The 55,240-nt window shown below is 63.1% G+C and carries 57 protein-coding genes and 1 pseudogene (1 of these 58 cut by a window edge); 29 read left to right on the plus strand and 29 right to left on the minus strand.

The annotated features are described in order from the left end of the window. Positions 1–206: 206 nt before the first annotated feature. Complete coding sequence (locus tag AC0L2A_RS25320) at positions 207–2,429, minus strand: AMP-binding protein (RefSeq protein ID WP_473611128.1); 2,223 nt, start codon at positions 2,427–2,429, stop codon at positions 207–209. Positions 2,430–2,631: 202 nt separating this feature from the next. Then, entirely contained in the window at positions 2,632–3,039 is a 408-nt protein-coding gene (locus AC0L2A_RS25325) for a tautomerase family protein (protein ID WP_091590519.1), read from the minus strand. 112 nt (positions 3,040–3,151) lie between these two features. Between AC0L2A_RS25325 and AC0L2A_RS25330 the strand changes: the two genes are divergently transcribed. Beyond that, positions 3,152–4,015 carry a LysR substrate-binding domain-containing protein gene (locus tag AC0L2A_RS25330; protein ID WP_473611130.1) on the plus strand — a complete coding sequence of 288 codons (864 nt, stop codon included), beginning with the start codon at positions 3,152–3,154 and terminating at the stop codon, positions 4,013–4,015. 170 nt (positions 4,016–4,185) lie between these two features. Here the strand turns inward: AC0L2A_RS25330 and AC0L2A_RS25335 are convergent. Next, positions 4,186–5,062: pseudogene (locus AC0L2A_RS25335) on the minus strand (DMT family transporter). A gap of 255 nt (positions 5,063–5,317) precedes the next feature. On the opposite strand from AC0L2A_RS25335, the gene AC0L2A_RS25340 reads away from it, so the two are divergent. Then, positions 5,318–6,352: a MerR family transcriptional regulator gene (locus tag AC0L2A_RS25340; RefSeq protein ID WP_473611131.1), complete on the plus strand. Its 1,035-nt coding sequence runs from the start codon at positions 5,318–5,320 to the stop codon at positions 6,350–6,352. A gap of 142 nt (positions 6,353–6,494) precedes the next feature. Next, positions 6,495–7,001, plus strand: a complete 507-nt coding sequence (locus AC0L2A_RS25345; RefSeq protein ID WP_128247654.1) for an OsmC family protein — start codon at positions 6,495–6,497, stop codon at positions 6,999–7,001. A 14-nt stretch (positions 7,002–7,015) separates the two neighbouring features. On the opposite strand, the gene AC0L2A_RS25350 is transcribed toward AC0L2A_RS25345, so the two are convergent. The 14 genes from AC0L2A_RS25350 to AC0L2A_RS25415 form a co-directional block, all read right to left on the minus strand. After that, positions 7,016–7,219, minus strand: a complete 204-nt coding sequence (locus AC0L2A_RS25350; protein WP_027152685.1) for a hypothetical protein — start codon at positions 7,217–7,219, stop codon at positions 7,016–7,018. A 119-nt stretch (positions 7,220–7,338) separates the two neighbouring features. Further along, complete coding sequence (locus AC0L2A_RS25355; protein ID WP_027152684.1) at positions 7,339–7,968, minus strand: hypothetical protein; 630 nt, start codon at positions 7,966–7,968, stop codon at positions 7,339–7,341. Between the two features lie 81 nt (positions 7,969–8,049). Next, a complete protein-coding gene (locus tag AC0L2A_RS25360) occupies positions 8,050–8,802 on the minus strand; it encodes an SDR family NAD(P)-dependent oxidoreductase (RefSeq protein ID WP_287216715.1) in 753 nt (250 codons plus the stop codon). A gap of 58 nt (positions 8,803–8,860) precedes the next feature. Next, positions 8,861–10,330, minus strand: a complete 1,470-nt coding sequence (gene purF / locus AC0L2A_RS25365; RefSeq protein WP_023800717.1) for an amidophosphoribosyltransferase — start codon at positions 10,328–10,330, stop codon at positions 8,861–8,863. A gap of 78 nt (positions 10,331–10,408) precedes the next feature. Further along, a complete protein-coding gene (locus AC0L2A_RS25370; RefSeq protein ID WP_023800716.1) occupies positions 10,409–11,077 on the minus strand; it encodes a CvpA family protein in 669 nt (222 codons plus the stop codon). Between the two features lie 27 nt (positions 11,078–11,104). Beyond that, positions 11,105–12,508, minus strand: a complete 1,404-nt coding sequence (gene radA, locus AC0L2A_RS25375) for a DNA repair protein RadA (protein ID WP_023800715.1) — start codon at positions 12,506–12,508, stop codon at positions 11,105–11,107. Between the two features lie 230 nt (positions 12,509–12,738). Beyond that, a complete protein-coding gene (locus AC0L2A_RS25380; protein WP_023800713.1) occupies positions 12,739–14,229 on the minus strand; it encodes a replicative DNA helicase in 1,491 nt (496 codons plus the stop codon). A gap of 207 nt (positions 14,230–14,436) precedes the next feature. Then, positions 14,437–15,405 (minus strand): small ribosomal subunit Rsm22 family protein, encoded by a 969-nt coding sequence (locus AC0L2A_RS25385; protein ID WP_473611132.1) that lies wholly within the window; start codon positions 15,403–15,405, stop codon positions 14,437–14,439. A 3-nt stretch (positions 15,406–15,408) separates the two neighbouring features. Beyond that, a complete protein-coding gene (locus tag AC0L2A_RS25390; protein WP_091590534.1) occupies positions 15,409–15,732 on the minus strand; it encodes a YnfA family protein in 324 nt (107 codons plus the stop codon). 84 nt (positions 15,733–15,816) lie between these two features. After that, positions 15,817–17,106, minus strand: a complete 1,290-nt coding sequence (locus tag AC0L2A_RS25395) for an SAM-dependent methyltransferase (protein ID WP_128247648.1) — start codon at positions 17,104–17,106, stop codon at positions 15,817–15,819. Between the two features lie 277 nt (positions 17,107–17,383). Further along, on the minus strand, positions 17,384–17,968 hold the full coding sequence (rplI, locus tag AC0L2A_RS25400; RefSeq protein ID WP_091590536.1) for a 50S ribosomal protein L9: 585 nt from the start codon (positions 17,966–17,968) through the stop codon (positions 17,384–17,386). A 394-nt stretch (positions 17,969–18,362) separates the two neighbouring features. Continuing rightward, the gene (rpsR, locus tag AC0L2A_RS25405) at positions 18,363–18,611 is read right to left on the minus strand and encodes a 30S ribosomal protein S18 (protein WP_006203718.1); all 249 of its coding nucleotides are present in this window, start codon (positions 18,609–18,611) and stop codon (positions 18,363–18,365) included. Beyond that, positions 18,611–19,102 carry a 30S ribosomal protein S6 gene (gene rpsF / locus AC0L2A_RS25410; protein WP_236371601.1) on the minus strand — a complete coding sequence of 164 codons (492 nt, stop codon included), beginning with the start codon at positions 19,100–19,102 and terminating at the stop codon, positions 18,611–18,613. Before rpsF ends, rpsR begins: the two co-directional genes overlap by 1 nt. Before the next feature lie 300 nt (positions 19,103–19,402). Further along, the gene (locus AC0L2A_RS25415) at positions 19,403–21,328 is read right to left on the minus strand and encodes an LTA synthase family protein (protein ID WP_473510004.1); all 1,926 of its coding nucleotides are present in this window, start codon (positions 21,326–21,328) and stop codon (positions 19,403–19,405) included. A gap of 267 nt (positions 21,329–21,595) precedes the next feature. Between AC0L2A_RS25415 and fabD the strand changes: the two genes are divergently transcribed. The 9 genes from fabD to gmk all read left to right on the plus strand — a co-directional run bounded on the left by fabD (position 21,596) and on the right by gmk (position 28,687). Then, positions 21,596–22,537, plus strand: a complete 942-nt coding sequence (gene fabD, locus AC0L2A_RS25420; RefSeq protein WP_091590540.1) for an ACP S-malonyltransferase — start codon at positions 21,596–21,598, stop codon at positions 22,535–22,537. 83 nt (positions 22,538–22,620) lie between these two features. Beyond that, complete coding sequence (relB, locus tag AC0L2A_RS25425) at positions 22,621–22,842, plus strand: type II toxin-antitoxin system RelB family antitoxin (protein WP_091590868.1); 222 nt, start codon at positions 22,621–22,623, stop codon at positions 22,840–22,842. Further along, entirely contained in the window at positions 22,826–23,080 is a 255-nt protein-coding gene (locus AC0L2A_RS25430) for a type II toxin-antitoxin system RelE family toxin (protein ID WP_473611134.1), read from the plus strand. The genes relB and AC0L2A_RS25430 overlap by 17 nt, the downstream gene beginning before the upstream one ends. A 55-nt stretch (positions 23,081–23,135) precedes the next feature. After that, positions 23,136–23,873, plus strand: coding sequence for a 3-oxoacyl-[acyl-carrier-protein] reductase (fabG, locus tag AC0L2A_RS25435; RefSeq protein WP_473611135.1), 738 nt, complete (start codon positions 23,136–23,138; stop codon positions 23,871–23,873). Positions 23,874–24,062: 189 nt separating this feature from the next. Then, a complete protein-coding gene (locus AC0L2A_RS25440; protein ID WP_006203723.1) occupies positions 24,063–24,299 on the plus strand; it encodes an acyl carrier protein in 237 nt (78 codons plus the stop codon). A 34-nt stretch (positions 24,300–24,333) separates the two neighbouring features. Further along, entirely contained in the window at positions 24,334–25,596 is a 1,263-nt protein-coding gene (gene fabF, locus AC0L2A_RS25445; protein WP_473611136.1) for a beta-ketoacyl-ACP synthase II, read from the plus strand. A gap of 102 nt (positions 25,597–25,698) precedes the next feature. Beyond that, a complete protein-coding gene (gene mltG / locus AC0L2A_RS25450) occupies positions 25,699–26,937 on the plus strand; it encodes an endolytic transglycosylase MltG (protein ID WP_473611138.1) in 1,239 nt (412 codons plus the stop codon). Between the two features lie 179 nt (positions 26,938–27,116). Next, the gene (locus AC0L2A_RS25455) at positions 27,117–28,007 is read left to right on the plus strand and encodes a YicC/YloC family endoribonuclease (RefSeq protein ID WP_128185605.1); all 891 of its coding nucleotides are present in this window, start codon (positions 27,117–27,119) and stop codon (positions 28,005–28,007) included. Positions 28,008–28,030: 23 nt separating this feature from the next. Next, positions 28,031–28,687, plus strand: coding sequence for a guanylate kinase (gene gmk / locus AC0L2A_RS25460; protein ID WP_023800702.1), 657 nt, complete (start codon positions 28,031–28,033; stop codon positions 28,685–28,687). Positions 28,688–28,699: 12 nt separating this feature from the next. Here gmk and rsmA read toward each other — a convergent pair whose 3' ends face one another. The 7 genes from rsmA to AC0L2A_RS25495 all read right to left on the minus strand — a co-directional run bounded on the left by rsmA (position 28,700) and on the right by AC0L2A_RS25495 (position 36,742). Next, positions 28,700–29,539 carry a 16S rRNA (adenine(1518)-N(6)/adenine(1519)-N(6))-dimethyltransferase RsmA gene (gene rsmA, locus AC0L2A_RS25465; RefSeq protein ID WP_473611139.1) on the minus strand — a complete coding sequence of 280 codons (840 nt, stop codon included), beginning with the start codon at positions 29,537–29,539 and terminating at the stop codon, positions 28,700–28,702. Between the two features lie 22 nt (positions 29,540–29,561). Beyond that, entirely contained in the window at positions 29,562–30,590 is a 1,029-nt protein-coding gene (gene pdxA / locus AC0L2A_RS25470; RefSeq protein ID WP_473611163.1) for a 4-hydroxythreonine-4-phosphate dehydrogenase PdxA, read from the minus strand. Beyond that, complete coding sequence (locus AC0L2A_RS25475) at positions 30,587–31,519, minus strand: peptidylprolyl isomerase (RefSeq protein WP_023800699.1); 933 nt, start codon at positions 31,517–31,519, stop codon at positions 30,587–30,589. Before AC0L2A_RS25475 ends, pdxA begins: the two co-directional genes overlap by 4 nt. A gap of 199 nt (positions 31,520–31,718) precedes the next feature. Further along, positions 31,719–34,007, minus strand: coding sequence for an LPS-assembly protein LptD (locus tag AC0L2A_RS25480; protein ID WP_268931370.1), 2,289 nt, complete (start codon positions 34,005–34,007; stop codon positions 31,719–31,721). A gap of 128 nt (positions 34,008–34,135) precedes the next feature. Further along, a complete protein-coding gene (gene lptG / locus AC0L2A_RS25485; RefSeq protein WP_023800697.1) occupies positions 34,136–35,218 on the minus strand; it encodes an LPS export ABC transporter permease LptG in 1,083 nt (360 codons plus the stop codon). A 16-nt stretch (positions 35,219–35,234) separates the two neighbouring features. Continuing rightward, positions 35,235–36,437, minus strand: a complete 1,203-nt coding sequence (gene lptF / locus AC0L2A_RS25490) for an LPS export ABC transporter permease LptF (RefSeq protein WP_473611141.1) — start codon at positions 36,435–36,437, stop codon at positions 35,235–35,237. Continuing rightward, positions 36,434–36,742 carry a hypothetical protein gene (locus AC0L2A_RS25495; protein WP_128169248.1) on the minus strand — a complete coding sequence of 103 codons (309 nt, stop codon included), beginning with the start codon at positions 36,740–36,742 and terminating at the stop codon, positions 36,434–36,436. The genes lptF and AC0L2A_RS25495 overlap by 4 nt, the downstream gene beginning before the upstream one ends. A 4-nt stretch (positions 36,743–36,746) precedes the next feature. Between AC0L2A_RS25495 and AC0L2A_RS25500 the strand changes: the two genes are divergently transcribed. The 3 genes from AC0L2A_RS25500 to AC0L2A_RS25510 all read left to right on the plus strand — a co-directional run bounded on the left by AC0L2A_RS25500 (position 36,747) and on the right by AC0L2A_RS25510 (position 38,974). Beyond that, entirely contained in the window at positions 36,747–36,893 is a 147-nt protein-coding gene (locus AC0L2A_RS25500; protein ID WP_473611142.1) for a hypothetical protein, read from the plus strand. 100 nt (positions 36,894–36,993) lie between these two features. Continuing rightward, complete coding sequence (locus AC0L2A_RS25505; protein ID WP_473611143.1) at positions 36,994–38,505, plus strand: leucyl aminopeptidase; 1,512 nt, start codon at positions 36,994–36,996, stop codon at positions 38,503–38,505. Positions 38,506–38,524: 19 nt separating this feature from the next. Further along, on the plus strand, positions 38,525–38,974 hold the full coding sequence (locus tag AC0L2A_RS25510) for a DNA polymerase III subunit chi (RefSeq protein ID WP_091590560.1): 450 nt from the start codon (positions 38,525–38,527) through the stop codon (positions 38,972–38,974). Between the two features lie 38 nt (positions 38,975–39,012). Here AC0L2A_RS25510 and AC0L2A_RS25515 read toward each other — a convergent pair whose 3' ends face one another. Together AC0L2A_RS25515 and AC0L2A_RS25520 are read right to left on the minus strand one after the other, a co-directional pair. Beyond that, positions 39,013–39,735, minus strand: coding sequence for a haloacid dehalogenase type II (locus tag AC0L2A_RS25515; protein WP_473611144.1), 723 nt, complete (start codon positions 39,733–39,735; stop codon positions 39,013–39,015). A 510-nt stretch (positions 39,736–40,245) separates the two neighbouring features. Then, positions 40,246–40,734, minus strand: a complete 489-nt coding sequence (locus tag AC0L2A_RS25520) for a RidA family protein (protein ID WP_091590564.1) — start codon at positions 40,732–40,734, stop codon at positions 40,246–40,248. A gap of 189 nt (positions 40,735–40,923) precedes the next feature. Here AC0L2A_RS25520 and AC0L2A_RS25525 point away from each other — a divergent pair, with 189 nt between their 5' ends. The 10 genes from AC0L2A_RS25525 to AC0L2A_RS25570 all read left to right on the plus strand — a co-directional run bounded on the left by AC0L2A_RS25525 (position 40,924) and on the right by AC0L2A_RS25570 (position 50,299). After that, positions 40,924–41,604, plus strand: a complete 681-nt coding sequence (locus AC0L2A_RS25525; RefSeq protein ID WP_473611146.1) for a TetR/AcrR family transcriptional regulator — start codon at positions 40,924–40,926, stop codon at positions 41,602–41,604. 230 nt (positions 41,605–41,834) lie between these two features. Further along, on the plus strand, positions 41,835–42,569 hold the full coding sequence (locus AC0L2A_RS25530) for a FadR/GntR family transcriptional regulator (protein ID WP_473611164.1): 735 nt from the start codon (positions 41,835–41,837) through the stop codon (positions 42,567–42,569). Continuing rightward, entirely contained in the window at positions 42,566–43,741 is a 1,176-nt protein-coding gene (locus AC0L2A_RS25535; RefSeq protein ID WP_287341789.1) for a PLP-dependent transferase, read from the plus strand. The genes AC0L2A_RS25530 and AC0L2A_RS25535 overlap by 4 nt, the downstream gene beginning before the upstream one ends. 27 nt (positions 43,742–43,768) lie before the next feature. Beyond that, on the plus strand, positions 43,769–45,028 hold the full coding sequence (locus AC0L2A_RS25540) for an ABC transporter substrate-binding protein (protein ID WP_287064412.1): 1,260 nt from the start codon (positions 43,769–43,771) through the stop codon (positions 45,026–45,028). Between the two features lie 135 nt (positions 45,029–45,163). Next, a complete protein-coding gene (locus tag AC0L2A_RS25545; protein WP_473611147.1) occupies positions 45,164–46,099 on the plus strand; it encodes a carbohydrate ABC transporter permease in 936 nt (311 codons plus the stop codon). A 13-nt stretch (positions 46,100–46,112) separates the two neighbouring features. After that, positions 46,113–46,946: a carbohydrate ABC transporter permease gene (locus tag AC0L2A_RS25550; RefSeq protein ID WP_023800682.1), complete on the plus strand. Its 834-nt coding sequence runs from the start codon at positions 46,113–46,115 to the stop codon at positions 46,944–46,946. A 10-nt stretch (positions 46,947–46,956) separates the two neighbouring features. Beyond that, positions 46,957–48,057, plus strand: a complete 1,101-nt coding sequence (locus AC0L2A_RS25555) for an ABC transporter ATP-binding protein (RefSeq protein ID WP_473611148.1) — start codon at positions 46,957–46,959, stop codon at positions 48,055–48,057. 194 nt (positions 48,058–48,251) lie between these two features. After that, a complete protein-coding gene (locus AC0L2A_RS25560; RefSeq protein ID WP_473611166.1) occupies positions 48,252–48,863 on the plus strand; it encodes a hypothetical protein in 612 nt (203 codons plus the stop codon). Positions 48,864–48,866: 3 nt separating this feature from the next. Then, positions 48,867–49,712: a 23S rRNA (adenine(2030)-N(6))-methyltransferase RlmJ gene (locus AC0L2A_RS25565; protein WP_473611150.1), complete on the plus strand. Its 846-nt coding sequence runs from the start codon at positions 48,867–48,869 to the stop codon at positions 49,710–49,712. A 131-nt stretch (positions 49,713–49,843) separates the two neighbouring features. Further along, complete coding sequence (locus AC0L2A_RS25570) at positions 49,844–50,299, plus strand: hypothetical protein (RefSeq protein WP_023800678.1); 456 nt, start codon at positions 49,844–49,846, stop codon at positions 50,297–50,299. Here the strand turns inward: AC0L2A_RS25570 and AC0L2A_RS25575 are convergent. Beyond that, positions 50,269–50,607 (minus strand): transcriptional regulator, encoded by a 339-nt coding sequence (locus AC0L2A_RS25575; RefSeq protein WP_473611151.1) that lies wholly within the window; start codon positions 50,605–50,607, stop codon positions 50,269–50,271. The two genes, AC0L2A_RS25570 and AC0L2A_RS25575, sit on opposite strands and share 31 nt — an antisense overlap. A 141-nt stretch (positions 50,608–50,748) precedes the next feature. On the opposite strand from AC0L2A_RS25575, the gene AC0L2A_RS25580 reads away from it, so the two are divergent. Continuing rightward, positions 50,749–50,880 (plus strand): hypothetical protein, encoded by a 132-nt coding sequence (locus AC0L2A_RS25580; RefSeq protein WP_268931698.1) that lies wholly within the window; start codon positions 50,749–50,751, stop codon positions 50,878–50,880. A 149-nt stretch (positions 50,881–51,029) separates the two neighbouring features. Here AC0L2A_RS25580 and AC0L2A_RS25585 read toward each other — a convergent pair whose 3' ends face one another. Beyond that, positions 51,030–51,569, minus strand: coding sequence for a hypothetical protein (locus AC0L2A_RS25585; RefSeq protein WP_236473184.1), 540 nt, complete (start codon positions 51,567–51,569; stop codon positions 51,030–51,032). A gap of 459 nt (positions 51,570–52,028) precedes the next feature. Between AC0L2A_RS25585 and AC0L2A_RS25590 the strand changes: the two genes are divergently transcribed. Further along, the gene (locus AC0L2A_RS25590) at positions 52,029–52,625 is read left to right on the plus strand and encodes a glutathione S-transferase family protein (RefSeq protein ID WP_473611152.1); all 597 of its coding nucleotides are present in this window, start codon (positions 52,029–52,031) and stop codon (positions 52,623–52,625) included. 74 nt (positions 52,626–52,699) lie between these two features. Here the strand turns inward: AC0L2A_RS25590 and AC0L2A_RS25595 are convergent, their stop codons facing one another. After that, positions 52,700–53,350 carry an outer membrane protein gene (locus tag AC0L2A_RS25595; protein ID WP_287053682.1) on the minus strand — a complete coding sequence of 217 codons (651 nt, stop codon included), beginning with the start codon at positions 53,348–53,350 and terminating at the stop codon, positions 52,700–52,702. Positions 53,351–53,758: 408 nt separating this feature from the next. Between AC0L2A_RS25595 and AC0L2A_RS25600 the strand changes: the two genes are divergently transcribed. Both AC0L2A_RS25600 and uvrC read left to right on the plus strand, forming a co-directional pair. After that, positions 53,759–54,535 carry an SDR family oxidoreductase gene (locus AC0L2A_RS25600; protein ID WP_473611154.1) on the plus strand — a complete coding sequence of 259 codons (777 nt, stop codon included), beginning with the start codon at positions 53,759–53,761 and terminating at the stop codon, positions 54,533–54,535. After that, a protein-coding gene (gene uvrC, locus AC0L2A_RS25605; protein ID WP_473611155.1) for an excinuclease ABC subunit UvrC crosses the window boundary here: on the plus strand, positions 54,532–55,240 show its 5' portion. It continues 1,379 nt past the right edge of the window; 709 of the gene's 2,088 nt are visible here — the first part of the coding sequence; its start codon is at positions 54,532–54,534; its stop codon lies off the right edge, out of view. Before AC0L2A_RS25600 ends, uvrC begins: the two co-directional genes overlap by 4 nt.

Below are 55,240 nucleotides of genomic sequence, written 5' to 3' on the forward strand. Positions count from 1 at the left end.
CCAGGCAATCAGCGTGAAGATGATGCCCGGTATGATCGAGACGAAGCGGCGCTTGCCCGCAGGCAGCCAGTAATGCAACGCCAGGCCCGACACTTGAGCCGCGGCGGCGCGGACTCGGTTTCCTCGGCCTGTCGCAGAACTGGCCGGGCCTGCTGATGATGGCGGTCGGGTTCATCCTGCTGTTGTCGGTGGTGGTCCTCTAGGCGCTAGGCCGCCGCGCTGATCCCCAGACGCTCAATCGCCAGTTTGCGGGTCGAGACGTAGTCGGTCTTGCCAGAGCCCAGCACCGGGATTTCCTCGACCTTGACAATGTCGTTCGGCACCATCAGATCGGCGGCGCCGGCTTGTCTGCCGAATTTGCGCAATTCATCGGGGTCGGCCTCATCGGCGGTGGTGACCAGCACGATACGCTCGCCGCGGCGCCTGTCCGGCACCGCCACCACAGCGTGGTGCTCTTCCGGCCACAGCGACTGCACCAGCATCTCGACCGCGCCCAGCGACACCATCTCGCCGGCGATCTTGGCGAAGCGCTTGGCCCGGCCGCGAATGGTAATGAAGCCCTCGCGGTCGACAGAAACGATGTCGCCGGTATCGTGCCAGCCGTCGAGCGGCTGCAATTCCCCGGGCCGATCTGAGGTCATGTAGCCCATCATCAAATTCGGCCCCTTGAGCAATAACCGTCCGGCGCCGCTGATGCCCTCGACCGGCTCGAGCTTCATGCGCACGGCCGGCAACAGTCGCCCGACCGTGCCGTCGCGGCCGTGGATGGCGGTGTTGACGGCAACGACGGGCGCTGCCTCGGTCAGCCCGAAACCTTCGATGATCTCCGCCTGGAAGCGCTCCCGGTAGACGCGGCGCGTCTCCGGTTTCACCGCTTCGGCGCCGGCGACGATGAAGCGCAGGCTGGAGAAATCGCCGTCCTTGGCGGTGCGCGCATAGTTGGCGAGGAACGTGTCGGTGCCGAACATGACCGTCGGCCTTGCCTTGCGTGCGACCTCGGGGATCAGCTTGTAGTGCAGCGGCGAGGGGTAGAGGAACAGTTTCACGCCGGTGACCAGCGGCAGGATGGTGCCGCCGGTGAGCCCGAACGAGTGGAACACCGGCAGCACGTTGAGCAGGATGTCGGCCGGCGAGATGGTGATGCGGGCCTCAGCCTGCATGGCGTTGGCGAGAAGATTTCTGTGCGACAGGACCACCGCCTTCGGCGTGCCTTCCGAGCCTGAGGTGAACAGGATCACCGCTGGCTTGGCCGCATTCTGCGGCTGCAGCGGCCAGCGCCACAGCAAGGCGGCGGCGAGCTTGTCCAGTACGGTTACGCTGGCCCGCACATCCTCCAGCCACAACAGCCTGGCGCCGCCTTCTTCTACCGCCGCGACGATGTCAGCGAGGCTGGCCTTGTCGACAAAGGCGCGCGACGAGACCACGGTGCGGATCTCCGCCGTGCGCACGGCGGCGGTGACGCTGGCCGGGCCTGCGGTGTAGTTGATCATCGCCGCCACCCGGCTCGCTGACAACAGGCCAACGAGCGACAGCACGACACCGTTGGCGTTGGGCAGCAGCACTCCAACCGCTTCATTCGGCGCCGTCACCGCCTCGAAGCGGCGGCCCAGCACCCGCGCGCCGATGAACAGCTTTCTGTAATTCAGCGTGCCGCTGACCACGTCTTCGACGATGGGATGCGAGGCGCCGACTCGGTCGGCGGCGTCGCGTATGGCGAGGAACAGGCCGCGGTCAAGATCGCTGCCGAAAAGCCGGGCTTCGGCGAAACGGTCGAACAGCGCATTGGTGTTCGAGGATTGATCAGGGTTTCGCGCTACCAACTCGGCGATGGTCATCGGCTCCAGCACGCTGATCGACAGGAGAGGAAACCAGCGCCGGGGCGCCTTGTCCGCCGCAGTCAGTGATACCGGCAGAGTGCGCGCGCCGGCGACGAAGATAGGCACGATGCGGGCGTCGGCCTGCATGGCGATGCGGGTGACGGCGCGAAACAGGCGAAATGTCTTGATATCAGGCTCGACCGCATCCGGCAGATAGACGGCAAGGCGGCCCTTGCCCTTCAGCACCCGCACCAGCCGGCGGCTGACGAAGACATGCTCAGCGTTGAAAGCGATAGTGCGGCCAAGCTCGCGCCATGGTTCGAGCCAGGGCGATCGCGCCGAGACCTCGTCGAGGATGTGCAGCGTGTCTTCCGGCAGCAGTGACAGCATCAGCGCCGGTTCGAGGCGCGACTGGTGCGAAATGACGTAAATGACCGGGGCGGCTGTTCTGCGGGCGATCTTGATACGATCATCGGCAATCCGGTAGGCGAGCTTGAACGGCACATAGAGCAGCGCCTGCGTGAAGCGCAGGCCGAGGCGGAATTTTTCCACCACGCCGATCAGCAGCCAGGCCGCGACGAGACCCGCAAGCAGCGCCAGTGTCAGGATCATGCCGCGTCTCTCCCAACAGATTTTGACCTCGCGGCTCTTCCTGACCGCTTCGATGAGAACCTAGACGAAGTGGGCTCAACGTCAATGCGGAGGTGCGGTACCTTCGCATTACTGGCCTGGCCGGCCATGAAAAGTGCGGTGTCTATGTTTCCTTGCGGCAGAGAAAGCGCCTGCGGCATGAGCCTGGATTGATGGGGGCGGCTCACGCCGCTTTCAGCCTCCCGCTGATGAAGCGGAATTCCTGTGTCTTGCCACCATAGCCATAGGCGGCGGCCGGGACTTCATGCACGAAGGCATAGCTCTCCTCATGCACCTTGCCCAGCAGGCTGCCAAAGCCAAGGAAGAGCGCCTTGAGATAGGCCTCCAGCTCAAGCTTGGTGTTGGTGCCGTCGACCACCTTGATGTCGAGCCAGAAACTGTTGGCGTCATGCTCGGCCAACGACTTGCCGCCAGCGAACCAGTGCTCGGGGTCATGGTAGGAAATGGCCACCGCTGTGATCGTCGCATCCTTGCGCAAATGCGTGGCGGTCAGTTCGGTCACCTGCCTGGCGATAGCGGCGGACAAAGCGGCATCGGGCTTGCCGGTGACGCTGACATTGATGATCGGCATAATTTCTCTCCTCGGGTTACGCGGCGTCTCTTCGCCGTCAGAAATCTTTGCCATCGTTCTTGCGTTATAAAAATCGAATTGTTTTCAGGGAAAACTTTGATACTGTCGAATTATGGCAATGCTCGACCCCGACCTCCTCAAAACCTTTCTCGCCTTCGTCGACCGCGGCTCGCTGGCGCAGGCGGCGTCATTTGTCGGGCGCTCGGCGTCGGCGGTGACCACGCAGATGCAGCGGCTTGAGGATATTGTCGGCGAACCACTTCTGGCGCCGCAGGGAAGAGGGCGCGTCCTGACGCCGGCGGGCGAAGATCTGGCCGGTCATGCGCGGCGCATCCTTGCTGTGCATCGCGAAGCGTGGCTGGCCCTCAAGGGCGTGCGAGCCGATGGGCGCGTGGCCATCGGCACGACACAAGATTTCGCCGACAGCGGGCTGCCGGATTTGCTCAGGGCCTTTGCCGCGAGCTATCCGCGCGTCAGGATCGAACTGCGCGTCGGCCGCTCCGCCGAATTGGCCGAGGCACTGCAAACCGGCATCCTCGATCTGATGGTCGCCATGCGACAGGCTCCGGCGCCGGACGAGATCGGCGTGCTCCGCGAACCGATGATGTGGCTCTGTTCGCAAAGAGGCTTGGCCACACACCAGGACGAACTGCCGCTGGCGCTGCTCGATCCGCATTGCGGCTTTCGCGAAGCGGCGATCGCGGCACTCGACAGGGCAGGCCGTCGCTACCGCATCGCCGCCGGCAGTGCCAGCCTGGCCGGGCTGCGCACGGCGGTAAATGCCGGCATTGCTCTGACGCTGCGGACGGCGCGGTTTGCCCATTCCGGCATCGTCGAGGCACCGCGCGAGTTTGGCCTGCCGCAGGTTCCCATCGCCGAGTTCGCCATCCGGCTGCGCCAGGATGCCGAGCCCCCGGCCCAGGATCTGGCTGCGCTGTTCAGCGGCAACCTTGCCTTGCCAGGCGCACCGAGCTGATTTCGCTAAAGAAAAAGCCGACCTTGCGATCGGCTATAGGTTAGACGGGCCGAGGGGTTTGGGGGGACTTGGATGACCCGTCAAAGCCAACAATGCCTGAACCTGTTGATGGTTCCATGACCTTGCTAATTTATTTGCACCCGCAAATTTATTTCGGCGGCAGATTTTTCTCAGGCAGAGCGCTGCCTGGCCGCTTGGCAGTCGCGCCCGCCATGGGCGAACACCGCGCAGAGCACGATGGCGCCGCCGATCATGCTGGCGGCTGGCGGGACCTCGGCCAGGAACAGGAAGGCGAACAGGATCGCGAACGGTACTTCAGCCGAGCCCAGCAGGCCGGATTCGGCAGCCGGAATGAGCCGCGCGCCCTCCGTCCACAAAATAGAGGCCAGCGCGAACGACGTGCCGAAGGCGACGAGCAACACTGCGTCCCTGGCCGAGACGGCCAATGGATCGGTGACGAACCAACCGAGCACGAACAAAAGGAATGCCGACACCGCCCCGGCCCACACCACCGGCGTGTCGCGGAAAGCGCGCACCATGATCATGTAGAGCGCGCTGCCGATTGTCATCAGCAGCGCCAGCCCGTCGCCGAACAGATGGCCGGTGCCGAAGCCGGACCAGACCATGATCGCCACGCCGCTGAGCGACACGGCGGCGGCGGCAAGCGTCTGCAGCCGGAAGCGCTCACGAACCAGAATGAAGGCAAGCAGCGCGGTGACGAAGGGCGCAGTGGCGTAGATGATCGCAACATTGGCGACGAAGGTGAACTTGAACGCCGAGATGAAGGCGATGCTGGCTAGCGCGCCCTCGCTCGCCAACAGCCAGCCGCGCCAGCCGAGGCGCAGGCTTTCACGCCCACCGGATTTGACGGCGCCGCCAAAGCACATAGAGGGTGATCAGGATCGACCCAACGAAGCCGCGCCAGCAGGTGATGGTCAGCGGATCGGCATGGATCGACTTGGTTAGCACGCCGGTGAGGCCGAAGACGGCTGCCGACGCCGAAACCAGGATGATGCCAAGGGTGCGCTCGGCGGCGGTGTCAGGCATGGTTGGGAATTCGGTCATGTCACCAGACTATGCTGCCCTGTCCTGACACCGTACTGTCAGCAGGGGTTGCCGTATCCTGCAGCCGCTGCGGAAATGCCCTTTTGCAAGTCGATTCATCTCATCAAAGCCGATGTGTCAGTTCGACACGAAGTGATCTTGCCTCTCCCACGGCTCCTGCGGACCGCGAACATCCCTGTTGACTCGGCCCCAGGGTCAGCCCCGATAGAAAGGCGGTCAACAGCAACAAGGTGATTCATGAACTCTTCCGCCCAGTTCCTGAACGCTTCCGAAGCCGCCGGCCGGCTCGGGGTGTCGGCCAAGGCCCTGCGGCTTTATGAGCAGCGCGGCCTGATCGCTCCGATCCGCACTGCGGCCGGATGGCGCGCCTACGGTCCTGTCGAAATGAGCCGCGCCGCCGAGATCGCGGCCCTGCGCGCGCTTGGCTTCAGCCTGGCCCAGGTGGCGCGGGTGATGGAGGGTGACTCCCGGGGCATGGAGCCGGCCTTGGCCGCACACCAGGCGGTACTCGAGGGCCGGCTGCGCCAGCTTGTCGGCGTAATAGAGAAGATCGGTAGCCTGCGGGACGACCTCGCTCGAGGCGAAGCGCCAAGCGCCGGGGAACTGGCGCGCCTGCTGGCGCCAGAGGCTACGCTCAGCGTCGCTTTCGACCTTCCCTGGCCTTGGGGAGGCGAGCGCTTCGAACTGGGACAGATCCGACCGCTGAACTACATCATCGGCCCGCTGGGCAGTGGCAAGACCCGGCTGGCTCAGCGCCTGGCCGAGACATTGCCTGACGCCGCCTTCCTTGGCTTGGATCGACTGGCGAATGGCTGTGCGGCGGCTCTGGCTCGTGTGGACGCCGACCCAGCTCTCAGGTCGCGGGTCGATCAGACGCTGGCCTGGCTCGTCGAGGACGGTGCCGCGGTGTCCGACGCAATGATCGCTCTACTCGTCGGATTGGAAGCCGAAGGTCCGGCCATCCTGGTCGTCGACATGATCGAACAGGGGCTGGATCAAGCCTCGCAAGAAGCCCTGATTGCCCATTTGCGTCGCCGCGGCTCCGGCGGTCGACCGCTTTTTCTGCTCACGCGCTCCTGCGCGATACTCGACCTGGCGGCTGTCGGCACCGACGAAGCGATCATCCTCTGCCCCGCCAATCACAGCCCGCCAACGTACGTCGCCCGGTACCCCGGCACTCCCGGCTACGAGGCCGTCGCCACCTGCCTGGCCTCACCCGAGGTGCGGGCGCGGACGGACGGCGTCATCGCGCGGCGGCCCCAGGCCGCATGAAAGGCATCAAGTCTAACGACGCAGCAATGTCTGGACAGCTTGTCACTCCGATCCAAATGTCGTGAAATCAAGGTTTAGGCCGTACCGGTTCTATTCGAGTATTGTGACGAGCGATGAAAATGACTGCCGAAAAGGGTTGGACATGGACACCACCGGACTGAAGGCCATGCAGGCGCCGCTCAAGGAGGCGTATCGCGACGACGCATCGCGCGCGCTGATCACGCTTCGGGCCAAGGGCTCGGTCGACGACCAGTCGATCGCCTGCAAGGTCGAGACCGGCAGGGCGCTCGCCGTTGCCGGTCTGCATCCGGCTACCGGCGGTTCCGGGCTCGAACTGTGCTCGGGCGACATGCTGCTGGAGGCGCTGGTCGCTTGCGCTGGCGTAACGCTGAAGGCAGTGGCGACGGCGCTGGAGTTCAAACTCGGCGCCGCCACCGTGGAGGCCGAAGGCGATCTCGATTTTCGCGGCACCTTAGGCGTGGCAAAAGATGCGCCGGTCGGCTTCCGCGCCATCCGGCTGAATTTCAACCTCGACAGCGACGAGCCACAAGAGCGCGTCGACACACTGCTCAAGCTGACCGAACGCTATTGCGTGGTGTTTCAGACCATCAATACGAGGCCGGAACTGACGGTCAGCGCTCAGCGCTGAACGCGCGCCGCCGGCTACTCGCTTTCGCCCTCGTCGGCGAACGGCGAGGCGCTCGGCACGCACTGCACCGACCAGCCGGCCGGCGTTGGCTGCTTCTGATATTCGGTGACGGCGAAGGCGCACTGTTCGCGAGTGTCGAACGTGCTGGGCAGCACCACCATGCCGCCTTGCGGGCCGGCAATCACCAGATACCAGACCAGCGCTACGCTCGAAGCCATGGAAGTTTCCTCGCTTGTTGTGGGAGTCGGGTGATCCTATCAATTCTGGGCGATCGGCGAAAGCGCAGCCTGGCGCGGTGGGTCGCCACGCCAGCGTTTTCTGCATTTGTTGGGCCGCCTCAGTTCACGGCAAAGCAGTAGAACAGGCCGTCGCCGCCGGTGCTCCTCAGTGCCTCCTGACTGCAGCCGCCGCGTGAAGCGTGCGAGGAATTCCACGATTTGGCGGCGGCCGAATCGTCGAGACCGGTGCGGTCGTGATGGCCCGTCATTGCCGCACCTTCCGCTCCGCTGAGCGTCCAGTCGCCGCAGGTCTGGTCGGCAATTTTCGTGCCGTCGGGCTTGGACCCGGTCAGCACGTCGTGGCGGTTGGGCTTGTCGCCGCGGCCGTTGACCACTTCGCCCTTTTCGTTGAGCGCCGTCTGCTTGGTGATGGCGTTGGCATCGCTATGCAGCGAAGCGACATCGTCGGCGATCTTGACGCCCTTGGCGTTGAACCACGGTCCCGTGCCAATGCGATCGCGTGCATCGGTGTCGCTGGTCGAGAGGTAGGCGTGCCATGTCTTGCCCGTAACGCCCGCGGCTTCAGCCAGCGAGGCGCAATGCGCATCGGCGCCCGCGAGGCCGCCGAGATCGGCGCCCTTGCCCGAGCCGACGCTGGTGACGAAGAAGCTCATCGTCGCATCCTGCGAGGATGCGACGCCGATGGCTGCCAGCGATGCAGCGGCGGTGACGAGAAGCAGTCTGCGCATGGTGGTCCTCCGTTTCGGAAAATCTGGCATTCCAATAACGTCGGCGGCGGCGCAATTCTTCCGTCGAAATGCGCGATGCGTCTACTCCGGCTGCCGGTAGGCAACAAAGCGGTTGTGCTTGGCCTGGAAGATCAGCCCGGTCTCCGTAAGCGCCGGGCTGGCCAGCGGCACGATGCGTTTGGCGATCTCCTGGGGATGCGGCAGCGTCTCCGGATCCTCGCCGGGCACCGCCTGCGCCCGCATGGCGGTGCGGGTGGCGCCGGGATCGGCGGCATTGACCCTGAGGGCCAGGTTTTCCGTCTCATGCGCCCAGGAACGCATCATCGTCTCGACGGCCGCCTTCGACGCCGCATAGGGCGCCCAGAAGGCCCGCGCCGAATGGGCGGCATTGGAGGAAAGCACGATGGCACGGCCGGCGTCGGAGAGCCTGAGCAGCGGGTCGACCGAGCGGATCAGCCGCCATGTCGAGGTAACGTTGATGGTCATCACCTTCTCGAAGGTTTTGGCCTCGACATGGCCGATCGGCGAGATGACGCCGAGCACCGCCGCATTGGCGACCAGGATGTCGAGCTTGCCCCAGCGCTCATGGATGGCGCCGCCCAGCCGGTCGATGCCGGCCATGTCGGCGAGGTCGAGCGGCACAAGCGTGGCTTGTCCGCCCGCCGCCTTGATCTGGTCGTCGAGTTCCTCCAGCCCACCGACGGTACGGGCAACGGCGATGACGTGTGCGCCGGCGGCGGCAAGTTCCAGGGCGATGAAGTAGCCGATGCCGCGCGAGGCGCCGGTGACGACCGCGACGCGGCCGGAAAGGTCGAGGCCAGGGGTGGGGATCATGCGAGGGCCTCCGTGAGCAGGCGTGAAACTCGGGAAGGCAATTGGTGTTCCGGCAATCCTACGCCCCGCCCGCCGCCAGCAGCGAGAGCGTGCGCACATTGTCCGAACCTTCGAAGTCGGCAAGCCGGGTCGGATATTGCCCGGTGAAGCAGGCGTCGCAGAATTGCGGCTGCTCATTGTCGCGGCCGGCCTCGCCGACGGCGCGGTAGAGCCCGTCGATTGACAGGAAACCGAGCGAATCGACGCGGATGAACTCGGCCATCTCTTCCACCGACATGCGCGACGCCAGCAGCTTCGACTTCTCCGGCGTATCGACGCCGTAGAAACAGGAAGCGCGCGTCGGCGGCGAGGCGATGCGCATGTGCACTTCCTTGGCGCCGGCATCGCGCACCATCTGCACGATCTTCTGGCTGGTGGTGCCGCGCACGATCGAATCGTCGACCAGCACCACGCGCTTGCCTTCGATCATGCGGCGGTTGGCGTTATGCTTGAGCTTGACGCCCATGTGGCGGATCGAATCGCCGGGCTGGATGAAGGTGCGGCCGACATAGTGATTGCGGATAATGCCGAGCTCGAACGGGATGCCCGCGGCTTGCGAAAAGCCGATCGCCGCCGGAGTGCCGCTGTCCGGCACCGGCACGACGATGTCGGCCTCGACCGGGCTTTCGAGCGCCAGCTCGGCGCCGATGCGCTTGCGCACCTCGTAGACGTTGCGGCCCTCGACCGACGAATCCGGACGCGCGAAATAAACATATTCGAAGATGCAGAAGCGGGTTTTCTGCGGCTCGAACGGAAACAGGCTCTCTATGCCCTTGGCGGTGACGACGACCATCTCGCCGGGCTTCAGGTCGCGCACGAAACGCGCGCCGATGATGTCGAGCGCGCAGGTTTCGGAAGCCAGGATCCAGGCGCCGTCGAGATCGCCGAGCACCAGCGGCCGGATGCCGAGCGGATCGCGGCAGCCGATCATCTTCTTTGAAGTCATCGCCACCAGCGAGAAGGCACCTTCGACCTGGCGCACCGCATCGATGAAGCGCGAGTTGAGATCGCGTTCCCTGCTGGTGGCGACCAGATGCAGCAGTGTCTCGGTGTCGGAGGTCGACGAGAAGATCGCGCCCTGTTTCTGCAGCGCGCGCTGCACCGTCATGGCGTTGGTGAGGTTGCCGTTGTGGGCGACAGCGAAGCCGCCATCGGCGAGCTCGGCGAAAAACGGCTGGATGTTGCGCTGGCCGGCGCCGCCGGTGGTGGCGTAGCGCGTGTGGCCGATGGCGCGGTTGCCTTGCAGGCTGTCGATGACGCGCTGTTTGGTGAATGTATCGCCGATCAGGCCGACATGATGTTCGACATGGAACTGGGTGCCGTCATAGGAAACGATACCGGCCGCTTCCTGGCCGCGGTGCTGCAACGCATGCAGGCCGAGCGTGACGATAGCCGCAGCGTCCTGCCGGCCAAAAATACCGAACACGCCGCATTCGTCATGGAAATGATCGTCAGCCTCGGCGGAAAGCACGTCGTCTGCGTCTGCCATCTTCAGCTCCGCTAAAGTCGCTATATAGTGTGATGACGGCTCGAGAGCAACGTAGAGTTTGCGGCCTTCACATGATCGTCAGTTTGCCGGCGCCGGATTGGCCGGTGCATTGTCGGCCGGTGGTGCGTCGGTCTCGCTGCCGTCGGGCGCCGGAGCATCGTCGCCGGTTGCCGGTGCGTCCGCCGCGGGTGCATCCGCTGCCGGAGGTGTCTCGGCGCCGGTCTCGGGTGCCGGCTGATTCGGATTGAGCCTGTTGAGGATCGCGTTTTCCGGATCCTCGGGCAGCAGGCTTTCGAGCTTGGCGCCGATCGATTCGAGCAGCGGCCGCGACTTGGCATCGGCGACCCAGCCCGGAGCCTTGGGGCCGGCCAGCCAGTTGAAGAACAGCAGGGCCACCGCGACGACCAGGATGCCGCGCGCCGCGCCATAGAGGAAACCAAGCGTGCGGTCGAGCGCGCCGACCCTGGAATCGATGATCCAGTCGGCGAGCTTCATGGTGATGATGGAGACGACGATCAGCGCGACGATGAAGACGATGCCGGCGGCCACCACCATGGCAATCTTCTCATTGTCGACATAGGGCTGAACGTAAGGCAGGACCGGTTGATAGAAAAAGAACGCTGCCGCGGCCGCCGCTATCCAGGAGATGACGGATAGGACCTCGCGCGAAAAGCCGCGAACCATGGCGAGCATCGCCGAGACCAAGGTGAAGCCGACGAGAATTCCGTCAAGCAGCGTAATCGGCATGTCTTTTGCCCCACTTCATGAGCCGCGTCATTCTTGCTCGTCGGCGCGGCTGCGCCGTGAGCCGGCTATGCGCGCCACGAGATCGGCAAGCTCGGTGGGCTGGAAAGCGCCGGCCCCTATCCCCCCGGCAAGTTCCTCGCTGCCCAAGGGCAGAACCGCGCTTCCAAAACCCAGCTTTTCGGCTTCCTTCAGGCGCTGCTGCGCATGCGCAACCGGCCTCACGGCGCCCGAAAGGCTGATTTCGCCGAAATAGACGCAATCGGCGGGAAGGGCAAGACCGGTGAGCGAGGAAACCAGTGCGGCCGCCACTGCCAGATCGGCGGCCGGCTCCGAGATACGGTAGCCGCCGGCGACGTTGAGATAGACGTCATGCGTGCCAAAGCGGACCCCGCAATGGGCTTCGAGAACGGCGAGGATCATCGACAGCCGGGCACCGTCCCAGCCGACGACGGCGCGACGCGGCGTGCCCAGCGACGACGGCGCCACCAGCGCCTGGATTTCGACCAGCACCGGCCTGGTACCTTCCATGCCGGCGAAAACCGCGGCGCCCGGCGCTTTCGCATGGCGTTCGCCGAGAAAAAGCTCGGATGGATTGGCGACCTCGCGCAGGCCCATATCAGACATTTCGAACACGCCGATCTCGTCGGTCGGTCCGAAGCGGTTCTTGACCGTGCGCAGGATGCGGTAGTGGTGGCCGCCTTCGCCCTCGAAATAAAGCACCGCGTCGACCATATGCTCGACGACGCGCGGCCCGGCGATCTGGCCTTCCTTCGTAACGTGGCCGACGAGCACGATCGCCGCGCCTGTGGATTTGGCATAGCGGATCATCGCCTGGGCGGCGGCACGCACCTGGGTGACGGTGCCGGGCGCCGAATCGGCCATGTCGGTCCACAAGGTCTGGATCGAATCGAGGATCACCAGGTCCGGCCGCTTGCCGTCGGCGATGGTGGCGAGGATGTCCTCGACATTGGTCTCGGCGGCAAGCTCCACCGGAGTATCGGCGACGCCGAGCCGCTGCGCACGCAGCCTGATCTGGGCAACCGCCTCTTCGCCCGAGACGTAGACGATGCGGTGGCCCTTGGACGCCAGTGCTGCGGCCGCCTGGGTCAACAGCGTCGACTTCCCGATGCCGGGATCGCCGCCGACCAGCAGGGCCGAGCCGCGCACGAAACCGCCGCCGGTGGCGCGGTCGAGCTCGCCGATGCCGGAAACGATGCGCGGCGCGTCCTCGATGTCGCCGGACAAAGTCGTGAGCACCACGGCGCGGCCCTTGCGCGCATTGCGGGTATTGGCCGGGCCCGAGCCGATGCCGCCGGACGTGCCTTCCTCGACCAGCGTGTTCCACTCGCCGCAAGCATCGCATTTGCCAGCCCAGCGCTGATGCACCGAACCGCAATTCTGGCAGATGAACTGGACGCGCGATTTAGCCATCAGCGTTGCGTCGCTCGCAAATGGCCGGAGGCGGGCGATCCTGCCCACCCCCCTCTGTCCTGCCGGACATCTCCCCCGCAAGGGGGGAGATTGGATGTCACGAATGCTTTCGCCAATCTCCAAAGTTGAAGAAGAGACGCCAACGCAGAAGCTGCCGATCTCCCCCCTTGCGGGGGAGATGGCCGGCAGGCCAGAGGGGGGTGTGACGGAGCACGGCGGTAAGTCAAAAGCTACTCAAACCTCTCCGCAATATGATGCTCCTCGGCGAGGTCGGAGAAGCGGGTGAACTCGCCCTGGAAGGCGAGGCTGACCGAGCCGGTCGGTCCATGGCGTTGCTTGGCGACGATGACCTCGGCCTTGCCGCGCATCTCGTTCATCTCGTGTTCCCATTTGATGTATTCGTCGGTGCCGGGCTTCGGCTCGCGGTTCTTCAGATAATATTCCTCGCGGTAGACGAACATCACCACGTCGGCGTCCTGCTCGATCGAACCCGATTCGCGCAGATCCGAGAGCTGCGGGCGCTTGTCGTCGCGGCTTTCGACCTGACGCGACAGCTGCGACAGCGCAATGATCGGCACGGCAAGCTCCTTGGCCAGCGCCTTCAGGCCGGTGGTGATCTCGGTGATCTCCTGCACGCGGTTCTGCGAGGATTTGGCGCTCGACCCTTGCATCAGCTGGATATAGTCGATGACGATGACGTCGAGGCCGCGCTGGCGCTTCAGCCGCCGCGCCCGCGCCGACAGCTGGGCGATCGAGATGCCGCCGGTCTGGTCGATGAACAGCGGGATCTTCTGCATGGTCTGCGAACAGGCGACCAGCTTTTCGAAATCCATTTCGCTGATCTCGCCGCGGCGGATTTTCGACGACGGGATTTCGGTCTGTTCGGAAATGATGCGGGTGGCGAGCTGTTCCGACGACATTTCGAGCGAGAAGAAGCCGACGACGCCGCCATTTGCCGCCTTGAACGAACCGTCGGCCTGTTGTGCCGGCACATAGGCTTCGGCGATGTTGAAGGCCATGTTGGTGGCAAGCGAGGTCTTGCCCATGCCCGGGCGGCCGGCGATGATGATCAGATCGGACGGCTGCAGGCCGCCCATGCGGCGGTCGAGATCGCGCAGGCCCGTGGCGACGCCCGACAGGTGCCCGTCGCGCATATAGGCGGCGTTGGCCATGTCGACGGCGGTCTTGACCGCGTCGGTGAAGCTCTCGAAGCCGCCATCGTAGCGGCCGGTCTCGGCCAGTTCGAACAGGCGCCGCTCGGCATCCTCGATCTGCTCGGATGGCGACATGTCGACCGGCGCGTCGTAGGCAATGTTGACCATGTCTTCGCCGACGGTGATCAGGGCGCGTCGCGTGGCGAGATCATAGATGGCGCGGCCGTAGTCGGCGGCATTGACGACGGTGACCGCCTCGACGGCCAGCCGTACGACATATTGCGCAACCGTCATGTCGCCGACCCTCTCGTCGGCCGGCAGAAAGGTCTTCAGCGTGATCGGCGTTGCTATCTTGCCCATACGAATGAGTTCGGCGGCGACCTCAAAGATCTTTCTGTGCAGCGGCTCGTAAAAATGGCCGGATTTCAGGAAATCCGACACGCGGTAGAAGGCGTCGTTGTTGACGAGGATGGCGCCGAGCAGCGCCTGCTCGGCCTCGATGTTGTTCGGTGCCTCGCGATAGAGCGGTGTTTCCGCCACGCCGAATTTTCGTGCTGCCTCTGCCATTACGTCCCCGATTTCGATGCCGGTCTCTCGATATCAGTAACGGGATAGGTCGGTGATGACTTATCTGCATCAGTCTTCATTCAATCAGCTTCGGTGCCCGCGATTCACAGCCAAGATTTTTCGGTGGAAAGAATCTTGATTGACTCGAATCAAGATGGCGAGCCTAGCCGTTCTCGGACGAGAACAAAACAGGAAAATAGCTGCCAATCACTCAGGCAGTGCGTCGCCCCAGTCGAGCCGCCGCGCGGCCTTGAACACATCGCCGTCGCGCTTGGTGAACAGTTTCTCGTCGGCGCTGCCGTCCTTTTCGCAAAGTTTCAGCAGGACCTTGCCCGAGCCTGATTTCGGCGGTGCGATCACACGCGCCTGCGGCGGGGCAACAGCGTGGCGGGAGGCAGCGACATAGATGAATTTCTCGTCCTCCCACGGCACATCGGCGTCCTTGGCCAGCCGGTGCAGGCGCGAACGCGCGACACGGCGCGAAAAATGGCACCAGTCGGGCGGCACGAGCGGGCAGGGAGCCGCATGCGGGCAAGGCGCAAGCACGTGCGCGCCCGCCTCGATCAGCTGTCGGCGCACGGCAAGAATGCGCTGCCATCCGGCCGGCGTGCCCGGCTCGACGACCAGAAGCGTGTCGTTGGTCAGGTGCCAGAGCCGGTCGATGAGTGTTGGCAGCGACGCTGGTACGATCTCGTCCAGCACATAGGCGCAGGTGACCAGCTCGGCCGGCTTGAGATCGCCGAGATCGAGGCTGACATCGCCGGCCAGCCAGGCGACCCTGGCCGTCATCGCCTCAGCGGCAAGCGCCGCGCCGACCCGGCGCACCGCGGCGCTCGCCTCGATCAGCACCGCCTGCTCGAGGTCGGGCCAGAGATCGAGCGCAGCCCAAAGCACGGTGCCAGGGCCGGCGCCGACGTCGAGCAGGGTTTTGGGTGCATGATCGGGCCTTGCCTCGCTGAGCGCATAGAGACTGGCACGGACAGCGGCATAGGTCGCCGGCAGCCGCGTCGCCAGATAGGCTTTGACCGCGATCTCCTCGGCCGTATGCAGGCGGCCGTCGCGCAGTTCGGCGCGATAGCGGTCCGACAGCGTTTTTGCCGCTTGTTTCAGCGTCGGCAGCGGCACGTTTTCGAGGAGACGCTCGACGCCCTGTCGAAGCGGGATAGGCAGTTCCATAGCTCAGGCACCCCGAGGTGCGAGCAGGATCACCGAGGCGCCAACGATGCAGAGCGCGGAACCGGCAAGGTCCCAGCGGTCGGGGCGCACGCCTTCCACCAGCCACAGCCATCCGAGCGAGGCGGCGATGTAGATGCCGCCATAGGCGGCATAGGCGCGGCCCGCAGCACTGATGTCTACCAGCGCCAGCAGGAAGCCGAACAAAGCGAGCGAGACCAGGCCTGGCGCCAGCCAAAGCGGCGACTTTTCCAGCCGCCACCACGCCCAGATCGAGAAGCAGCCGGCGATCTCGGCAAGGGCAGCAACGATGTAGATGAGATAGGTCATGAAAAAAGTCTCGCGGCGACGGCGAGACCTTTTTCAGCATGTGGGCCGCCAATGGCAAGCGGCAATGGCGTGATCGCCGGCGGTCTATTCCATATCCGCCACCTTGCGGCGCCGGGCGGGCTTGGCGGCAGGGGCTTTTGGACGATGCCCCATGTCGCGCAGCTGCAACGCCTTCTCGCATTTGGCCATATAGTCACGAGACATCGGCAGCGTGTCGTTCTTCTTGGCGATCTGGATTTGGAAGACCACCAGATCCTGCCAGCGGAAAGCGGCTTCCGAGGCTGCCAGATAGAACTCCCACATGCGGCAAAAACGTTCGTCATAGATCGCCTTGGCCTTGTCGCGGTTGGCGGCAAAGCGCTGGCTCCAATGTCTCAGCGTCTCGGCATAATGTAGCCGCAGGACTTCGATGTCGGTGACGATGAGGCCCGACTTTTCGATCGCCGGCATCACTTCCGAGAGCGAGGGGACGTAGCCGCCCGGGAAAATGTATTTGCGGATGAAGGCGCTGGTTGCCCACGGCGCGCCGGAGCGGCCGATCGTGTGCAGCAGCATGACGCCGTCCGGCTTCAAGAGCGTCGCCGATTTGTCGAAGAAGGTGCGGTAGTGGTTGACGCCGACATGCTCGAACATGCCGACCGAGACGACGCGGTCGAAGCGCTCGTTGAGCTCGCGGTAATCCCTCACTTCGAAATGCACGCGGTTCTCCAGGCCTTGCGCATGGGCGCGGTCGGTGGCGACGCCATGCTGCTCTGTCGACAACGTCACACCTTGCACGTCGACGTCGAAGGACTTGGCGAGATAGAGACCGAGCCCACCCCAGCCGGAGCCGATGTCGAGCACCGTCTGGCCGGCCTTCAGCCTGAGCTTGGCGGCAATGTGGCGCTTCTTGGCTGCCTGCGCCTCGTCGAGCGTCATGTCCGGCTGCTCGAAATAGGCGCAGGAATACTGCATGTCGTCGTCGAGGAAGAGCCTGTAAAGGTCGCCTGACAGATCATAGTGGCGCTGCACGTTGCGGCGCGCGCGCGCCGCCGTGTTGATCTGCTGCAGGCGGCGGAAAGCGTGACGCAGGCCTTCTATCGCCTTCGACCAGGTGGCATCGATGCCGCCGCTATCCATGTTCTGGAAGGCGATGCGCATCACCCCCAGCACGCCGCCCTCGAGTATATCGAGCTCACCGTCCATATAGGCTTCCGGCACCGCCAGCATCGGATCGAAGCTGATGGCGCGCTCGGCATGCGTGGTCTTGATGTGCATGTGCACCAGATCGCCGCTGCCGTCACCGAAAGTCACCGAGAGGCCTTTCGGTCCGGTGACCTTGAGATTGCCGGTGCGCACCAGGCGGTCGAGAATGCGTTTCAGCAGAATATTCATGAACAAATGTCCCCTCTCGGTCAGACACGCTGTCTCGGCGCATGACCCGACAACCGAATTCGATTTCGGAAAGGATCATGCGCCGAACCAAAGTCCTGCAGCGTCCTTTGCGCGTCCAAACGACGCGCGGCGCTATAGTCTGCATCAAGATATAGGGGGTCGAAAAGTTCCGTTTGGCACAAAAAAGCCCGGGCGAGGCGCCCGGGCGTTGGTCCAGAAATGACTGGAAGCCGACGAAACGTTTTAAAGCGCCGCTCTGACGCCTTGTGACGTGCAATCAGCCGTTGTCTTCGCCGCCTTCGAACTCGGCATTGGGATCGAAGAAGTTGTCCGGGCGCGCATTGTCGTTGATGTCGTCGCCATAGATGGCTTCGGCTGTGGTCAGCATCTCGCCCTTGGCCTGGCGCTCGGCTTCGTCGGCCGTGCGGGCGATGTTGAGCGTGATGGTGACCTCGACTTCCGGATGCAGGGCGATCGCCACATTGGTCAGGCCGATGGTCTTGATCGGCTGGTTGAGCAGGATCTGGTTTCGGTTGACCGAGAAACCTTCCGCCGTCAGCAACTCGGCGATGTCGCGGGTCGACACCGAGCCGTAGAGCTGGCCGGTTTCGCCGGCCGAACGCACGGCGATGAAGCTCTTGCCGTCCAGCTTCTCCGAAATCTGCATCGCCTCGGACTTGCGCTCAAGGTTGCGGGCTTCGAGCTGGGCGCGCTGGCCTTCGAATTTCTTCTTGTTGGCTTCGTTGGCGCGCAGCGCCTTGCCCTGCGGCAGCAGGAAGTTGCGGGCGAATCCATCCTTGACCTTGACGGTATCGCCCATCTGGCCGAGGCGGGAAACGCGTTCGAGAAGAATGACTTCCATGGTTTTGTTCCTTCGTTTGGGCGCCAAATCACTGGCATCGACGCCGAATTGACTGGAACAGGTCAGGAAGCTGAGGGCGTCGCCGCCGATGTCGCTGTCCTGCCTGTCGCGGCAGTTAGAGGTCTTCACCCCAACCCGGGATTTGATGGCAACCCTGCGGCGCCCGTCGCCGTGGGAAAAGCGGGCGGCGAACCGCCCGCTGGCTAGACCATGATCCCGAAAAGTGGAAACCGGTTTTCGGAAAAGATCATGGTCTACTAGTCAGTGTTGTCCATGATCCCGAAAAGTGGAAACCGGTTTTCGGGAAAAGATCATGGTCTACTAGTCAGTGTTGTCCATGATCCCGAAAAGTGGAAACCGGTTTTCGGATAAGATCATGGTCACCTGATCAGTGTTAGCGAACCACGTACGGCAGCAGGCCGAGGAAGCGGGCGCGCTTGATCGCCTTGGCGAGTTCGCGCTGCTTCTTCTGGCTGACGGCGGTGATGCGCGACGGCACGATCTTGCCGCGCTCGGAAATATAGCGCTGCAGAAGACGCACGTCCTTGTAGTCGATCTTGGGCGCGTTGGCGCCGGAGAACGGACAGGTCTTGCGGCGGCGGTGAAACGGGCGCCGGGTCGGGATCTGGTTGATGTCGACCATTATTCTGCACCCCCTTCAACAGCTTCGCGCGGACGGCGCGGGCCACGGTCTGCACCATCGCCACCGAAGCTGCGCGGCGGGCGATCGCCACGGTCGCCGCGATCGCGGTCGCCGAACGAGCGCGGGCCACGGTCACGGTCGCCGAAGCCGCCGCGTTCCGAGCGCTCTTCGCGCTTCTGCATCATTGCCGACGGGCCTTCCTCATGCGCATCGACCTTGATGGTGAGGAAACGCAGCACATCCTCGGACAGGCCCATCTGGCGCTCCATCTCGTTGAGCGCGGCCGGCGGGCAGGTGATGTCCATCAGCGTATAGTATGCCTTCCGGTTCTTGTTGACCCGGTAGGTGAGGGACTTCAGTCCCCAGTTCTCGACCCGGCCGACGGACCCGCCATTCGCGGAGATGACGCCCTTGTACTGTTCGACAAGCGCATCGACCTGCTGCTGCGAGAGGTCCTGCCGGGCAAGAAACACATGTTCGTAAAGAGCCATATTGTTCTTTGCCTTTCTTTGTTTCTCTCCCGGTCCCGGCGGCAAAAGCCTCTGCAACTTCTCTGACCCGGCGATCCCTGGCGGGGCGGGGAAGAAAGGAGCATGACGAGACGGTCGAGAGCGGAGACACGGGAGGCGGAAGCGCTTCTGGCTCCACACGAAGGTTTTCGAAAAACCTCCGGCCCTCCGTTCAGCCCCCAGCAAGGACCGGCAGATTGCGGGCGTCTATACAGGAATTTGGCCGCAAGACAAGGGCGAGCCGAAAAACCGCCGCGCTCAGGACGACATGTCGCGGCATCTTCAGCTTGTATGCGGGATCCGCTTGTTCACCGTCTCAGGGAAGAAATCGGGCGCTGCACGGCGCTTGCCGAACATCATGTCGTATTGCAGCAGACGGAAATCGCGAATCGCCGGGTCGATTTGCTTCTTGCGCCCCCAGTCGGGCGTGTCCTCGCCCGTCGGCGTCAATAGTAAATTGCGGTCGACGACGCTGTAGCGCTCGCGCATCTGGCCGAGGAAGCCGGTGTAATAGGGGTGGCTGATCCCGGCCGTGGTCAGGACATGGTAGGGCAGAAAGGCTGGACTGACAGTGCCCATGTCCGCGACCGGACCGGTGCGGTTGGACCATACGATCAGCGGCGTTCGGTGATGCAGCAGCATCTGGTCGGGCGGCTCCTTGCGTGGCGCGACGTTATCCCTGAGGAAGCCGGTCTCGACATAGACCGGACCGAGCGGCGGCAGATGGTCGCCGAAGAAGGCGATGACCGTCGGTCGCCGCCGGTTCTTCGCCCATTCGATGAGGCGCTCGAGGCTCTTGTCGGCGTCGGATGCGCCTTCCGTGAAGCTCAGCAGCGAATCCTTTGCCCACTGGCTGGTCGGAGCCTGCACCTTGTGGGTCGGATTGTAATAGCGATTCGGTTCGTAGGGTCCGTGATTTTGCAGGCTGACCGCGAAGTAGAAGAACGGATCGTCCGTGGCGTCGGCTTCGCGGATGATCTCGTCGGTCATCGCCGCGTCCGACGTCAGCGGCCCGCGCTTTTCGAGATATGGCATGTTTTCTTCGGACTTGAAGTCATCGAAGCCGAAATCGGCATAGACCGGCGTTCGGTTCCAGAACCAGCTTGTGCCCGGATGGATGGCGCGCGTCTCATAGCCCTGGCTCTTCAGGAACGTCGCCATCGACGGCACCGGCGCGCGGACATATTGCTGGTAGGGGATGCTGCCGGCCGGCAGGAAGGCGTTGGAAAAGCCGGTCAGCGCCTCGAACTCGACATTGGCGGTCATGCCGCCGAATTCGGGCGAGAACACGTGGCCGGAGCGCAGCGCCCGCACATTGGGAATCGGATCGGGCGTGATGGTGACGCCGGGCAGTTCGGTCGGATCCCAGAAGGATTCGCTCATGACGATGATGATGTCTGGCTTCTCGGCCGGCACCGATGCCTTCACGCCAGATCTTTCGATCGCCGCGATCGCCTTGTCGGAGTAGCCGGCAGGCGCGGGGACATGGGCCATTGGCACGTTGAGGGCGAAGGCCAGTGCGAAGCCGTTGGAGGCGTAATTTTCCTTCTGGTCCCACATGATCGGGATGATTTGCAGCCGGTCGCGGGTCCACGAGAACGTCGCGTAATCCATGATCGACACGAAGAAGGCGAGCAGCGGCACGGTCAGCGTCAGCCGGGCCAGGCGCCCCTTGCGACCGAGCGCCGGTACGCGGCGGCGCCACAGCCGCCAGCCATAAACGAGCAGCGAGAGGCTGCCGACGATGCCGACCGCCAGAGCGATGGCGGTTCCCGGACGTTCTCGCACCAGCAGCGGCATCAGCGCCACGATCTGACGTGAATAGAGGAAATCGGTCGGATAGAGCGGATCGCCGAGATAGAGCGATTTCTGGTGGCCGACAAAGGCCAGCGCCAGCGTCAGCGGCGCGACGATCATCAGGCTCTGGTGGCTGCGGCCGAGCACGGCATCGAGGCCGATGAGGATCAGCGCGAAGATGATGATGGTGGTCCAGCCCGGCTTGAAGGGCTGCAGGAAGAAGCCGACGGTGCCGGCAAAGTCGCCGCGCACGATCAGTTCGATGGCAAAAACCAGGATGGTGGCGACGAGAAGGCTGACGAGGCCATAGCGGATAACAGGCCATTTCCGGCCTGGCAGATAGCCGGTGGCCGGATCGCCTTCCAGAAACTGCGGCGCGGATTTGCCAACGCCTTTCTTGATCCTTGCCACCTTACAATTCCCCCGACCATACACAAAAGTGTCATTGAGCTGTCATCGATATGTCACGAAAAGCTAGCGTCTGTGGCTGAAATAAGAAGAGCCAGCAAACGAATCGTGAGCGATTTTCATCATGAGTGATCGAAAAAAAGCCTTTTGGAACAGGTACTCGGCCAGCGATACCGAGCCGGAGCGGCCCGGGTCGGGCTGCGAGCGGACTTGACTTGTCAGCCCGCCTTGCGTCACAGGCAGGAAAAATCAGCCGCTTGGGAGGCACGCATGGCCGTCGCATTCACCTTTCCGGGACAGGGCAGCCAGGCTGTCGGCATGGGCAAGGACCTCGCCGACGCCTTTCCGGAATCGCGGAAGATCTTCGAAGAGGTCGATGACGCGCTTGGCGAAAACCTGTCGAAGCTGATCTGGGAAGGGCCGGAAGAAAGGCTGACGCTGACCGCCAATGCCCAGCCGGCGCTGATGGCTGTGTCGCTCGCCGCCATCCGGGCGCTGGAATCGCGCGGCCTCTCGCTGAAGCACAAGGTCGCCTATGTCGCCGGCCATTCGCTCGGCGAATATTCGGCACTTGCCGCCGCCGGTTTCGTTTCGGTCGCCGATGCCGCCCGGCTCTTGCGTATCCGCGGCAATGCCATGCAGGCGGCTGTGCCGGCCGGCGAGGGCGCCATGGCGGCGATCATCGGGCTGGAACAGGCCGATGTCGAAGCCGCCTGCGCTGAAGCGGCCAAAGAGTCGATTTGCCAGATCGCCAACGACAATGGCGGTGGCCAACTGGTGATCTCCGGCGCCAGGGCGGCGGTCGAGCAGGCGGCGAAGCTGTGCACGGAAAAGGGCGCCAAGCGGGTGCTGATGCTGCAGGTCTCGGCGCCTTTCCATTCGGCGCTGATGGCACCGGCGGCCGAGGTCATGCGCGAGGCGCTGGCCGGCGTGACGAAGAACGCGCCGTTCGTACCCGTGGTTTCCAACGTGTCGGTCACGCCGTCCAGCGATCCGGATGCAATCGCCCACCGCCTGGTCGAACAGGTGACGGGGCGCGTGCGCTGGCGCGAAACGGTGGAATGGTTTGGCGCCAACGGCATTGCGACGCTGTACGAGGTGGGCGCCGGCAAGGTGCTGTCGGGACTGGCGCGGCGCATCAACCGCGACATCGCCACCGGTGCGGTCGGCACGCCGGCCGATGTCGAGGCGGCGCTGGCGGCGCTCGATTGAACCATGCGCGTCCGGCTGATGCGGGCGCTTGAATTCTTAGCCTCGTCGGGATATGTGAATACATGTATTCACAGGAGATCGGAATGCCGACATCAATCCGACTTGCCCCCGAAATCGAAGAGCGTCTGGATTTTCTCGCGGCCAGGACTGGCCGCAGTAAAGCTTATTATCTGCGCGAACTCATCGAGCGCGGTCTTGAGGACGTGGAAGACTATTACCTCGCGGCCGAAGTGCTGGAGCGGATCAGAAGTGGCGAGGAGGACGTCATGACAGCCGAGGACTTCTGGCGTGGCCTGGACGCTTGAGTATGCCCGCTCGGCGCGCAAATTTATTGAAAAACTGGATCCGCAGACACGTCACCGGCTCCGCGACTTCATCGAGAACCGTATGGCCGCCCTCGACAATCCGCGTGAAGCCGGCAAGCCGCTGAAGGGACCGTTAGCGACTTTTTGGAGGTACCGGGTTGGGGATTATCGAATTATCTGCGATGTGCAGGACAAGCGGCTCGTCATTCTGGTGGTTACAATAGGGCCACCGCAGTGATGTCTACAGGTAGCCACATTCGCCGGCCTGTCCGATTTGGAAGAGGATCAAAGACATGTTCGAATTGACCGGCCGCAAGGCGCTCGTCACAGGCGCATCGGGAGGCATCGGCGAGGCGATCGCCAGGGTGCTGCATGCGCAGGGCGCTGTCGTCGGCCTGCACGGCACCCGCGTCGAGAAGCTGGAAACGCTGGCGGCCGAGCTCGGCGACCGGGTCAAGCTGTTCCCGGCGAACCTTTCCAATCGCGACGAGGTCAAGGCCCTCGGCCAGAAGGCCGAGGCCGATCTCGAAGGCGTCGACATTCTCGTCAACAATGCCGGCATCACCAAGGACGGGCTGTTCGTGCGCATGGCGGACGCCGACTGGGATACGGTGCTCGAGGTCAACCTGACCGCCGTGTTCCGGCTGACCCGCGAACTCACCCATCCGATGATGCGGCGCCGGCATGGCCGCATCATCAACATCACCTCTGTGGTTGGCGTCACCGGCAATCCCGGCCAAACCAACTACTGCGCCTCCAAGGCCGGCATGATCGGCTTTTCCAAGTCGCTGGCGCAGGAGATCGCCACGCGCAACATCACCGTCAACTGCGTCGCCCCGGGCTTCATCGAATCGGCGATGACCGACAAGCTCAACGACAAGCAGAAAGAGGCGATCATGGCGGCGATTCCGACACGGCGCATGGGCACCAGCGCCGAAGTCGCCTCCGCCGTCGCCTACCTTGCTTCCAATGAAGCCGCCTATGTCACCGGCCAGTCCATTCACGTCAATGGCGGCATGGCGATGATTTGACAGTTGCGGGAAAACACCCCTTTTCACCTTGGAGCCCGGCCTATTTTCGTGTAATGCGGCCCGCAACCCGGCGGTTCGGGCAAAAACCGGTCCGGTGCCGTTGCGTTTCCGACAGGACTATCTTTCAGCTTGATTAGCGGCATTCTGCCCGCTAACGAAGACAGACAAACAAAAGACGAGGATGCCCAAATGAGTGACACCGCAGAGCGCGTCAAGAAGATCGTTATCGAGCACCTTGGCGTCGATGCCGACAAGGTGACGGAGCAGGCGAGCTTCATCGATGATCTGGGCGCGGACAGTCTCGACACGGTCGAACTCGTCATGGCGTTCGAAGAAGAATTCGGCGTCGAGATCCCGGACGATGCGGCCGAAACCATCCTGACTGTCGGCGATGCGGTGAAGTACATCGACAAGGCTTCGGCCTGACGCTATTTGCAGTCATCACCGAGGAGGACCTGCGATGAGGCGTGTCGTCGTCACGGGCCTTGGGCTGCTTTCGCCGTTCGGCGTAGGCTTTGAGCATGGCTGGAAGGAACTTCTGACCGGCCGCAGCGCAGCCAAGCGCATCACCGAGTTCGAGGTGGAGGATCTTGCCTGCAAGGTCGCCCACGTCATCCCGCGCGGCAATGGTGAGAGTGCCACCTTCAATCCCGAGACTGTTCTCGAGCCGAAGGAACTGCGCAAGATCGGCGACTTCATCCTCTACGGGATCGCGGCCGCCGACGAGGCGCTGAATGATTCGGGGTGGGCACCGAAGACGCATCAGGAGCAGTGCGCCACCGGCGTGCTGATCGGCTCCGGCATCGGCGGCATCGAAGGCATCGCCGAGAATGCGATGATCCTGAAGGAGCGCGGTGCGCGCCGCATCAGCCCGTTCTTCATCCCCGGCCAGATCATCAATCTCGTATCTGGCCAGGTTTCGATCCGGCATGGCCTGAAAGGCCCCAACCACGCCGTCGTCACCGCTTGCTCCACTGGCGCGCATGCCATCGGCGATGCCGCCCGGCTGATCATGTGGGGCGATGCCGACGTGATGGTCGCAGGCGGCACGGAAGCGCCGGTGACGCGGCTGTCGATCGCCGGCTTCGCCGCTTGCCGGGCGCTGTCGACCGACCGCAACGACGCTCCGGAAACGGCCTCGCGTCCCTATGACCGCGACCGCGACGGCTTCGTCATGGGCGAGGGCGCCGGCGTCGTCATTCTGGAGGAACTGGAACACGCCAAGGCGCGCGGTGCCAAGATCTATGCCGAGGTCACCGGTTACGGTTTGACCGGCGATGCCTATCACATCACCGCGCCGGCCGAAGATGGTGACGGCGCCTTCCGTTGCATGGTTGCGGCGCTGAACCGGGCCAAGCTGACGCCCGCAGACGTCGACTACATCAATGCGCACGGCACCTCGACCATGGCCGACACGATCGAGCTCGGCGCCGTCGAGCGGCTGGTCGGCAACGCCGCGTCGAAAATATCGATGTCGTCGACCAAGTCGTCGATAGGCCACCTTCTGGGTGCGGCGGGCGCCGCCGAGGCGATTTTTTCGATCCTCGCCATTCGCGACAACATCGCGCCGGCCACCATCAATCTCGACAACCCGGAGCGCGAAACGGCGATCGACCTGGTGCCGCACAAGCCGCGCGCCCGCCAAATCGATGTGGCGCTGTCCAATTCCTTCGGCTTCGGCGGCACCAACGCCTCGCTGGTCTTCCAGCGCTACAATGGCTGACCGGTCCGCCGGCCGGCACGGTCTATGCGTGTCGTCAATTTTGCCATATTCGCCCCTACTGTGCCCAAGGGGATTCGTTGCAAGGTCAAACGGTAGGGCGCCATGAGCACAAATTCGGCGGACAACGGGCAATTCGGGCAACGGTCCGCACCGTCGGGCCCGATCGTGCCGAAAACGGCCAGCGAGGCATTGCGGCCTGAAGCCGGCACGCCGCCGCCCAAGCGCTCGCGCGCCTCGCGCAGCCAGTTCGTGGTGTTCATGAACTTCGTCATCTCCCTGGTGATGCTGATGGTTCTGGCGGCTGGCTTTGCCTTGTATTTCGGCAAGCAGGAATTCAACGAGCCCGGCCCTTCGGCCAATGCCGACACCTTCCTGGTCAAGCCGAACACCGGCGTCCAGGAGATTGCAGAGCAGCTCGAGCGGCGCGGACTGATCAGCGACGCGCGCATCTTCCGCCTCGGCGTGCGCGCTTTTGGCAATGATTCCGCCCTGAAAGCCGGCGAATACGAGATCAAGCCGCAGGCCTCGATGCGCGACATCATGGAGTTGCTGAAGAGCGGCAAGTCGGTGATGTATTCGCTGACCGTCCCTGAGGGGCTGACGGTCGAGCAGGCGCTGCAGCGCATCGCCGACCAGGCAGCGCTCGATGGCGATATGCCGGGGACCATTCCACCCGAGGGCAGCCTTGCTACCGACACGCTGCGTTTCACCCGCGGCGCGACACGCCAGCAGATGGTCGAAAAGCTTTTGGCGGACCAGAAGAAGCTTGTCGAGGAAGTCTGGCAGCGGCGCGCCTCCGATCTGCCTCTGGCCAGTGTCGAAGACTTCGTCACCCTGGCTTCGATCGTCGAGAAAGAGACGGGCAAGGGCGACGAACGCTCGCGGGTCGCGGCCGTCTTCCTCAACCGGTTGGCCAAGGGCATGCGGCTGCAGTCCGATCCGACCATTATCTACGGCCTGTTCGGCGGCAAGGGCAAACCCGCCGACCGCCCGATCTATCAGTCTGACATCAAGAAGCCGACGCCCTACAACACTTATTTGATCAACGGCTTGCCGCCGACGCCGATCGCCAATCCTGGCCGTGCGGCACTGGAAGCCGTCGCCAATCCGTCGAAGACCGCCGACCTGTATTTCGTTGCCGACGGCACCGGCGGTCACGTCTTTGCCGCGACGCTGGCCGAGCACAACGAGAACGTCGCCCGCTACCGGGCGCTGCAGAAGGAACTGGCCGATGAAGCCGCCAAGGCCGGTGCTGCCAAGGCCGACGCCGCCAAGGTGGAAGGTCAGACTGACGCGCCGGTTGACGACGGCGATGGCGACGCCGGAGCGGCGGCGCAGTAGCGCCGGACGGTTGTGAAGTCGTCCCTCCGATTCGTCTGACGGCCGGGACGTGCTGATTTTGTCATCAGGAGCGCCCTGCGTCCGATTCGACGCGAACAGGCGCTCCGGATTTTGAAGCCGCGCACGATCTGGCCCGGAACCGCTTCCGGGATCATGCGCCAGGGGGAAGCAAGGGCATCATGAATTTGCAGAGCATGACCGGTTTTGCACGGGCCGTCGCCGAACATGACGGCACGTCGATCGCCTGGGAAGTGAAGTCGGTCAACGGCAAGAGCGTCGAGGTCAGGCTGCGGCTGCCGCAAGGCCTCGAGCGGCTTGAGCCGGCCGTCAGGCAGACGGTGCAGAAGCGCTTTGCGCGCGGCAATTTCCAGGCAACGCTGACCGTCGGCCGCGCAGCCGGCCAGCAGGCGCAGCCAGTGGTCAACGAGGCTTTCCTGAGAGATCTGGCGGGGCTAGCCAAGCGGCTGCAGGAGATGTTCGGCGCAGCGCCTGCGACAGCCGACGGGCTGCTTTCGCTGCGCGGCGTGCTCGACATCCCCGAAACCGTCGAAACCGAAGAGGCGCGGGCGGCGCTCGACAGCGCGATACTCTCGGCGCTCGAAGTGGCGCTGGGCGGGCTGGAGCAGGCACGCCAGGGCGAGGGCACCGCCCTGCGCTCGCTGCTGTCCGGTCATATCGACGCTATCGAAGCGCTGACACTGCGCGCCGAGGCCGATCCGTCGCGCGAGCCGGCGGTGATCCGCGAACGGATTACCGAGCAGGTGCGGCTGCTGATGGATGCCTCCGCCAATCTCGACGCCAGCCGGTTGCATATGGAAGCGGCGTTCCTGGCCACCAAGGCCGACATCCGCGAGGAGATCGACCGGCTGAAGACACATGTGGCATCCGGCCGGGTGCTGCTGGCAGGCGGCGGCGCCATCGGCCGCAAACTCGATTTTCTGGCGCAGGAATTCAACCGCGAATCGAATACGCTGTGTTCGAAGTCGAACGCCGCTGCGATCACCGCCATAGGGCTGGAGCTGAAGGCGGTCGTCGACCAGTTTCGCGAACAGGTCCAGAATCTGGAGTAACCCTGATGGTCGCCAAGGAGCCTATGGTTGCCAGGGATTTGGGTTCCCGCATTCGCCGGCGGGGTTTGATGCTCGTGTTGTCGTCGCCGTCCGGCGCCGGCAAGTCGACGATCGCGCGCAATCTTCTGGAGAGCGATTCCAGTCTCGAACTGTCGGTCTCCGTCACCACGCGGCCGCGCCGCGGCAGCGAGATCGAAGGCGTCCACTATCATTTCCGCACTATGCGTGAGTTCGAGCGGCTGCGCGATTCGGACGAACTGCTTGAATGGGCCGAAGTGCATGGCAATTGCTATGCCACGCCGCGTGAGCCGGCCGAACTGGCGCTGGCACAGGGCCGCGACATGTTGTTCGACATCGACTGGCAGGGCGCCCAGCAGCTCAAGGAGAAGATGCGCGCCGACATCGTCTCGATCTTCATCCTGCCGCCCTCGATGAAAGAGTTGAAGGCGCGGCTGAAGCGCCGCGCCGAGGACCAGGAATCGGTGATCGAGACGCGTCTGAAGAACGCTCGCAACGAGATCGAGCACTGGAAGGAATATGATTTCGTCATCATCAACGACGATCTCGACCGTGCCTTCGCCGAGGTACGCGGCATAGTCATCGCCGAGCGGCTCAGACGCGACCGCCGGCCCGGCCTGTTCGATTTCGTCTCGGGGCTGCTCGACGAGAAGACGGACTAGGGGCCGGCGCAATCACACCGCGTTGGTCAGTCGCACGAATTCCTCGACGCTCAAGGTTTCCGCCCGCCGCGTCGGATCGATGCCGGCGCGGGTGAGCAGGGCTTCGCCGCCGAGGCTCTTGACGCTCTGCCGCAGCATTTTGCGGCGCTGGCCGAAGGCCGCTTCGGTAACGCGGCCGAGCTTCTTGACTTCGGCGGCCAGCGGATTTGCCCGCGGCACCAGATGCACCACCGACGATACCACCTTGGGCGGCGGCGTGAAGGCTTGCGGCGGCACGTCGAAAGCGATTTTTGCCTCCGTCCGCCAGCCTGCCAGCACGCCCAGCCGGCCATAGGCATCGCTGCCGGGGCGGGCGACGATGCGCTCGGCCACCTCGCGCTGGAACATAAGCGTCATCGATGCGTAAAAGGGCGGCCACTCGGCGACGGTCAGCCAGCGTATCAAAAGTTCGGTGCCGATATTGTAGGGCAGGTTGGCGACGATCCTCACAGGTCCATTGCCTCCATGTGCGCCTTCGGCAAGCGCTGCAAAATCCGTCTTCAACGCGTCGCCGGCAATGATTTCCAAACGGCCCGGATAGTGATCTGACACCTCCGCGAGCGCTGCCAGGCAGCGCTCGTCGCGCTCGATGGCGATGACCCGGGCCGCGCCGTGGGACAGCAGCGCCCGGGTCAGGCCACCTGGACCCGGACCGACCTCGATTACCGTGGCGTCGGTCAGGTCGCCGGCGGCACGCGCGACCTTGCCGGTAAGGTTGAGGTCGAGCAGGAAATTCTGGCCGAGCGCCTTTTTTGCCTGCAACCCATGGCGTTCGATCACCGCGCGTAACGGCGGCAGCCCGTCGATGCTCATGCGACCGCTCTCATGCAAAGCCTCATGCGGCGGCAGCCTTCGCACCGATGTCGGCAAGCCTGCGGGCGAGCCTGAGCGCCGCGATCAGGCTGTCGGTCCGGGCTATGCCCTTGCCGGCGATATCGAAAGCGGTGCCGTGATCCGGTGAAGTGCGGATGAAGGGTAGGCCGAGCGTAACGTTGACCGCCTCGTCGAACGCCAGTGCCTTGGCCGGGATCAGCGCCTGATCGTGATACATGCACAGCGCCACATCGTAGCCGGCTCGGGCGCGGGCGTGGAACAGCGTATCGGCCGGCAGCGGCCCGAAAGCGTCGATGCCCTCCGCCCTCAGCCTTTCGATCGCCGGGCGGATGATGCGCTCGTCCTCGGCGCCCATCGCGCCGCCTTCACCGGCATGCGGATTGAGGCCGGCAACGGCAAGCCGCGGCTTGGCAATGCCGAAGCGATATTCGAGGTCGGCGGCGGTGATGCGGGCGGTCGCGACGATCAATTCCGTCGTCAGCGCTTCCGGCACCTCGCGCAGCGCAATGTGGATGGTGACCGGAACCGTGCGCAACTCGGGACCGGCAAGCATCATCACCGGCATTGCTTGTGCGCCGGTGTGGAGCGTCGCCAGATGCGCCAGATACTCGGTGTGACCGGGAAAACGGAAGCCGGCGTCGTAGAGCGGCTTCTTGGCGATCGGGCACGTAACGACCGCCGCCGCGCGACCGCCAAGGCAGTCGTCAACAGCGCGGTCGATGGCCTCGATGATGCCGGCGGCGTTGGCCGGGTCCGGCCGGCCGGGGTCGTCGACGAAGCGGGCGGCAAGCGGCAGGACGGGCAGGGCGCGCTCAAAGACGCGCTCCGCTTCGGCTGGCACTGTCTCCATGATTGGCACATCGGCGCCGAGCAGGCGCGCCCGTGCGGCAATCAGCGCCGGATCGGCTATAAGGTAGAAGGGCGGCACACCTGCGCTGTCGCGCGCCTGCCAGGCGCCAATGGCGATTTCCGGCCCAACGCCGGATGGATCACCGGCGCTCAGCGCCAGCGCTGCCTCTGGCGGCTTCAGCGCTCGACGATGCGGGCTTTCTTCCGCAACTCCTCGACATATTTCGTGGAGAGTTCGTCGGCGTCCTTGCCACTCGAGCCTTCGCTCTGGAACACCATCTGGGCGGCCTTGTCGTCGGATACTTCGCGCGACGAGCAGATGCCGATGAACTCGACGCCACGGTCTGTTTCGCGCGTGGGGGTGGCGCCGCCGACCTTGGTGGCCTTGATCTGGTCGGCCCAGTCCGGCGGCAATTGCGGCGCCAGTATCCGGCCGAGATCGCGAACAGTGACGTCGATCAGGCCCTTGGCGAATTCGCGCGAGGTATTGCAGCCGTTGAAGCGGGCGCGCATGGCGTCGGCCTCGCGCTTGCGCTTGGACAGCGTCGCGCTGCGCTCGGCCGCCGGCACGACGAAGATGACTTGCTGCAGCATGTACTCCATGGCGGTCGGCTTGTTGCCGCCCTTGTCGAGCATGCGCCTGACTGCGTCCTGCTCGCTCACGGAGCCGCCGCTCTCCGAGCGATGGCGCGCGGTCAGCGCCTGGTTCCAGGCCATCTGGGAGCGGATGAACTCCTTGAAATGCTCCTTGCCGACGCCGGACTGCGCCATGACGCCATCGAGCTGCTTGAGCTGCATCTTGTTGGTCGTGGCAAAGCGCTGATAGGCGGCCTCGACCTGGGCGTCGCTGATGCGGATGCCGAGACGCTTGGCTTCGGCGACGCGCAGCGTCTGCTCGATCATTTCCTCGGCGGCATTGCCCTTCTTGCGCTGCAGGCGCAGGAAGGCAGCCCGATGCTGGATGTCGCCAGTGGTGATCGGTACGTTGTTGACGACGTATTTGATCTGGCTGGCGAAAGCCGGCGGCGTCATCATGGTGATCGAGGCTGAGGTCGCCGCCACCAGCAGCGCGAACCCTGCCGAAAAGAGGTATTTCCTCATCGAAAGCATCCCAATCCTATCTCGGTTGCGGCCCAATTTTATCGCATTTTGAGGGAACTGGAACCCGTGCCTGCCCTATGCGGCGAAACGATGTCGTTAGCTGCGATGTGCGTCCACGCACGACGTATGCTCAAGACACTTTGAATTTTTCGGGCTGGTGCGTTGGCCGGCCGCCCATTCCGCCTGTCCGTTATTGGCCAGTGGTCTGCTACTGGACAGTGTTGAAGGAGCTTTGCGTCGAGCCGAAATCGCCGAGCGTGCGAAACGACAGGTTGAAACCGATATTCTGCGACACTTCCTTGGTGCTCAGGTCGCGGGATTCCGAGAACGTCATCAAATAGGTGAAGCAATCATCACTATAGGCAAAGCCGACCCCGTCCTTGACCAGGACGCTTTGCTCGAGATCGTAGGTGCCGGTACCGAAGACACGCCAGTTCTCGGCAAGTTGCGCCGAGGCGCCGAGCGTGACCTCGTGACGATCGGTCGTGAAACCATAGAGCGGCTGAGCCTGGATGAAGGCGTATTTGGCGCTGAACGAAATCGGCAGGCCGGAATAGGCGGCCTTCACCTCGGCGCGGCGAATCTCGAAGCTCTGCTCGTCGAAGCGACCGCTGACCGAGCCGGAAAGCCCGCCGGGGCTGTTGAAGCCGACAAGGCCGACATAATCGGAGCTCGCGGTCTCCAGGCCCGAATCTTCGCCGACGTTGACCAGGTCCGGCGCGTCGAAGGAGTTCTGGCCGTCAAGCTGGTAGGATTGGCCGAATAGCGCGTTGGTGCTCCAGCCATTGTCATAGGCGCCGGAATAGCGCAGCCCGACATTGGCGCGCGTGCCGCCTTCCAAGCGGTCGTAGCCGGAGAACTTGTCACGCTCGAACAATGTCGTGGCATCAAAGACGAAGCTCTGCGCGTCCTCGTTGGGAACAGCGAGGCCGCCGACATATTGCTCGTTCGGACGCACGAACACCTGCGCCATCGGCTCGAAGATGTGACTGGAACTGGTCGACGAGAACAGCACCGGCCAGCGCATTTCCAGTCCGGCGGTTGCCATGAAGCGGGCGAGCGACGATCGTGTATCGTCGTCGACGCCGAGGTTAGACGCCATCTGATTGATGGCATTGAGCGATCCCGAAGAGGCGTTGACATAGCCGGCATCGCCGCGCAGCGCTAAAAGGGGCGTCAGCAGCAGCCCGCCATCGGTGGTGAAGGTGCGCTTCCATTCCGCTTCGGCAGTGAGACGGCCCGATTGGCCCTCGATGCCGCGTACACTGGTGACGGACGCAGCGTTGTTCGGATCGGCAAGGGCCCTATCCAGCCTGTCGCGGCTGATAGCCTGCGCGTTGACATTGAGCGACAGCTGCCCGCCGCCCACCGCCATGTCGGGGATGTAGGCGTAGTCGAGCGAGGGCAGCACCCAGGGCTGTTTGCCGGCGCGCGCGGTCGGATCGTCAGGGAGTGCCTCTTCCTGGACCACAAAGCGCATGGCGCGCACGTCGAAATAGTTGCGGCCGTTGAGGCCGGTCAGGTAGATCGAGGAGCGATGCACGCTGTCGCCGAAGTCTTCGATGGCGTAGGTGCGTGAGAAGTTCTTGTCGGTCTGCAGCAGGACATCCCAGCCGAAGTCCCAGCGCGGATTGATAGCGAACTGGCCCTTGGTGCCCATCATGCCGCGGAACTCGTTCGGGTCGCCGGCCGCACCCGAATCGACATTGCGCCCGTCGTCGTCGATAAACTCGTCGGGATCCTCTTGCCGGATGCCGGCGATCTTCAGACTGTACTGGCCGTTGTTGAAGCGCTGGCGCCACTCGGCTTCGCCGAGAAAGCCCTGCTTGGTATAGCCGCTGCCGGTGACGGTGAGGTCGTAGGTTGGTGAGAGCGCGAAATAATAGGGGACTTTGACGCCGAGGCCGAGGTCGCTCTTGTAAGCGATGCTGGGGATCAGGAAGCCGCTCTTGCGCTTGACGGTCGGGTCGGCAATCTCGAAGGCCGGCAGATAGGCGAGCGGAAAGCCGAAGAACTCGAAATTCGAATTCTCGAAGCGAACCGTCTTCTTTTCGCCGTTCCAGATGATCTTTCTGGCCTTGATGCGCCAGGTCGGCGCTTTGTCCGGCTTGTCCTCGCACGGCTCGCAGGCCGTGTAGACGCCGTTGTGGAACGTCGTCAGCACGCCGCCCATGCGTTCCGCGCTTTCGGCGGCGAAATAGGTCTTGTCGACGGTTTCGACACGCAGCGCGTTGACGAAGCCGTCGGCGAAATCGTCGGTGATGTCGACATGCTGCGAATAGATCTTGGTGCCGTCGCTGTTGATGACCTCGACATTGCCGCTGGCGACGAGCCGCTTGGTGTTGCGATTGTATTCCACCCGCTGGGCGACGAGGCGGTTGCCGCCATAATCGATCTGCACGCCGCCGACGGCCGTTACGGTCTGGTTGTCATTGTCATAGACCAGCGTATCTGCCGCCAGCAGCATTTGCGAACCGGTGGGAACGTCGGCTGCCATGCCGCTGATATCCTGGGCAAAAGCCGGGATACTCGGAACGACGCAAGCGAGCAGGCACGCCAAGGCGCTCGCCCCATAGAGGCGCGCCGAATCGGCATGCCTATGGATGCGCAAAACCGCCCCCCTCACTAGCCGTCTTCCTTGTACAGCAAGAAAGTCACCCCGAAGAACATAGCCACGACAACCGGAACCCATGCAGCGACGACTGTGGGTACGAATCCCGCCACGCCGAATGCCTTGACCAGCACTGTCACGACATAAAGCAGAAACCCGGCCAGGACGCCACCCAGAATCATCGTCGCGGATTGTCCCATCCTCGCAAATCGCATCGACACCGTTGCGGCGATCAAAGTCATGGCGACGAGAAGGAACGGCAGCGCTACCAGTGAATCAAATTGCATGGCAAAGGCATTTGCCTTGAGGCCGAAGGAGCGGGCAACCTCGATCTTCCCGGGCAGATCGTAGAAAGGGATGGTTTCCGGGCGCGCCAGCCGCTCTTGCACGAACTCGGGCTTGAGATCGGTCGGTATGCGGTCGGTTGCCACCGATTGGATGTTGCCGTCCCGGAACACCTTGACGTCCTGCAGTTCCCAGTAACCATCCCGCAAATAGGCGTGCGCCGCGTCCTTGCGTTCGACGATGTCGCCTTGCGGGTTGAGGACGAAGAAGGCGGCGTCGGCCATCTCCAGGCCTTGATTGAGGATGGCGCGCGCGCCGATGATAGTATCGCCGGAACTGGTTTTTTGCCGGATCCAGGGCTCGGCGTCAGCCGAGACGGTGTTCGACTTGCCGGAGCGGAGCTGGGTTTCGATTTTTTCGGACCAGGAAAACGCATACGCGGCGATCGGATTGATGACGCCGACCGACAACACCCCGAACAGCAGCGCCCCGATGCAGCACGGCAGCAGAAATTGCCATGCGGATACGCCGGCGGAACGCGCGATGACCAGTTCATACCTGCGATTAAGCGAGACCAGCGTGGCCATCGCCGAGAACAGGCCGACGAACGGCACCGTCTGCAGCATGATCATCGGCATTCGCAACCCTGAGATGGCAAACGCCGTGCCGTAGGTAAAACCCGGCAAGCCGGTCGTGCGGCCGGAAAGCTCGGTGAAATCGATCAGGAACACAAGCGCCAGGAGGCCGATGAAGAACCAAATGGTGATCGTCACGTAGCGGAAGAAGAAGTATCTGCCCAGAGTCCAGCCCATTAGCGTGTCCAGCCCATTAGCCGGCCTCTTGGCCAGAAGCGCCGCGCCTGGCGAAGCGGAGCTTCAGGGCGCTCCAGCCGTCACCGAAGCGGCCGGCGAAATTCGTCATCCAGTCGGCCCAGGCGACCGGCAATTCCATGGTCCGGTTGGAGACGATGAACCATGTCGCGACTGCGGAGGCCACAATAGGAACGCCGTAGACCATATAGGCGTATTGCGGAATGTTGTCGGCCTTCCCAGCGGCAAAGAAACCGAGCCAGCGCACGAAAAGGGCAATTGCGATAGACGTGATCAGCGGATGAATGCGCGCCTCGCGATGGGAACGCGCGTCTCCCGCGACCGCAAGCGCGATCAGCGCGAAAACGAGTGAATAGGACCATTCGGAGAAACGCTGGTGGACCTCGGCCAGGTACTTGTTCGGCCTTTTCTGGAACATCTTGTCGTTCGGACTGGGATTGAGCAGGTACTGTGTCGTCCGGTCCTTCGGCAACAGCAATACCTCCGATGAGGCCGACATGAAGGCCGACAGGTCGAAGGCATAGGAGGTGAACCGGATGACCGAAAGATCGCCGGCCAGCGTTTTGCGATGGATGACGCCGTCGTTCATCATCAGCACCCTCTCGTCGCCGCTTTCGATGATGGCGCCGCTCTTGGCGTAGTAGATGAGGTTGACGCCTTCTTCGCGTGAATCGGCGACAAAAATGCCGCCAAGGCGGTTGTCCGGAAGCCGCTGGCCGATCTGCAGGAACAGGCCGTCGTCGATCTTGTGGAAGGTGCCTTCCTGGATGATGAGCGACAGAAGATCGGCGCGCGACGACGCCACCAGCTCGCGGTTTTTCTGTCGTGCATAGGGGTCGACGCCGTTGTCGACGGCGAACGAAAAAACACTGGCCGCCAGTGCCAGGAGCATGATCGGCGTGACGATGGTCCAGCGCGAAGCGCCCGCGGCGTTCAAGACGGCAAGCTCAGAATCGGAATTCATCGCGCTCAGTGTCTGCGCGACCGCGACCACCAGGGCGAAGGGCACGACGATCGGGACGATCGACGGAATGATCAGCGCAGCGACCTCGAAGAAGGTCAGCGCCGACTGCCCACTGTCGGTCACGAGATCGATGCGGGCGAGCACCTGCGTCGTCCACACGATCGCCAGCGTCCAGATGAGCGCTGCGAGGAAGACCGCCAACGCACGACGCATGATGTAGCGTTCAACGACCTTCATGAAGGCTTTTCTCGATTTTGCCGAACGGCATCATGCCTCCAGACAAGGTAGTCGCCCGGCGACGCCTGCACAACCGGTCCGTTGGCGGTTCGATCTGGTTCCCGTCCCACATCGTTGTTTCCGGTGGCCGGAGTGTCGGCGGCATTGGATAAAAAAGGGCGAACATCAATGGTTAACAACAGGTTGCGGCAGTAAAGCGGGGCCGTGCCGCGACGAATCGCCATCGATTCCATCTGCCATATGGGATCGGATTCCGGCAAAGTCTTGCCAAATGCCGGAAAACGACCAAATGTCGCGCCGGTCACTGACATGGCCGCCGCGGCTGCGACAGGTACAGGCATGAAGGCAGAAGTGACAGAATTGTGGAGTCAAACCGGCGAGGAATCGATTTTTAACGGTGCGGTCGTGATCGGCGCCAACACAATCACGCAGCAGATCGCCAGGCAGGGGCGATGATTGAAAATGGGGGTGGTGCTTCCGGTCGGAAACAGCCAAATATCTGGTTCGTCAAGGCACTCCCCCGAAAACCCAACGCCCTTCCCGAAAGCAGGACATGATGACTTCGAGACCTTCGATCGCCTTTGCCAGGTTCGCAGTGCCCAAAAAAGGCAGCGTCTTCATGCTGGCGGCCAACGATGGCGGTCTCGGCGACGCGGCAAAGGCTTGCGATCCGGCAAAGACCCTGGAGCGGGCGTTTCCGGTGGCCGACTTTTCCGGCAAGTTCGCCGGCCTGGTCGAAGTGCTGGCGCCGGAGGGCACATCGCTCGACCGGCTGGTGGCGGTCGGCGCCGGCAAGGTCTCGGCGCTCGATGACTATGCCTGGCTCAAGCTTGGCGGCACCATCGCTGCATCCTTGCGCAAGGCGACGGAGGTGGCGGTCATGCTCGATCTGCCGGGTGCTGACGTCGGCGGCAGGCAAGCGGCACAGCTTGCCGCGGGCATTCTTCTGCGCAGCTATGCTTTCGACAAGTACAAGACGAAAAAGGACAATGGCGACGGCCAGCGCGACGGCAACAAGGCCGAGCCCAAAAAGCCGGTTAAGGTGACCATCCACACCGCCGATCCGGCGGCGGCGAAAAAGGCCTTCGCCGACGAGGTGGCGGTGATCGACGGGGTGCTCCTGGCGCGCGATCTGGTCAACGAACCGGCCAATATACTGGGGCCGGTGGAATTCGCCGCCCGCGTCAACGAACTGGAGGCGCTCGGCGTCACGGTCGAGATCCTGGTCGAGAAGGAGATGAAGAAGCTCGGCATGGGCGCGCTGCTCGGCGTCGCACAAGGCTCGCCGCGTGGCGCGCGCCTGGCCGTCATGCGATGGAACGGCGGCAAGGCCAAGGACAGCCCGATTGCTTTCGTCGGCAAAGGCGTCACTTTCGACACCGGCGGCAATTCGATAAAGACGGCCTCCGGCATGGAGGACATGAAGGGCGACATGGGCGGCGCGGCCGCGGTGACCGGGCTGATGCACGCGCTGGCCGCGCGCAAGGCCAAGGCCAATGTCGTCGGCATCATCGGGCTGGTGGAAAATGCCGTCGACGGCCATGCGCAGCGCCCCGGCGACATCGTCACTTCGATGTCGGGCCAGACCATCGAGGTGCTCAACACCGACGCCGAAGGCCGTCTCGTTCTGGCCGATGCGCTGTGGTACTGCAGCGATCGCTTCCAGCCGAAATTCATGGTCAATCTGGCGACGCTGACCGGCGCCACCATGGTCGCGCTCGGCCAGCACTATGCCGGGCTGTTCTCCAACAATGACGAATTGGCGAACAGGCTGACGAGCGCCGGGCAGGCGACGCAGGAACGCGTGTGGCGGATGCCGCTCGGCACCGAATACGACAAGCTGATCGATTCGAAAAATGCCGACATGAAGAACATCGGCGGCCGCTATGGCGGTGCCATCATCGCGGCGCAGTTCCTGCAGCGCTTCGTCAGGGATACACCCTGGGCGCATCTCGACATCGCCGGCACCGCGATGGGCGCGCCGTCCAGCGAGATCAACCAGTCATGGGCCTCCGGCTTCGGCGTCAGGCTGCTCGACCGGCTGGTTCGCGACAACTACGAGGAGTGAGGCCTTTCAAGGCGCGATCATGGCCGACGTCCTGTTCTACCACCTGACCGAATCGACTCTGGAGGATGCGTTGCCCGGCCTGCTCGAGCGCAGTGTCGATCGCGGTTGGCGCGCCGTGGTACAGACCGGCTCCGAAGAACGGCGCGACGCGCTGGACCAGCATCTTTGGACCTTCAGGGACGATTCCTTCCTGGCGCATGCGACGGACCGCGAATCCTATCTGGCCGAGCAGCCGATCCTTTTGACAACCAGCCATGACAATCCGAACGAGGCGCAGATACGCTTCCTGGTTGACGGCGCGGTGCCGCCGAAGCTTGCCGGTTACGAGCGCGCCGTGTTCCTGTTCGACGGCCACGATGCGGCCCAGCTCGAGGCGGCGCGCACGCACTGGAAGACGATGAAGGAAGCCGGCCACGCAGTCACCTACTGGCAGCAGACCTCAGACCGGCGCTGGGAACGCAAGGCGTAGTAACGCCTGCCGCCTGGGCGATCAGCAACCTGGGGTTGCTACAACTGAAGTCGTTCAGCCAAGTCAATGAAGTCGCTGGCCACCAGGTCCCAGGCTTGATCAGGGTGCAGATCCGTGGTCTGCGCTACCCCGTGCTCGGTCGGACGCGGGACAAAGGCTGTTCGCAATCCGCATGCCCGAGCCGCTGCAAGGTCGCCATTGTGGGCGGCCACAAGACAGATCTCATCCGGCTTCATTGACAGGACGTCAGCGGTGCGAAGATAGGCTTCCGGCGCAGGCTTGTAGGCTTGCACGACTTCGGCGCCGAGGATCGCATCCCAAGGGATGCGACTGCGCTTCGCCATATTGAGCATGAGGACGATGTTGCCGTTCGAGAGCGGCGCGATGATATAGCGGGCCCTGAGCCGTGCAAGGCCGGCCACCACGTCCGGCCATGGCTCCAATCGGTGCCATGCCAGGTTCAGTTCGTCCAACTCGGACGCTGGCACCGAAGCCGGGTCGATCCCGAATTCTGGCAATATGGCTTCCAGATTCTCCCGATGCAGCACGTCGAGCCGTGTAAAGGGCCGCCGGCCGCTGCGCACCTCCTCCATCGCTGGAGAGTAACGGCGACGCCACGCATCCGCGAAAGCGGTAGGGATAGCGGATCCTGCTCCATGCCGCTTCAGGAACGGCTCAGCATCGCGCGCCACGCCGCTGCGCCAATCGACAACAGTGCCGAACACGTCGAATACCAACGCACGTACGCCATCCAATGCCATCACATTCGGCTCCTTGATCCGCACATTATTTTTCTTTCGTCGCCTGCCTCGTTTTCCCCTTTTTCACGGCCTTGCCGATTTGCTCGGCGATGCGGTCGGGCTTACGCGCTATGACGGCTGTGCCAATTAGATTGCAATATTCCAGTGGCCTGGGCGCCGGCAACAACCCGGTACCGGCATGAGCGGAAGGGTGGCGGGCGCCACCATCGCGCCCACCCTCCTTCATTCGTTTGCCTTGAGCCAGATCTTTTGCGGACCGTGACCCTTGAAGGGGTATTGTGGATCACTCGGATCGTAAACGAGTGATGGCCCTTCGGCGTCGAGGGCGGGCACCAACGAAAACTGAACCCGTCGCTTCTCAACGAGAGTTCAAGATCGCAGCCTCCAAATGCGAGGCCGACCCGGCGTCCCATTACCTTTTGATCCCGCTGAAAGTACTCCCAGATCATCTTCTGGGCTCGGTCGCTGGGCATCGCCTCGTCCGTGAACTCCAAGTGGCGAGCGGCACCACTATTCCAGAATGACGACGGCCTCCACCTCGAAGAACATGGGGTCAATTGCAAGCTTGGGGACGGGAATCAGAGTCTGCGCCGGCAGCGCTTCACCGAACATTTTTTTGACGTTCCTGGTCAACACCTCGAGCTTGGACATATCGTGATCGACCACGAAGACGGTGAGCTTGGCGACCTGATCCGGCCTCGCACCGAGCGCATCGAGGGCGGTGCGCAAATTTGTGTAGGCCTGCTCAACCTGGACAGCGAAGTCGGGCGACAAGGCTCCCGTGCTGTCTTGCCCGCCCTGTCCGGAGATGTAGGCCACCCGGGCTCCGCGCGGCGTGATCACCGCCGTGCTGTAGCCATTTGGCGACGGGTCGTAGAGGTTTTGTGGATTGACGATGGTCAGCTTGAGATCCTTCTCATTGGCTGTCGTGGCAGTGGGAACTCCCATGGTCATGATGATTAGCCCTTCGATAAGCAGATGCTTGATTGCGCGTGACATGATTTTCTCTTGGCTATGCGAGCAACGTACCCTCGCGGCCGGCATTATTGAACTTTAACCGTGTCGCCCATACGATGACTCGTGCGACGTACGAGTCATCGTATGGTACGCCGTACGAGTCAATCGTTCAGATCGACATTCGTTCGCGTTGCCGCTCAAAATCGACGTTCTGAACAGCGAGGAAGACGGATGGCGGCCAAACGCAGCGGCCGGAGCAAACGAGGGATAAATGAGCGGCTCCAGCCCTTGCAGGAGCCGCGCAGTGAACCGCCGCTCTCTCGGGAACGTATCGTGGCGACCGCGGTGGAACTGCTTGACACTCAAGGAGTCGACGGATTGACGATGCGTCGGCTGGCCGATCGCCTCGGCTCGGGCGTGATGAGCCTATATTGGCACGTCGACAACAAAGAGGATGTCTTTGATCTGGCGCTCGACTCGGTGCTTGAATATCGCGGACCGCCGCAAATAGCTCAAGACTGGCGCGGAGAAGTCGTTCATGTGCTCGAAGACTGGCGCGCCAGCATGCTGCGCCACCCTTGGTCGGCAACGCTGTTGCCGCGCCGGGCGCTCGGCCCGAACATCCTCGGTCGCTTGGAACTGCTGAGCAAGACGTTGTCCAGAGCCGGCGTTGCGGACGCAGATGTGAACGCTGCGATATGGTCGCTCTGGAACTATGTGATGGGCGCCACCATCACCCGGGCGAGCTTCGACCTCTCGGACGACGACAGGGCCGCTGCGCAGCAGCGCCTTACACGTCTCAGCGAACGTTATCCGACAATCGAACGCTCTCGTCTGCTGTTGGACAATGATTGGGACGGCGCTTTCAGGAATGGCCTCGGCTTCCTGCTCGATGGCCTCTCTCCAAAATGAGGCTGAACGGTAGCTTTGGCTGAAAGCGACTGTCGCAAAATCGCTGATTAAAATCACAGTTTTGCAGCTGATTTTTGCAAGGTCGCAGAAGACGCGGCAACGTCCAGGGTTCCGCAATGGGTGTGAGCCGAAATGCAACCTCTGCACTGCCGAGGCCACTTGACGAAAGGCCGGCGGCGCGCAAAACTGGTAAGATGTCAGACCAATTTCGGGCGTAGGTACCCATGCGTATGCGCGGCGAACTGCCCGGGGCACCTGCCACGCGTGTGGCAATCGCCACGCTCCCGCCGTTGGACCGCGGCAAACAAGTCATGGAAGCGCTGGCAGACTATGTCGAGCGCGCTGCGCTGAAGAGCGGTGACCGGCTTCCGACCGAACGCGAATTGATGGCCGCGCTTTCCGTGGGGCGTTCGACGATTCGCGAGGCGATGGGGCGTCTCGAAGCGCTCGGCGTCACCGAGACCCGCAAAGGCAGCGGCACCTATCTTCTCAAGCCGATATCCGCCGGCACGATCCATTTGCCGCTGTCGCTCAATACGGCTGAGCTGCGCGACGGTCTCTTGCATACCCTCGAGGTGCGCCGCGGCATCGAGGCCGAGGCAAGCATGGTTGCGGCGCGGCGGCGGACAGTCGACGATCTGCGGACGATCGAGGAAAAACTCATCGAGATGGAGCGCGTCCATCTCGCCACCGGCACGTCGGGGCCGGAAGACCTAGCCTTTCACCTGGCGGTCTACGATGCCACGCACAACCCGCTTTTCCGGCAGCTCCTGGGGCAGATGCGCGAAGCGTTCGAGCGCTTCTGGGACCATCCTTTCGACCGGCAGGATTTCGCGCGGCGATCGTTCCCGTATCACCGTGAGCTGTTCGATGCCATCGTCGCCGGGGACGCGGAGCTGGCGCGCGGAAAAACGCTGAAGATCCTCGAGATCGTGGAACAGGATATCGAGGAAATGTCGAAATGAACGGCCCGGATTTTTTCGACCAGGCCTCGCTGATCGCTGCCCATGACGAGGGCAACGCCTTCGATGCCGTCGTCCCGCCGATCGTGCAGACCTCGCTCTTCACCTTCTCGAATTATGACGAGATGCTCGAAACATACCGCGGCGAAAAAGTGCGGCCGACCTACACGCGCGGGCTGAACCCGACGGTGCGCATGTTCGAGGAAATGCTGGCAAAGCTGGAGGGCGCCGAGGACGCGATCGGTTTTGCAAGCGGCATGTCCGCCATCTCATCGGCCGTGCTGAGTTTCGTCGAACCGGGCGACCGCATTGTCGCGGTCAGGCATATCTACCCGGACGCGTTCCGGCTGTTCGGGACGTTGCTCGCGCGCATGCGCATCGAGGTGACCTATGTCGACGGGCGCGACGAGGCGGCTGTCGCGAGCGCCCTGCCTGGCGCCAGGCTGTTCTATATGGAAAGCCCGACCAGCTGGGTCATGGAAACGCATGACATCGGCGCGCTCGCTGCGCTGGCAAAGTCCCGCGGCATCCCGACCATCATCGATAACAGCTGGGCCAGCCCGGTCTTTCAGCGGCCACTGTCGCTCGGCGTCGACGTTGTGGTCCACTCCGCATCCAAGTACCTGGGCGGCCACAGCGACGTGGTGGCCGGCGTGGTCGCGGGCTCGAAGGAATTGATCGGCCGCATCCGCGGCGAAGCCTATCCATATCTCGGCGGCAAGCTGTCGCCATTCGATGCCTGGCTCTTGATTCGCGGCTTGCGCACACTGCCGATTCGGATGCGCGCTCATCAGGCCTCCGGCCTCGAAATCGCACGGCGCCTGCGGGATCATCCAATCGTCGAGAGGGTCTGCCATCCAGGGTTGGCCAACCTGCTTCCCGCGGGGCTCACCGGTACGTCGGGCCTGTTCTCATTTGTCTTCCGCGACGGCATCGACATCCGCACCTTTGCCGACCGCCTCAAGCTGTTCAAGCTGGGCGTGTCGTGGGGCGGCCACGAAAGCCTCATCGTGCCCGGCGAGGTCGTGCTGCAGCAGAAGGCCCAACCCAATTCCGCGATGGCGTTCGGCGTCCATCCGCGGTCCGTGCGTCTCCATGTCGGCCTCGAGGGAACCGAGGCGCTGTGGAGTGACCTGGAAACGGCGATCGACGCCGCTTCCGAAGAAAAGACCTGAAGCAACCAGACAAGAAGGGAACGGAAAATGAAGAAGCTTCTTATCGCCGCATTCGCCACCGTACTGATGTCGGGTGCTGCACTCGCCGACACGACGCTGAAGCTCGTGGAGGTGATCACCAGCCCCGAGCGTACCGAAACCCTGAAGTCGATCGTCGCCAAATTCGAGGCGGCCAACCCGGGCACCAAGGTCGAGGTGATCTCGCTGCCCTGGGGCGAGGCGTTCCAGAAATTCGCGACCATGGTGTCTGCCGGCGAAATCCCCGACGTCATGGAGATGCCGGACACCTGGCTGTCGCTCTATGCCAACAACGGCCTTCTCGAAAGCCTCGAACCCTATCTGGCCAAATGGGAGCACACCTCGGGCCTCACCGATCGCGCGCTCGAACTCGGCCGCGACGTGAACAATACCGCCTACATGCTGCCCTACGGCTTCTATCTGCGGGCGATGTTCTACAACAAGAAGCTGTTCAAGGAGGCTGGTGTCACCGAGCCGCCCAAGACGATGGACGAGTTCGTGGCGGCATCGGAGAAAGTATCCAAGCTTCCGGGCAAATATGGCTACTGCCTGCGCGGCGGACCGGGCGGCCTCAACGGCTGGATCATGTTCGGCGCAACCATGGCCGGCTCCAACAAGTTCTTCAATGAAGACGGCACCTCGACGATGAACAGCGAGGGCTGGGTCAAGGGACTGACCTGGGTCGTCGATCTGTACAAGAAGGGATTGGCGCCGAAGGACAGCGTCAACTGGGGTTTTAACGAAATCGTCGCCGGATTCTACACCGGCACATGCGCAATGCTTGATCAGGATCCAGACGCGCTGATCGCGATAGCCGAGCGGATGAAGCCGGAAGACTACGGCGTCACGACCATGCCGAAGGGGCCCAGCGGCAAGACGTTCCCGACCATCGGCTATGCCGGTTGGTCGATGATGGCGGCCAGCCAGAACAAGGACCTCTCCTGGAAGCTGATCGAAACGCTCGAAGGGCCCGAGGGCAATGTCGAGTGGAACAAACGCACCGGAGCGCTGCCGGTCCACAAGTCGGCCGAAAAGGACCCCTTCTACGCAAGCGAGCAGTTCAAGGGCTGGTTCGCTGAACTCGAGGACAAGGATGCGGTGCCAACGGTCATGCCGACCTATCTCGAGGAGTTCGCCTTCTTCAAGGACTCGATGGTCATCAAGACCAGTCAACAGGCACTGCTTGGCGATATCACGCCAGAGGAAATGGCCAACCAGTGGGCCGACTATCTGACCAAGGCGCAGCAGAAATACCTGGCCAAGAAATAAACGGCGGACGCCAGGCATCGGAGCCGCCCATCGCGGGCGGCTCCGATACGTCTCGTCCATGGTCAATTGGAAGGAGGGTCGATTGGAAGGATGGTCGATTGGACGGATGGCCAATTGGAGCGAAAGCGTTAGCTGATGGTCTTTGACGCCACCGCCGGGTTCCCGGAATCGCGCCGCCGGTCGCTGGTCGACCGGATCACGCGCCACGCCGAGCCATATCTTTACACCGCCCCGGCGCTGATTCTGATCGTCACCATCATGCTGGCGCCGCTGGTGCTAGGCCTGTCCTACGCTTTCCGCGACGTGCACTTGCTCAATCCCTTCTCCGGCGGGTATGTCGGGCTCGATCATTTTCGCACCCTTTATGACGACGACAATTTCTATCGGGCGCTGCGCAACACGCTGTGGTGGACCGGCGCGTCCGTCTTGCTGCAATTCGTGTTCGGCCTGATCCTGGCGCTGTTGCTCGACCGGCCGTTCGCCGGCCGCGCCATAGCGCAGGCGCTGGTGTTCCTGCCCTGGGCGGTACCGACTTTCCTCACCGGGCTCAACTGGGCGTGGCTGTTCAACCCCGTCATCGGACCGCTGCCGCATTGGCTTTATGCGATCGGCCTCATGAATGAGCCGGCCAACATCCTTTCCAATCCGCAGCTTGCCATGTGGGGACCGATCATCGCCAACGTCTGGTGGGGCATTCCCTTCTTCGCCATCACGCTGCTGGCCGCGCTCCAGGCCATCCCGCGCGACCTCTACGAGGCGGCGGCGATCGACGGCGCCGGGGCATTCAGGCGGTTCACGTCGATCACCTTGCCGTTCCTTGCGCCGACCATTGCGATCACCGTGCTGTTGCGCACCGTCTGGATCTCGAACTTCGCCGACCTGATCATTGTCATGACCAGCGGCGGGCCTGCCGACCGCACCCAGATCGTCGCGAGCTACATCTTCACGCAAGCCTTCAGGGCCCTGGATTTCGGCTATGCCTCGGCCATTGCGCTGGTGCTGCTCGTCCTGTTGCTCGCCTATTCGATGCTGATCGTCATGCTGCGGCAAGTCCTGATGGATCGGGCCTGATCGGGATGACCAGATGAACAGCTATTCGACCTTCGGCACCGCGCTGCACCGCCTGGCGATCCTCTGCTACGTCCTCTTTGCACTGTTCCCGCTGTTCTGGCTGTTGAAAGTATCGGTCACGCCGAACGACCTGCTCTATTCCGAGGGCGTGCGCATGTGGCCGTCACGGATGAGCTTTGAACATTTCCGCTTCGTGCTGGCCCACAGCGCATTCCCGGTCTTCTTCAGGAACAGCATGATCGTTGCCGGCGCGACGGCCGTGATCGTGACGCTGCTTGCGTCTCTCTCCGGCTATGCGCTGTCGCGCTTCACCTTCCGCGGCAAATACTGGCTGGTCGCGCTGATGCTGCTCACCCAGATGTTTCCATTGGTGATGCTGGTCGCGCCGATCTTCAAGATGCTCTCGCCACTCGGCCTGACCAACAGCCTGACCGGGCTGGTGGTCGTCTACACCGCCTTCAACATCCCCTTCGCGACGTTCCTGATGCAGTCGTTTTTCGACGGCATTCCCAAGGAGTTGGAGGAGGCGGCCAAGATCGATGGCGCCACGCAGTTCATGGCGTTTCGCCAGATAGTCCTGCCGCTGACGCTGCCCGGCATTGCGGCGACGCTGGGTTTTGTATTCACCGCCGCATGGAGCGAACTGCTGTTCGCGCTGATGCTGATTTCGGGCAACAGCGCCGCCACGTTTCCGGTCGGTCTGCTCACCTTCGTGTCGAAGTTTTCGGTCGATTTCGGGCAGATGATGGCGGCCGGCGTGCTGGCGCTGGTCCCGGCCTGCCTCTTCTTCCTGTTCATCCAGCGCTATCTGGTCCAGGGCCTGACGGCCGGCGCGGTCAAGGGCTGAGTGAGGTTCCATGGCATCGATCGACATCCGCAACGTCCGCAAGAATTTCGGCGTCGTCTCCGTGCTGCATGGCGTCGACCTGTCGATAGAGAACGGCGAGTTCGTGCTGCTGGTGGGGCCTTCGGGCTGCGGCAAGAGCACGCTGCTGCGCATGATCGCCGGGCTCGAGGAGGTGACCGAAGGTGAGATCCGGATCGACGGCATGCGCGTCAATGAGAGGGCGCCCAAGGACCGCGACATCGCCATGGTGTTCCAGTCCTACGCGCTCTATCCGCACATGAATGTCGCCGAGAACATGAGCTACGGCCTGCGCATCCGCAAGGCTGCCCGCGAGACGATCACGGCCGCCGTCAGCAATGCAGCCAGGAAGCTTGAGCTGCAGCCGCTGCTTGCGCGGCGGCCGAAGGCACTGTCGGGCGGTCAGCGTCAGCGCGTGGCGATGGGCCGCGCGATCGTGCGACAGCCCAAGGCATTCCTGTTCGACGAGCCGCTGTCCAATCTCGATGCGCGCTTGCGCGAGCAGATGCGGGCAGAGATCAAGAAGCTGCACCGCGATCTCGGCGCGACCTCGATCTATGTCACCCACGACCAGATCGAGGCGATGACACTGGCCGACCGGATCGTCGCCATGCATGAGGGCGTGGTGCAGCAAGTCGGTAGCCCGCTGGAGCTTTACGACCGCCCTGCCAACCTGTTCGTGGCCGGCTTCATCGGATCGCCGGCAATGAATTTTCTGTCGGCGCGCTATGAGATCGGCGCAGGCACGGCCGGCGCACGATTGCCCGATGGAACGCTGATTGCGCTTTCGTCAGCCTATCAACTCGAGCCAGGCGCGGCGGTGACGCTCGGCATCCGGCCGGAGCACGTCGAGATGTCGCCGGGCTCGGAGAGCAGCCTGAGGGCGACGGTCGACCTGATCGAGCCGACCGGCTTCGGCATCATCCTGCATCTCGGCCTGCATGGCCTACCATTCAACGTCTTCACGCTGGACAGGGCGGCGCTGACGGCTGGCCCGACGGTGACGGTGGCTTTCCCGCCGCAACATCTGCATTTGTTCGACGAGACTGGAATGCGCGCATTGGAAACGAGCCTCCAGCAGGGGAAGGGCTGATCGTCCTTATCGGGCGCTCAGATCATTCGGATTCTCCCAAAACCGGTTCCCACCTTTGGGTCCGATGCTATTGTCTATCTTGGCACCGCCGAATTCGATACGACATTTGATCTCGGCCTCGACATGGCTCCTGGGACGAGATGGAACGCGCCCGCGCGGCGCTAATGCTAATATCCGGCAAGGTAGTCGAGCGCATGCGCTTTCTGTTTCTTCTGATCCTGCTCGCCGGCATCAGCATCGGCGTCGTCTATCCCTGGGCGATGACCAATTTCTCCGGCCATGAGATCGGCACCTGGCGGGTCTACGAACAGGGCCGGTTCAAGCCGGCGACGGTGCCGCTGGCCGCTCGCGACGCGCCGGTGCGGGTGCTGGTCGACCTCACCGCGAGAACCGAACGCATCGTCTCGCAACAGCGCACCGTACTGACGCTGACCGCCGCCACCGGCGGCAGGACGGTGCTCGCCTCGACGCTGCAATTCAACCATTCGGAAAATCCGCGCCAGGTCAGCCCGCAACTGCCGGACAAGATCTTTCGCGACGAAGCCGGCCTGATCGCGAAGGTCAGCCCCGGCCCGTACCTCTTCACCATTGGCCCGGGCGACGCCGAAGGCATCGAGATGCGGGCGGTGGACCTCGTGCTGCGTTCCGGCGTCGGCGAAATCGATCGCCGGGCGCGGCCGGTCGGCTTCTCGCTGATAGCGGCCGGCCTGATCGGGCTGCTGTTGGCGTTGCGTTTCGGCGGCCGCCGGCCGCAAAATCCGAACTCGCAGCCGCCACCGCCACGCTGGGGCAGGGGCTCGAACTAGATCGTGAATTACCGCCACGCCTATCACGCCGGAAACTTCGCCGATGTCGTCAAGCATGTCGTGCTGAGCCGGCTCGTCGAATATCTGAAGCAGAAGGACAAGGCGTTTCGCGTCATCGACACCCATGCCGGCATCGGCCGCTACGACCTGTCGTCGACTGAAGCGCAAAAGACCGGCGAATGGCAAGGCGGCATCGGCCGACTGGTCGATGCCGCGCTTGATGCGCCGGCGGCAGCACTGCTGGCGCCTTATCTGGAAGCCGTTCGTTCGCTCAATCCTGAAGGCGGCGTGAAAAAGTATCCGGGCTCGCCGCTGATCGCGCGTCATCTCATGCGCAAGCAGGATCGGCTGTCGGCGGTCGAATTGCATCGCCAGGACGCCGCGAAGCTGAGGGCGCTATTCGCTGGCGATTTCCAGACCCGGGTGATCGAGCTCGACGGCTGGCTGGCACTCGGCGCGCATCTGCCGCCGAAGGAAAAGCGCGGCCTTGTACTCGTCGATCCGCCCTTCGAGGAGGAGGGCGAGTTCGACCGCCTCGTCGACGGGCTGCGCAAAGCCCACAAGCGCTGGCCCGGCGGCGTCTATGCGTTTTGGTATCCGGTCAAGGACCGCAAGGCGGTCGCCGCCTTCCGCAAGGCGCTGGCGCAGTCAGGTGTCCCGAAGCAGCTCGACATCGGCTTCGAGATCAGGCCGCCAACGGCCGAGCCCAGCCTTGACGGCAGCGGCATGGTGGTGGTCAACCCGCCGTTCACGCTGGAAGGCGAATTGCGCACGCTGCTGCCGGCTTTGCACAATTTGCTTGTCGTTGAAAAACCGGCGCACTGGACGCTGGAATGGCTGGCGGCGTAGGGCGGCAGAGCTATCCGCGCGCCTGTCCTGGTTGAAGGCGATTTCGAACTAGGAAACCATTGTCGCTACAACCGCTTGACCGCGCGCAAGCGAATCCGCACAGTGCGCGCAGTCGACCATAAGAGGCTGCCATGACTCGCTTCGCCCAATCCGCCCTTGCCGCACTGATAGCGCTTTGCACGCCGCTCGGCACGTCCCTCGCTGTCATCCAGCCAGCAAAGGCGGCCGACCTTGCCGTCGTCTATACCGAAGAAGACAGCGGCGTTTGCGGTGAGGCCTGGGTGCTGAACAAGATCACCAACCGCTTCTCCTACCAGGTGCACCACGTGCCGAATCTGCCCGACGTCGAGATTGTCGATTTCCAGGGCATCCACCAGCATCGCTATCTGCCAGCCAACGAAACCTGGCCGATCGGCCGCCGCTATTGCGGCGCCACCGTCAGCCTGTCCGACGGCCACGCCCGCACCATCTGGTATCTGATCGAGGAAGGGCAGGGCTTTGCCTCGATCGGCGACAATGTCGAATTCTGCGTCGCGGGCTTCGACCGCTGGATGGTCTACAACGGCCGCTGCCGCGTCCTGCGCTGATTGCGTTTGCCGGGCTGCTCCGCCTCATCGAGCATGGCGCGAAGGAAGGCGGCGTGACCGCGAAAGGCGCGCCGTCCGATTGACGTCGCCCTGACCCGCGTCTGTGGTCGACGTCCGACAAACAGCTTTTCGACATCGACATAGCCCGCCGTGGCAAGCGTATCGATATGCGCGCCGAGATTGCCGTCGGTCGCATTGACGATGAGCTTCAATCGGGTGAATTCCAGCGCTTCGCGCCGTTCCAGAGAATTCAGCGCCGCCATGATCCTGAGCCGCACGCTCTGGTGGATGATTTCGTCGGCAGCCATTATCGGGCCTGCTGTGGTGTCCGGCGTTCAGTCTCACTGATCTGGGACAGCGCCGCCCGATATTGCGCGAATGACATGCGCTCTTCCAGATGATTCAGAATACTCTGCTAAATAGAGTAATCTGTCAACCGCGGACAAATCATGGCAGCGGAATTGCCGCGCTTTGCTTTTGCAGCTTGTGTAGATCGCCTGCTAGAACAAGAAGATGAGATCGATGAAGCAGCCGTCATGGTGGTGTCGGTCGACGATCAACGAACAAAAAAGGCTTGCTAAGCTTCAGCGCCTTGAAGTGGGATTGGTTCCGGCAATGCGCGCTGAATGTCTGTCGCAAACGGTCGGCAAAACTCGAAGAGCAGCGCCGGCATTTTGCGAAATCAGCACGAGCGTAGTGTCGCCTGTAACCGAAACTTAAACTGAAAAAATCATGATGATGCTTCGCTGGCTAGACAAGCGCGAGTCAGATATGCATTACGCGCCGGGTCATTAACGGCCGTCGGCACAACTAAGGGGCATGATATGGCTAAACAGTCATCCAAAGCGCCGGCATCCAAGTCACCGGCAAAGCAGGCACCGGCAAAGAAAGCACCAGTAAAGGCAGTGGCGGCAAAGGCCGCAGCCGCTGTGAAGAAAGCAGCACCTGCTGCCAAGCCGAAGGCCGCCGCGGCCAAGGCAAAAGCAGCGCCGGCCAAGAAGCCGGCTGCGAAGGCTGCGGCAAAACCGGCAGTGAAGAAAGCAGCACCGGCCAAGGCTGCGCCCGCCAAGGCAAAAGCAGCGCCGGCCAAGAAGCCGGCTGCAAAGGCCGCGGCCAAGCCGGCAGCGAAGAAAGCTGCGCCTGCCAAGACTGCACCCGCAAAGAAGGCTGCGCCGGCAAAGAAAGCGGCGGCAGCGAAGTCTTCGGTAGCGGTGAAGAAAGCAGCGCCTGCGGCCAAACCAAAGGCGAAGGCCGCGACCGCGAAGGCCAAGAAGTAATCGCGCTTCTTCGCTCGCGGAGGACAGTGCTGAGGACGGTTGAGGGCGGGTGCCGGATAGGCGCCTCGCTCGCAGGGTCAGTGCTCGGGCAGCAACAGAGGCGGAGGGAAGACAGCTTTTCGCAGCTCCCAGGACTTCGCCTTATGGCGAAGTCCGGTGGGGCATTTCTCTGTGCCCGGAGAGAAATTCTTGGTGCAAAACCGAGTTGGCTCGGTTTCGAACCCGTCTGACCTGTTCAGATGCTCTCAGGCTGGCACTGTACCGCTCATCTGCCTGCGGATCGTGGAAGAGGACGGTCGTTCGCCGTGGCGCCTGGTTTTCCGCCTGTGGGCTGTTGATCATGTCGGGATGTCCGGCCAACAGTGTCGCGGAAATGGATCATACGCAAATTCAAAGTGCTACAGCGGCCTTTGCGCGTCCATGCTCTGTACTCGGCAAACAGGAACCCGATCATGCCCAGACTGCTCTACGCGTCCACGTCACCCTATAGTTCCAAAGTGCGCATGGCCGCGCTTTATGCCGGCATCGCCGTCGAGCTCGTGCCGATAAAAACCGAAGACAAACCGGCTGATCTGATCGACGCCAATCCACTCGGCAAGATCCCGGTGCTGGTGCTCGACGACGGCCGCTCGATCCACGATAGCCGCGCCATTACCCAGCACCTCAACCGCATGTCGAAGAACGCGCTGTTTCCGCGCAATCCCGACAAGCGCCTCGATGCGGAAGTGCTTGAAGCGCTGGCCGACGGCATCTGCGACTGCGCGCTGTCGATGGTCTATGAGCGGCGCACGCGCCCCGAGGATATGGTCTATCAGCCGTGGCTCGACCGCCAGTGGGCGAAGATCACCAGCGCGCTCGATCTGCTCAACGCCAATCCGCCAAAACTGCCAAAGAAGATCACCGCCGGCCAGCTGGCGCTGCGCGCCTGCCTTGGCTATCTCTCACTGCGCTTTGCCGGAAAATGGGAAAAGGGCCGCAATCGGCTGGTCCGCTGGGCGGCGCGATTTGACGAGAAGTTTCCCGAGCTGAAACCCTGCATCCCGGCGTGAGCGGCAGCCAGAGAAGGGGTCATAAAAAAGCCGGGCACGAGGCCCGGCTTTTTCGTGTCGTGGCTTGGACGATTTTAGAACTTCATACCGACGCCGAAGGTGACGCGGTTGTCGGTCGACTTGACCTTGCCGATACCGTCAAAGTCCTTGTCGCCGAAGTCGGTGTAGCGATACTCGACACGGCCGAACACATTGTCGGTGATCTTGATGTCGGTACCGACGCCGGCCGTCCAGCCGAGCATGGTGTTTTCGTCGCTGGCGCCGAGCGCTTCGATCTCCTGGTTCTTGAGCGCGCCACCGGCGGTGCCGTAGAGCAGGATTTCCGGGGTGACGGCGTAGCCAAGGCGGGCGCGCAGCGAGCCTTCGAAGCCGCCCTTGGCCTCGACGCCGCCATCGTCGCCCTCGATGCCGCTATAGCCGATATCGGCTTCAGCACCGTAGACGAAGTTCTCCGCCTGCCACTGATAGCCGCCGAAGACGCCGCCGACAAAACCATCGGTGTCGACGTCAGTGCCGATATCCTCGGCATCGGCGTGACCGCTGAAGCCGTAGCCGACGCTTACACCGGCATAGGGACCGGCCCATGAAGCGACCGGAAGTTCGGCGATCGGGGCGGGGGCCGGCGGCTCTTCCGCGATGACGTCAGCAGCATAGGCGGTTCCGCTGAGGGCGAAGAGCCCGAACGCCACCGCCAGCGGTCGCGCAAATTTAAGATTGGCTTGCATTGTTCTTTACTCCTTAAGCCACAGGCACAGGCTTGCTTTTCACAAGCGCCCTCAACCCGCCGGGGGGAAAAACGGGTCTGGCGCTCAACGGTTCCGAATGTCGTGTCAAAATACGGCTGAAGCGAACCTGAACTTGGGTCATTACCTGGCACGAATATGGCTGAACTTTGACGTTGCATCTGCGCAACAGATGGTGTCAGGAGGCTTAGCCGTGCCGCGCTGAACGACGCTTGGAGCAAGGGGTCCGTAGTCCTATATTGCGGCTGGCAGGCCGAGTCCCGGCCACAGTCGAAAGACCGATCCGGCCGCTTTGCCACAATGCTGCCCAAGGTCCGAACGGCATTTAACGCTTCGCCGGCCATATTTTGCCGGCTGGCTCAAAATCGAGCCCCATTGAGGATTGACAGGATGAGCAAGGCCGCTGGAACGGCGCTGGTGACGGGCGGGGGCCAGCGGATCGGCAAGGCGATCGTCGAGGATCTCGCCGCGAACGGTTTTGCCGTCGTCATCCATTGCAACCGCTCGCGGGCCGAGGCGGAAGCATTGGCCGCGCGGATCAACGGCGGTCATTTTGGCCAGGGTGGCCGCGCTGCTGTGGTCGCCGCCGACCTGACCGACATTGCCGCGGTCGAGGACCTCGTTGGCCGCGCCGAAGCTGCGCTCGGGCCTGTTACACTGCTGGTCAACAATGCGTCGCTGTTCGTGGACGATACGGTTCAGGACGTCGACTGGCTTTCCTGGGACCGTCACTTCGCCATCCACGTGAAGGCGCCGGCATTTTTGGCGCAACAATTCGCCCGCGCGCTGCCGAAAGGCGAGGAAGGGCTGATCGTCAATATGATCGACCAGCGCGTCTGGCGCCCGACGCCCCGCTATTTCTCCTATGCGCTGTCGAAATCGACATTGTGGACGCAGACGCAGATGATGGCGCAGGCGCTGGCACCCCGCATTCGCGTCAATGCCATCGGTCCCGGCCCGACGCTGAAGAGCGCGCGTCAGCAAGACAGCGACTTTGCCGCGCAGGTCGACGGCCTGATCCTGAAGCGCGGCCCGGAATTGCCTGAATTCGGCGCCACCATCCGCTATCTCTGGGGCGCAAGCTCGGTCACCGGCCAGATGATCGCGCTCGACGGCGGCCAGCACCTTGCATGGCAGACGCCGGATGTGACAGGCATTGTCGAATGAGTCCCATGGACCAGAAACACAAACGCGGCGGCGCTGCCGTAGACCTGCCGCCCGATGTCGACCTCGAGGACGAGGTGGCGGAGGAGATCGTCGAACCGTCAACGCCCGGTCCCGGTGGCCCTGACGTCGCCTTCACCGCCATCGATTGGACGCCGCATGCCGGCGATGCCGACGGCATGGTCGGCGCCGAAGTCATCCAGACGCTGGTCAAACGGCTGCCCAACGCGCCCGGCGTCTACCGCATGATGAATGCCGCAGGCGACGTGCTCTATGTCGGCAAGGCGCGCAGCCTGAAGAAGCGGGTGACCAATTACGCACAAGGCCGCTTCCACACCAGCCGCATCGGCCGCATGGTGCGCGAGACGGCGACGATGGAGTTCGTCGTCACCCGCACCGAGATCGAAGCGCTGCTGCTGGAAGCAAATCTTATCAAGCGCTTGCGGCCGCGTTTCAATGTGCTGATGCGGGACGACAAGTCGTTTCCCTACATCCTTTTGACCGGCGATCATGTCTCGCCCGGCATCTACAAGCATCGCGGCGCGCGCTCGCGCAAGGGCGACTATTTCGGCCCCTTCGCCTCGGCCGGCGCCGTCGGCCGCACCATCAATTCGCTGCAGCGCGCCTTCCTGCTCAGGAGTTGCACCAACTCCTTCTACGAGAACCGCACCCGGCCGTGCCTGCTGTTCCAGATCAAGCGCTGCGCCG

The sequence above is a fragment of the Mesorhizobium sp. WSM4844 genome (genome assembly GCF_055811775.1).

Excerpts from the sequence above, each read along its gene's own strand:
- AC0L2A_RS25555 (WP_473611148.1), top strand. The coding sequence starts at position 46,957 with ATGGCATCGATCGACATCCGCAACGTCCGCAAGAATTTCGGCGTCGTC.
- AC0L2A_RS25380 (WP_023800713.1), bottom strand. The coding sequence starts at position 14,229 with ATGGCAGAGGCAGCACGAAAATTCGGCGTGGCGGAAACACCGCTCTAT.
- purF (WP_023800717.1), bottom strand. The coding sequence starts at position 10,330 with ATGGCAGACGCAGACGACGTGCTTTCCGCCGAGGCTGACGATCATTTC.
- rplI (WP_091590536.1), bottom strand. The coding sequence starts at position 17,968 with ATGGAAGTCATTCTTCTCGAACGCGTTTCCCGCCTCGGCCAGATGGGC.
- AC0L2A_RS25360 (WP_287216715.1), bottom strand. The coding sequence starts at position 8,802 with ATGATCCCCACCCCTGGCCTCGACCTTTCCGGCCGCGTCGCGGTCGTC.
- fabF (WP_473611136.1), top strand. The coding sequence starts at position 24,334 with ATGAGGCGTGTCGTCGTCACGGGCCTTGGGCTGCTTTCGCCGTTCGGC.
- gmk (WP_023800702.1), top strand. The coding sequence starts at position 28,031 with ATGGTTGCCAGGGATTTGGGTTCCCGCATTCGCCGGCGGGGTTTGATG.
- AC0L2A_RS25440 (WP_006203723.1), top strand. The coding sequence starts at position 24,063 with ATGAGTGACACCGCAGAGCGCGTCAAGAAGATCGTTATCGAGCACCTT.
- relB (WP_091590868.1), top strand. The coding sequence starts at position 22,621 with ATGCCGACATCAATCCGACTTGCCCCCGAAATCGAAGAGCGTCTGGAT.
- AC0L2A_RS25330 (WP_473611130.1), top strand. The coding sequence starts at position 3,152 with ATGGCAATGCTCGACCCCGACCTCCTCAAAACCTTTCTCGCCTTCGTC.
- AC0L2A_RS25580 (WP_268931698.1), top strand. The coding sequence starts at position 50,749 with ATGGCAGCGGAATTGCCGCGCTTTGCTTTTGCAGCTTGTGTAGATCGC.
- radA (WP_023800715.1), bottom strand. The coding sequence starts at position 12,508 with ATGGCTAAATCGCGCGTCCAGTTCATCTGCCAGAATTGCGGTTCGGTG.
- AC0L2A_RS25595 (WP_287053682.1), bottom strand. The coding sequence starts at position 53,350 with ATGCAAGCCAATCTTAAATTTGCGCGACCGCTGGCGGTGGCGTTCGGG.
- AC0L2A_RS25455 (WP_128185605.1), top strand. The coding sequence starts at position 27,117 with ATGAATTTGCAGAGCATGACCGGTTTTGCACGGGCCGTCGCCGAACAT.
- AC0L2A_RS25520 (WP_091590564.1), bottom strand. The coding sequence starts at position 40,734 with ATGTCACGCGCAATCAAGCATCTGCTTATCGAAGGGCTAATCATCATG.
- fabD (WP_091590540.1), top strand. The coding sequence starts at position 21,596 with ATGGCCGTCGCATTCACCTTTCCGGGACAGGGCAGCCAGGCTGTCGGC.
- lptG (WP_023800697.1), bottom strand. The coding sequence starts at position 35,218 with ATGGGCTGGACTCTGGGCAGATACTTCTTCTTCCGCTACGTGACGATC.
- AC0L2A_RS25320 (WP_473611128.1), bottom strand. The coding sequence starts at position 2,429 with ATGATCCTGACACTGGCGCTGCTTGCGGGTCTCGTCGCGGCCTGGCTG.
- AC0L2A_RS25570 (WP_023800678.1), top strand. The coding sequence starts at position 49,844 with ATGACTCGCTTCGCCCAATCCGCCCTTGCCGCACTGATAGCGCTTTGC.
- AC0L2A_RS25515 (WP_473611144.1), bottom strand. The coding sequence starts at position 39,735 with ATGGCATTGGATGGCGTACGTGCGTTGGTATTCGACGTGTTCGGCACT.
- AC0L2A_RS25385 (WP_473611132.1), bottom strand. The coding sequence starts at position 15,405 with ATGGAACTGCCTATCCCGCTTCGACAGGGCGTCGAGCGTCTCCTCGAA.
- AC0L2A_RS25350 (WP_027152685.1), bottom strand. The coding sequence starts at position 7,219 with ATGGCTTCGAGCGTAGCGCTGGTCTGGTATCTGGTGATTGCCGGCCCG.
- AC0L2A_RS25590 (WP_473611152.1), top strand. The coding sequence starts at position 52,029 with ATGCCCAGACTGCTCTACGCGTCCACGTCACCCTATAGTTCCAAAGTG.
- rsmA (WP_473611139.1), bottom strand. The coding sequence starts at position 29,539 with ATGAGCATCGACGGGCTGCCGCCGTTACGCGCGGTGATCGAACGCCAT.
- AC0L2A_RS25355 (WP_027152684.1), bottom strand. The coding sequence starts at position 7,968 with ATGCGCAGACTGCTTCTCGTCACCGCCGCTGCATCGCTGGCAGCCATC.
- AC0L2A_RS25500 (WP_473611142.1), top strand. The coding sequence starts at position 36,747 with ATGGCCGCCGCGGCTGCGACAGGTACAGGCATGAAGGCAGAAGTGACA.
- AC0L2A_RS25545 (WP_473611147.1), top strand. The coding sequence starts at position 45,164 with ATGGTCTTTGACGCCACCGCCGGGTTCCCGGAATCGCGCCGCCGGTCG.
- AC0L2A_RS25395 (WP_128247648.1), bottom strand. The coding sequence starts at position 17,106 with ATGAATATTCTGCTGAAACGCATTCTCGACCGCCTGGTGCGCACCGGC.
- fabG (WP_473611135.1), top strand. The coding sequence starts at position 23,136 with ATGTTCGAATTGACCGGCCGCAAGGCGCTCGTCACAGGCGCATCGGGA.
- mltG (WP_473611138.1), top strand. The coding sequence starts at position 25,699 with ATGAGCACAAATTCGGCGGACAACGGGCAATTCGGGCAACGGTCCGCA.
- AC0L2A_RS25560 (WP_473611166.1), top strand. The coding sequence starts at position 48,252 with ATGCGCTTTCTGTTTCTTCTGATCCTGCTCGCCGGCATCAGCATCGGC.
- AC0L2A_RS25505 (WP_473611143.1), top strand. The coding sequence starts at position 36,994 with ATGACTTCGAGACCTTCGATCGCCTTTGCCAGGTTCGCAGTGCCCAAA.
- AC0L2A_RS25550 (WP_023800682.1), top strand. The coding sequence starts at position 46,113 with ATGAACAGCTATTCGACCTTCGGCACCGCGCTGCACCGCCTGGCGATC.
- rpsR (WP_006203718.1), bottom strand. The coding sequence starts at position 18,611 with ATGGTCGACATCAACCAGATCCCGACCCGGCGCCCGTTTCACCGCCGC.
- AC0L2A_RS25370 (WP_023800716.1), bottom strand. The coding sequence starts at position 11,077 with ATGCCGATTACGCTGCTTGACGGAATTCTCGTCGGCTTCACCTTGGTC.
- AC0L2A_RS25345 (WP_128247654.1), top strand. The coding sequence starts at position 6,495 with ATGGACACCACCGGACTGAAGGCCATGCAGGCGCCGCTCAAGGAGGCG.
- AC0L2A_RS25475 (WP_023800699.1), bottom strand. The coding sequence starts at position 31,519 with ATGCTTTCGATGAGGAAATACCTCTTTTCGGCAGGGTTCGCGCTGCTG.
- AC0L2A_RS25535 (WP_287341789.1), top strand. The coding sequence starts at position 42,566 with ATGAACGGCCCGGATTTTTTCGACCAGGCCTCGCTGATCGCTGCCCAT.
- AC0L2A_RS25525 (WP_473611146.1), top strand. The coding sequence starts at position 40,924 with ATGGCGGCCAAACGCAGCGGCCGGAGCAAACGAGGGATAAATGAGCGG.
- AC0L2A_RS25575 (WP_473611151.1), bottom strand. The coding sequence starts at position 50,607 with ATGGCTGCCGACGAAATCATCCACCAGAGCGTGCGGCTCAGGATCATG.
- AC0L2A_RS25390 (WP_091590534.1), bottom strand. The coding sequence starts at position 15,732 with ATGACCTATCTCATCTACATCGTTGCTGCCCTTGCCGAGATCGCCGGC.
- rpsF (WP_236371601.1), bottom strand. The coding sequence starts at position 19,102 with ATGGCTCTTTACGAACATGTGTTTCTTGCCCGGCAGGACCTCTCGCAG.
- AC0L2A_RS25340 (WP_473611131.1), top strand. The coding sequence starts at position 5,318 with ATGAACTCTTCCGCCCAGTTCCTGAACGCTTCCGAAGCCGCCGGCCGG.
- AC0L2A_RS25510 (WP_091590560.1), top strand. The coding sequence starts at position 38,525 with ATGGCCGACGTCCTGTTCTACCACCTGACCGAATCGACTCTGGAGGAT.
- AC0L2A_RS25600 (WP_473611154.1), top strand. The coding sequence starts at position 53,759 with ATGAGCAAGGCCGCTGGAACGGCGCTGGTGACGGGCGGGGGCCAGCGG.
- AC0L2A_RS25540 (WP_287064412.1), top strand. The coding sequence starts at position 43,769 with ATGAAGAAGCTTCTTATCGCCGCATTCGCCACCGTACTGATGTCGGGT.
- AC0L2A_RS25325 (WP_091590519.1), bottom strand. The coding sequence starts at position 3,039 with ATGCCGATCATCAATGTCAGCGTCACCGGCAAGCCCGATGCCGCTTTG.
- AC0L2A_RS25530 (WP_473611164.1), top strand. The coding sequence starts at position 41,835 with ATGCGCGGCGAACTGCCCGGGGCACCTGCCACGCGTGTGGCAATCGCC.
- lptF (WP_473611141.1), bottom strand. The coding sequence starts at position 36,437 with ATGAAGGTCGTTGAACGCTACATCATGCGTCGTGCGTTGGCGGTCTTC.
- AC0L2A_RS25480 (WP_268931370.1), bottom strand. The coding sequence starts at position 34,007 with ATGGCAGCCGACGTTCCCACCGGTTCGCAAATGCTGCTGGCGGCAGAT.